Origin of the sequence: Saliterribacillus persicus (assembly GCF_003337485.1) — a bacterium.
Classification (GTDB): Bacteria; Bacillota; Bacilli; order Bacillales; family Amphibacillaceae; genus Saliterribacillus; species Saliterribacillus persicus.
Genome location: NZ_QPJJ01000009.1, coordinates 115,343 through 173,013, shown reverse-complemented (window position 1 = coordinate 173,013; position 57,671 = coordinate 115,343). Strand labels below are relative to the sequence as shown.

Annotated in this window: 59 protein-coding genes, 1 other RNA gene, 1 pseudogene, 1 riboswitch and 2 other annotated features (1 of these 64 cut by a window edge); of the genes and pseudogenes, 7 read left to right on the top strand and 54 right to left on the bottom strand. The window is 34.4% G+C overall.

Going from position 1 to position 57,671, the window contains the following annotated elements:
• Nucleotides 1–168 precede the first annotated feature (168 nt).
• Genes mnmA through cymR form a run of 3 tightly spaced genes read right to left on the bottom strand, consistent with a single transcriptional unit; the run spans nucleotide 169 to nucleotide 2,891 of the window.
• Complete coding sequence (gene mnmA / locus DFR57_RS11975) at nucleotides 169–1,281, bottom strand: tRNA 2-thiouridine(34) synthase MnmA (RefSeq protein ID WP_114353443.1); 1,113 nt, start codon at nucleotides 1,279–1,281, stop codon at nucleotides 169–171.
• Nucleotides 1,282–1,311: 30 nt separating this feature from the next.
• On the bottom strand, nucleotides 1,312–2,454 hold the full coding sequence (locus DFR57_RS11970; protein WP_211315363.1) for a cysteine desulfurase family protein: 1,143 nt from the start codon (nucleotides 2,452–2,454) through the stop codon (nucleotides 1,312–1,314).
• A 17-nt stretch (nucleotides 2,455–2,471) separates the two neighbouring features.
• The gene (gene cymR / locus DFR57_RS11965; protein ID WP_114353441.1) at nucleotides 2,472–2,891 is read right to left on the bottom strand and encodes a cysteine metabolism transcriptional regulator CymR; all 420 of its coding nucleotides are present in this window, start codon (nucleotides 2,889–2,891) and stop codon (nucleotides 2,472–2,474) included.
• Between the two features lie 211 nt (nucleotides 2,892–3,102).
• Here cymR and DFR57_RS11960 point away from each other — a divergent pair, with 211 nt between their 5' ends.
• The gene (locus DFR57_RS11960; protein WP_114353440.1) at nucleotides 3,103–4,374 is read left to right on the top strand and encodes a replication-associated recombination protein A; all 1,272 of its coding nucleotides are present in this window, start codon (nucleotides 3,103–3,105) and stop codon (nucleotides 4,372–4,374) included.
• Between the two features lie 88 nt (nucleotides 4,375–4,462).
• The gene (locus DFR57_RS11955) at nucleotides 4,463–5,185 is read left to right on the top strand and encodes an RsfA family transcriptional regulator (protein WP_114353439.1); all 723 of its coding nucleotides are present in this window, start codon (nucleotides 4,463–4,465) and stop codon (nucleotides 5,183–5,185) included.
• A 137-nt stretch (nucleotides 5,186–5,322) separates the two neighbouring features.
• Here the strand turns inward: DFR57_RS11955 and ssrS are convergent.
• The 3 genes from ssrS to hisS form a co-directional block, all read right to left on the bottom strand.
• Nucleotides 5,323–5,518: non-coding RNA, 6S RNA (gene ssrS, locus DFR57_RS11950), on the bottom strand.
• Between the two features lie 103 nt (nucleotides 5,519–5,621).
• Nucleotides 5,622–7,382, bottom strand: a complete 1,761-nt coding sequence (gene aspS, locus DFR57_RS11945) for an aspartate--tRNA ligase (RefSeq protein ID WP_114353438.1) — start codon at nucleotides 7,380–7,382, stop codon at nucleotides 5,622–5,624.
• A gap of 2 nt (nucleotides 7,383–7,384) precedes the next feature.
• Nucleotides 7,385–8,656, bottom strand: a complete 1,272-nt coding sequence (hisS, locus tag DFR57_RS11940; RefSeq protein ID WP_114353437.1) for a histidine--tRNA ligase — start codon at nucleotides 8,654–8,656, stop codon at nucleotides 7,385–7,387.
• A gap of 268 nt (nucleotides 8,657–8,924) precedes the next feature.
• Nucleotides 8,925–9,147, bottom strand: a binding site (T-box leader).
• 261 nt (nucleotides 9,148–9,408) lie between these two features.
• Here hisS and DFR57_RS11935 point away from each other — a divergent pair.
• Complete coding sequence (locus DFR57_RS11935; protein ID WP_245937456.1) at nucleotides 9,409–10,311, top strand: N-acetylmuramoyl-L-alanine amidase family protein; 903 nt, start codon at nucleotides 9,409–9,411, stop codon at nucleotides 10,309–10,311.
• A gap of 95 nt (nucleotides 10,312–10,406) precedes the next feature.
• Here the strand turns inward: DFR57_RS11935 and dtd are convergent, their stop codons facing one another.
• From dtd to DFR57_RS11900, 7 genes are all read right to left on the bottom strand, one after another.
• Complete coding sequence (gene dtd, locus DFR57_RS11930; protein WP_114353436.1) at nucleotides 10,407–10,853, bottom strand: D-aminoacyl-tRNA deacylase; 447 nt, start codon at nucleotides 10,851–10,853, stop codon at nucleotides 10,407–10,409.
• A gap of 19 nt (nucleotides 10,854–10,872) precedes the next feature.
• Nucleotides 10,873–13,077: a RelA/SpoT family protein gene (locus DFR57_RS11925; protein WP_114353435.1), complete on the bottom strand. Its 2,205-nt coding sequence runs from the start codon at nucleotides 13,075–13,077 to the stop codon at nucleotides 10,873–10,875.
• 296 nt (nucleotides 13,078–13,373) lie between these two features.
• Nucleotides 13,374–13,886, bottom strand: a complete 513-nt coding sequence (locus DFR57_RS11920) for an adenine phosphoribosyltransferase (RefSeq protein ID WP_114353434.1) — start codon at nucleotides 13,884–13,886, stop codon at nucleotides 13,374–13,376.
• Nucleotides 13,876–16,218, bottom strand: coding sequence for a single-stranded-DNA-specific exonuclease RecJ (gene recJ / locus DFR57_RS11915; RefSeq protein WP_114353433.1), 2,343 nt, complete (start codon nucleotides 16,216–16,218; stop codon nucleotides 13,876–13,878). The genes DFR57_RS11920 and recJ overlap by 11 nt, the downstream gene beginning before the upstream one ends.
• Before the next feature lie 125 nt (nucleotides 16,219–16,343).
• On the bottom strand, nucleotides 16,344–16,688 hold the full coding sequence (locus DFR57_RS11910) for a LapA family protein (protein ID WP_114353432.1): 345 nt from the start codon (nucleotides 16,686–16,688) through the stop codon (nucleotides 16,344–16,346).
• A gap of 241 nt (nucleotides 16,689–16,929) precedes the next feature.
• Complete coding sequence (gene secDF, locus DFR57_RS11905) at nucleotides 16,930–19,185, bottom strand: protein translocase subunit SecDF (RefSeq protein WP_114353431.1); 2,256 nt, start codon at nucleotides 19,183–19,185, stop codon at nucleotides 16,930–16,932.
• Nucleotides 19,186–19,241: 56 nt separating this feature from the next.
• Nucleotides 19,242–19,535: a post-transcriptional regulator gene (locus DFR57_RS11900; RefSeq protein ID WP_114353430.1), complete on the bottom strand. Its 294-nt coding sequence runs from the start codon at nucleotides 19,533–19,535 to the stop codon at nucleotides 19,242–19,244.
• Nucleotides 19,536–19,645: 110 nt separating this feature from the next.
• On the opposite strand from DFR57_RS11900, the gene spoVB reads away from it, so the two are divergent.
• Nucleotides 19,646–21,190 (top strand): stage V sporulation protein B, encoded by a 1,545-nt coding sequence (gene spoVB / locus DFR57_RS11895; RefSeq protein ID WP_114353429.1) that lies wholly within the window; start codon nucleotides 19,646–19,648, stop codon nucleotides 21,188–21,190.
• On the opposite strand, the gene DFR57_RS11890 is transcribed toward spoVB, so the two are convergent.
• A complete protein-coding gene (locus tag DFR57_RS11890; RefSeq protein WP_245937455.1) occupies nucleotides 21,187–21,861 on the bottom strand; it encodes a DUF421 domain-containing protein in 675 nt (224 codons plus the stop codon). The genes spoVB and DFR57_RS11890 overlap by 4 nt on opposite strands.
• Before the next feature lie 82 nt (nucleotides 21,862–21,943).
• Nucleotides 21,944–23,260 (bottom strand): ArsB/NhaD family transporter, encoded by a 1,317-nt coding sequence (locus DFR57_RS11885; RefSeq protein WP_114353428.1) that lies wholly within the window; start codon nucleotides 23,258–23,260, stop codon nucleotides 21,944–21,946.
• A gap of 158 nt (nucleotides 23,261–23,418) precedes the next feature.
• Here DFR57_RS11885 and DFR57_RS11880 point away from each other — a divergent pair, with 158 nt between their 5' ends.
• Complete coding sequence (locus DFR57_RS11880; RefSeq protein WP_114353427.1) at nucleotides 23,419–23,811, top strand: TIGR04086 family membrane protein; 393 nt, start codon at nucleotides 23,419–23,421, stop codon at nucleotides 23,809–23,811.
• A 92-nt stretch (nucleotides 23,812–23,903) separates the two neighbouring features.
• Here the strand turns inward: DFR57_RS11880 and yajC are convergent, their stop codons facing one another.
• The 7 genes from yajC to DFR57_RS11845 form a co-directional block, all read right to left on the bottom strand.
• On the bottom strand, nucleotides 23,904–24,170 hold the full coding sequence (gene yajC, locus DFR57_RS11875; RefSeq protein ID WP_114353426.1) for a preprotein translocase subunit YajC: 267 nt from the start codon (nucleotides 24,168–24,170) through the stop codon (nucleotides 23,904–23,906).
• Nucleotides 24,171–24,188: 18 nt separating this feature from the next.
• Nucleotides 24,189–25,328 (bottom strand): tRNA guanosine(34) transglycosylase Tgt, encoded by a 1,140-nt coding sequence (gene tgt / locus DFR57_RS11870; RefSeq protein WP_114353425.1) that lies wholly within the window; start codon nucleotides 25,326–25,328, stop codon nucleotides 24,189–24,191.
• Between the two features lie 23 nt (nucleotides 25,329–25,351).
• Nucleotides 25,352–26,383 carry a tRNA preQ1(34) S-adenosylmethionine ribosyltransferase-isomerase QueA gene (gene queA / locus DFR57_RS11865; RefSeq protein ID WP_114353424.1) on the bottom strand — a complete coding sequence of 344 codons (1,032 nt, stop codon included), beginning with the start codon at nucleotides 26,381–26,383 and terminating at the stop codon, nucleotides 25,352–25,354.
• 13 nt (nucleotides 26,384–26,396) lie between these two features.
• Nucleotides 26,397–26,588 (bottom strand): DUF2905 domain-containing protein, encoded by a 192-nt coding sequence (locus DFR57_RS11860; protein WP_170132973.1) that lies wholly within the window; start codon nucleotides 26,586–26,588, stop codon nucleotides 26,397–26,399.
• A 5-nt stretch (nucleotides 26,589–26,593) separates the two neighbouring features.
• Nucleotides 26,594–27,595: a Holliday junction branch migration DNA helicase RuvB gene (gene ruvB, locus DFR57_RS11855; RefSeq protein WP_114353422.1), complete on the bottom strand. Its 1,002-nt coding sequence runs from the start codon at nucleotides 27,593–27,595 to the stop codon at nucleotides 26,594–26,596.
• A 19-nt stretch (nucleotides 27,596–27,614) separates the two neighbouring features.
• Nucleotides 27,615–28,214 carry a Holliday junction branch migration protein RuvA gene (gene ruvA, locus DFR57_RS11850; RefSeq protein ID WP_114353421.1) on the bottom strand — a complete coding sequence of 200 codons (600 nt, stop codon included), beginning with the start codon at nucleotides 28,212–28,214 and terminating at the stop codon, nucleotides 27,615–27,617.
• A gap of 103 nt (nucleotides 28,215–28,317) precedes the next feature.
• On the bottom strand, nucleotides 28,318–29,436 hold the full coding sequence (locus DFR57_RS11845; protein WP_114353420.1) for an NAD(P)/FAD-dependent oxidoreductase: 1,119 nt from the start codon (nucleotides 29,434–29,436) through the stop codon (nucleotides 28,318–28,320).
• 128 nt (nucleotides 29,437–29,564) lie between these two features.
• On the opposite strand from DFR57_RS11845, the gene DFR57_RS11840 reads away from it, so the two are divergent.
• On the top strand, nucleotides 29,565–30,722 hold the full coding sequence (locus DFR57_RS11840; protein WP_245937454.1) for an MFS transporter: 1,158 nt from the start codon (nucleotides 29,565–29,567) through the stop codon (nucleotides 30,720–30,722).
• Nucleotides 30,723–30,741: 19 nt separating this feature from the next.
• Here DFR57_RS11840 and DFR57_RS11835 read toward each other — a convergent pair whose 3' ends face one another.
• The 5 genes from DFR57_RS11835 to DFR57_RS11815 all read right to left on the bottom strand — a co-directional run bounded on the left by DFR57_RS11835 (nucleotide 30,742) and on the right by DFR57_RS11815 (nucleotide 34,077).
• Complete coding sequence (locus tag DFR57_RS11835) at nucleotides 30,742–31,296, bottom strand: BofC C-terminal domain-containing protein (protein WP_114353418.1); 555 nt, start codon at nucleotides 31,294–31,296, stop codon at nucleotides 30,742–30,744.
• Nucleotides 31,297–31,523: 227 nt separating this feature from the next.
• A complete protein-coding gene (locus DFR57_RS11830) occupies nucleotides 31,524–31,844 on the bottom strand; it encodes a hypothetical protein (protein WP_114353417.1) in 321 nt (106 codons plus the stop codon).
• Between the two features lie 113 nt (nucleotides 31,845–31,957).
• Complete coding sequence (locus DFR57_RS11825; RefSeq protein WP_114353416.1) at nucleotides 31,958–32,707, bottom strand: YebC/PmpR family DNA-binding transcriptional regulator; 750 nt, start codon at nucleotides 32,705–32,707, stop codon at nucleotides 31,958–31,960.
• A gap of 156 nt (nucleotides 32,708–32,863) precedes the next feature.
• Complete coding sequence (locus DFR57_RS11820) at nucleotides 32,864–33,298, bottom strand: hypothetical protein (protein WP_114353415.1); 435 nt, start codon at nucleotides 33,296–33,298, stop codon at nucleotides 32,864–32,866.
• Nucleotides 33,299–33,411: 113 nt separating this feature from the next.
• Nucleotides 33,412–34,077, bottom strand: a complete 666-nt coding sequence (locus DFR57_RS11815; RefSeq protein ID WP_114353414.1) for a LysM peptidoglycan-binding domain-containing protein — start codon at nucleotides 34,075–34,077, stop codon at nucleotides 33,412–33,414.
• Between the two features lie 208 nt (nucleotides 34,078–34,285).
• On the opposite strand from DFR57_RS11815, the gene DFR57_RS11810 reads away from it, so the two are divergent.
• The gene (locus tag DFR57_RS11810; RefSeq protein WP_114353413.1) at nucleotides 34,286–34,813 is read left to right on the top strand and encodes a transcription repressor NadR; all 528 of its coding nucleotides are present in this window, start codon (nucleotides 34,286–34,288) and stop codon (nucleotides 34,811–34,813) included.
• A 138-nt stretch (nucleotides 34,814–34,951) separates the two neighbouring features.
• Here DFR57_RS11810 and pheA read toward each other — a convergent pair whose 3' ends face one another.
• The 27 genes and pseudogenes from pheA to DFR57_RS11675 all read right to left on the bottom strand — a co-directional run.
• Nucleotides 34,952–35,833, bottom strand: coding sequence for a prephenate dehydratase (gene pheA / locus DFR57_RS11805; RefSeq protein WP_114353412.1), 882 nt, complete (start codon nucleotides 35,831–35,833; stop codon nucleotides 34,952–34,954).
• Between the two features lie 18 nt (nucleotides 35,834–35,851).
• On the bottom strand, nucleotides 35,852–36,301 hold the full coding sequence (locus tag DFR57_RS11800) for an ACT domain-containing protein (protein ID WP_114353411.1): 450 nt from the start codon (nucleotides 36,299–36,301) through the stop codon (nucleotides 35,852–35,854).
• A 40-nt stretch (nucleotides 36,302–36,341) separates the two neighbouring features.
• Nucleotides 36,342–37,622, bottom strand: a complete 1,281-nt coding sequence (obgE, locus tag DFR57_RS11795) for a GTPase ObgE (RefSeq protein ID WP_114353410.1) — start codon at nucleotides 37,620–37,622, stop codon at nucleotides 36,342–36,344.
• A gap of 6 nt (nucleotides 37,623–37,628) precedes the next feature.
• Nucleotides 37,629–38,171 carry a Spo0B domain-containing protein gene (locus DFR57_RS11790; protein WP_114353409.1) on the bottom strand — a complete coding sequence of 181 codons (543 nt, stop codon included), beginning with the start codon at nucleotides 38,169–38,171 and terminating at the stop codon, nucleotides 37,629–37,631.
• Nucleotides 38,172–38,302: 131 nt separating this feature from the next.
• Nucleotides 38,303–38,593, bottom strand: a complete 291-nt coding sequence (rpmA, locus tag DFR57_RS11785; protein ID WP_114353408.1) for a 50S ribosomal protein L27 — start codon at nucleotides 38,591–38,593, stop codon at nucleotides 38,303–38,305.
• A 13-nt stretch (nucleotides 38,594–38,606) separates the two neighbouring features.
• The gene (locus tag DFR57_RS11780) at nucleotides 38,607–38,939 is read right to left on the bottom strand and encodes a ribosomal-processing cysteine protease Prp (RefSeq protein ID WP_114353407.1); all 333 of its coding nucleotides are present in this window, start codon (nucleotides 38,937–38,939) and stop codon (nucleotides 38,607–38,609) included.
• 12 nt (nucleotides 38,940–38,951) lie between these two features.
• Entirely contained in the window at nucleotides 38,952–39,260 is a 309-nt protein-coding gene (gene rplU / locus DFR57_RS11775) for a 50S ribosomal protein L21 (protein WP_114353406.1), read from the bottom strand.
• Between the two features lie 13 nt (nucleotides 39,261–39,273).
• Nucleotides 39,274–39,350: a sequence feature (ribosomal protein L21 leader region), on the bottom strand.
• 36 nt (nucleotides 39,351–39,386) lie between these two features.
• Complete coding sequence (locus DFR57_RS11770) at nucleotides 39,387–40,838, bottom strand: ribonuclease E/G (RefSeq protein WP_114353405.1); 1,452 nt, start codon at nucleotides 40,836–40,838, stop codon at nucleotides 39,387–39,389.
• A 23-nt stretch (nucleotides 40,839–40,861) separates the two neighbouring features.
• Nucleotides 40,862–41,710 (bottom strand): site-2 protease family protein, encoded by an 849-nt coding sequence (locus tag DFR57_RS11765; protein WP_114353404.1) that lies wholly within the window; start codon nucleotides 41,708–41,710, stop codon nucleotides 40,862–40,864.
• Entirely contained in the window at nucleotides 41,697–42,461 is a 765-nt protein-coding gene (locus DFR57_RS11760) for a M23 family metallopeptidase (RefSeq protein ID WP_114353403.1), read from the bottom strand. The genes DFR57_RS11765 and DFR57_RS11760 overlap by 14 nt, the downstream gene beginning before the upstream one ends.
• 251 nt (nucleotides 42,462–42,712) lie before the next feature.
• Nucleotides 42,713–43,516: a septum site-determining protein MinD gene (gene minD, locus DFR57_RS11755; RefSeq protein ID WP_114353402.1), complete on the bottom strand. Its 804-nt coding sequence runs from the start codon at nucleotides 43,514–43,516 to the stop codon at nucleotides 42,713–42,715.
• Nucleotides 43,509–44,192, bottom strand: a complete 684-nt coding sequence (gene minC / locus DFR57_RS11750; RefSeq protein ID WP_281270490.1) for a septum site-determining protein MinC — start codon at nucleotides 44,190–44,192, stop codon at nucleotides 43,509–43,511. The genes minD and minC overlap by 8 nt, the downstream gene beginning before the upstream one ends.
• A 31-nt stretch (nucleotides 44,193–44,223) precedes the next feature.
• Nucleotides 44,224–44,760 carry a rod shape-determining protein MreD gene (mreD, locus tag DFR57_RS11745; RefSeq protein WP_114353400.1) on the bottom strand — a complete coding sequence of 179 codons (537 nt, stop codon included), beginning with the start codon at nucleotides 44,758–44,760 and terminating at the stop codon, nucleotides 44,224–44,226.
• A complete protein-coding gene (gene mreC, locus DFR57_RS11740) occupies nucleotides 44,757–45,632 on the bottom strand; it encodes a rod shape-determining protein MreC (protein ID WP_114353399.1) in 876 nt (291 codons plus the stop codon). Before mreC ends, mreD begins: the two co-directional genes overlap by 4 nt.
• Nucleotides 45,633–45,643: 11 nt before the next feature.
• Nucleotides 45,644–46,684 (bottom strand): rod shape-determining protein, encoded by a 1,041-nt coding sequence (locus DFR57_RS11735; RefSeq protein WP_114353398.1) that lies wholly within the window; start codon nucleotides 46,682–46,684, stop codon nucleotides 45,644–45,646.
• A 216-nt stretch (nucleotides 46,685–46,900) separates the two neighbouring features.
• Nucleotides 46,901–47,047, bottom strand: a pseudogene (locus tag DFR57_RS11730) (JAB domain-containing protein); the annotation flags it as partial.
• Nucleotides 47,048–47,218: 171 nt separating this feature from the next.
• Complete coding sequence (locus tag DFR57_RS11725; protein ID WP_170132971.1) at nucleotides 47,219–48,442, bottom strand: group II intron reverse transcriptase/maturase; 1,224 nt, start codon at nucleotides 48,440–48,442, stop codon at nucleotides 47,219–47,221.
• Nucleotides 48,443–48,920: 478 nt separating this feature from the next.
• Complete coding sequence (gene radC, locus DFR57_RS11720) at nucleotides 48,921–49,481, bottom strand: RadC family protein (RefSeq protein ID WP_245937458.1); 561 nt, start codon at nucleotides 49,479–49,481, stop codon at nucleotides 48,921–48,923.
• A 192-nt stretch (nucleotides 49,482–49,673) separates the two neighbouring features.
• The gene (locus DFR57_RS11715) at nucleotides 49,674–50,630 is read right to left on the bottom strand and encodes an SPOR domain-containing protein (protein ID WP_114353390.1); all 957 of its coding nucleotides are present in this window, start codon (nucleotides 50,628–50,630) and stop codon (nucleotides 49,674–49,676) included.
• Nucleotides 50,631–50,787: 157 nt separating this feature from the next.
• Nucleotides 50,788–51,372, bottom strand: a complete 585-nt coding sequence (locus DFR57_RS11710; protein WP_114353388.1) for a hypothetical protein — start codon at nucleotides 51,370–51,372, stop codon at nucleotides 50,788–50,790.
• 1 nt (nucleotide 51,373) lies between these two features.
• Complete coding sequence (locus DFR57_RS11705; protein ID WP_114353386.1) at nucleotides 51,374–51,913, bottom strand: hypothetical protein; 540 nt, start codon at nucleotides 51,911–51,913, stop codon at nucleotides 51,374–51,376.
• 26 nt (nucleotides 51,914–51,939) lie between these two features.
• Nucleotides 51,940–52,896 (bottom strand): type IV pilus biogenesis protein PilM, encoded by a 957-nt coding sequence (gene pilM / locus DFR57_RS11700; RefSeq protein ID WP_114353384.1) that lies wholly within the window; start codon nucleotides 52,894–52,896, stop codon nucleotides 51,940–51,942.
• 14 nt (nucleotides 52,897–52,910) lie between these two features.
• Nucleotides 52,911–53,666 carry a prepilin peptidase gene (locus DFR57_RS11695; RefSeq protein ID WP_114353382.1) on the bottom strand — a complete coding sequence of 252 codons (756 nt, stop codon included), beginning with the start codon at nucleotides 53,664–53,666 and terminating at the stop codon, nucleotides 52,911–52,913.
• A 59-nt stretch (nucleotides 53,667–53,725) separates the two neighbouring features.
• Nucleotides 53,726–54,070 (bottom strand): competence type IV pilus major pilin ComGC, encoded by a 345-nt coding sequence (locus DFR57_RS11690; RefSeq protein WP_114353381.1) that lies wholly within the window; start codon nucleotides 54,068–54,070, stop codon nucleotides 53,726–53,728.
• A gap of 51 nt (nucleotides 54,071–54,121) precedes the next feature.
• A riboswitch (cyclic di-GMP riboswitch) is annotated at nucleotides 54,122–54,205 on the bottom strand.
• Nucleotides 54,206–54,289: 84 nt separating this feature from the next.
• Nucleotides 54,290–55,492 carry a type II secretion system F family protein gene (locus DFR57_RS11685; RefSeq protein ID WP_114353379.1) on the bottom strand — a complete coding sequence of 401 codons (1,203 nt, stop codon included), beginning with the start codon at nucleotides 55,490–55,492 and terminating at the stop codon, nucleotides 54,290–54,292.
• A gap of 7 nt (nucleotides 55,493–55,499) precedes the next feature.
• Complete coding sequence (locus DFR57_RS11680; protein WP_114353450.1) at nucleotides 55,500–56,537, bottom strand: type IV pilus twitching motility protein PilT; 1,038 nt, start codon at nucleotides 56,535–56,537, stop codon at nucleotides 55,500–55,502.
• Nucleotides 56,538–56,547: 10 nt separating this feature from the next.
• Nucleotides 56,548–57,671, bottom strand: the 3' portion of a protein-coding gene (locus DFR57_RS11675) for a GspE/PulE family protein (RefSeq protein ID WP_114353377.1). Its footprint extends 505 nt past the window's final position; only the last 1,124 of its 1,629 coding nucleotides appear in the window; its start codon lies off the right edge, out of view; it ends in the stop codon at nucleotides 56,548–56,550.

The following is a 57,671-nucleotide window of genomic DNA, read 5'->3' as shown; positions in this document are numbered from 1 at the left end:
TAGCTATTAAAATTACGAGAAAGTAAGTAGCTGAAATTTCAATTTTTTGTATTTAAATCTATTCTTACTAATTTACAATTTCCGTTGTTTTTACATAGCTAAGTATCTAAAAGCCTTTATTACGGAGAAAGACAGACTTTCATATGAATAAAAGTCTGCCCTCTAACATTATCCTACATAGTCTAATTGTTTTTCATCTTTTAGAATTATATCAATCGTTCCACCGCCTAAGCAAACTTCATCTTGATAGAATACTACTGCTTGTCCTGGCGTTATCGCTCTTTCTGGTTGATCAAAAGTTACTTTTACTCTCCCATCTTCTAATGGATGTACAGTTACGCCACTGTCCTTTTGGCGATATCGAAATTTCGCTGTACATGAAAATGGTTTATTATCGGGCTCTTCATTAATCCAATTCAGTTGACTAGCTATTAATCCGTCGGCATAAAGAGCATCATGATGATAACCTTGCTCCACGTATAAAACATTTTCTTCTACATTCTTCCCTACCACAAACCATGGTTCACCCGCACCACCAATCCCGAGTCCTTGTCTTTGGCCAAGTGTGTAATACATCAAACCATCATGTTTACCCTTAATTTCTCCATTTAATGTCGTCATGTTACCAGGCTGCGCAGGAAGATATTCACTTAAAAAGTCTTTGAAGTTTCTTTCTCCAATAAAACAGATTCCAGTGCTATCTTTTTTATTAGCTGTAGCTAAATCATGCTCTGTCGCTATTTTTCGCACTTCCTTTTTTGGTAAATGCCCAAGTGGAAACATGACCTTGCTTAAAACTTCGTCACTTAATTGATTTAAGAAATAAGTTTGATCCTTGTTTTCATCTACACCACGTAACATTCTATAACTATCTCCAACTTTTTCAACCTGTGCATAATGTCCAGTTGCTACATAGTCAGCACCTAAAGCAAGTGCATGATCTAAAAATGCTTTAAACTTAATTTCTTTATTACACATTACATCAGGATTAGGAGTTCTTCCTTTTTTGTATTCATCTAGAAAATAGGTAAACACTTTATCCCAATATTGTTTTTCAAAATTAACTGCATAATATGGTATATCTAACTGATTACATACGCGAACAACATCATCAAAATCTTCTGTTGCTGTACACATTCCTGATTCATCTGTATCATCCCAGTTTTTCATAAAAATCCCGATAACATCATAACCTTGTTCTTTTAACAAAAGCGCGGTCACAGACGAATCAACGCCTCCACTCATGCCTACTACAACTCTTATATCTTCCTTATTTTTCATCGTAACACCTTCTTTCCACGAGCTTTACTTTTACTTCGTAAGCCGCTTTACGATCTTAGCAATTTTATTTGCTGCTAGCTCAACTTGAGATAAATCATTGGCTAATCCGAAACTAAAACGAATGGAATTAATTATTCGACTATTCTCTGATCCATACATGGAAACCAATACATGAGAAGGCTCAACTGAACCTGCAGAACAAGCACTTCCACTAGAAGCAGCAATACCCTCTAAATCAAAATTAGTTAACAAAGATTCAACATTTGTACCCGGAAAGCTTAAATTGATAATATGTTCAATGGTATTATTTTTACTACCATTAATGTAATAAGATATTTCATTTTTATCTAGTATTTTTAAAAATAATTCTTTAAATGATAAATAGGTTTCTTTTCTTACCTGCTTTTTTTCTTCTGCAATCTCAAGGGCCTTACCAAAACCAATAATACCAGCTACATTTTCAGTACCTGGTCGTCTCTTTCTTTCTTGCTCGCCACCATGTTGCCGTGAATCAAGTTTGGTGCCTTTTTTAACATAAAGAACACCAAGTCCCTTGGGTCCATTTATTTTATGAGAAGAAACTGTTAATAAATCTACAGATAAATTATCAACATGAATATTAGTTAGACCTAGCGCTTGTACCGCATCTGTATGAAAATATGCTTGATGATCCTTTATTAACTGCCCAATCTCACTTATTGGTTGAAATACACCTGTTTCATTGTTAACCATCATAACAGATACTAAAATCGTTTCCTGAGTTAAGGATGCTTTTAGTTTCTCCACATCTAACATACCATCTTTATCTACATCCAAATAAGTAACTCGGAACCCATTCTTTTCTAAATATTCAGCTGCATGTAGTACTGCATGATGCTCTATTTTCGTTGTTATAATATGGTTACCTTTTGACTTATTCCGAAAGGCGGTACCAATTAAAGCTAAATTATTAGCTTCAGTCCCACCACTGGTAAAAGTTACCTCTTTTTCATCTGCACCAATAACCTTTGCGGTAGTCCTTCTTACTTTATCCAATGCTTGACGAGCTTTTCTGCCAAAAGAATGAATACTTGATGGATTGCCATAAAGGTTTTTTAGACTATCTGTCATTTCATCAATCACTGCCGGATCCATTGGTGTTGTCGCAGCATGATCAAGATAAATTTGTTTCATGTTCATCCGTCCCTTTTTTAAATATAAAACATATATGGATCCTGTGTACCTTTTTCATCATAGTTAGATAAATCTTCTAGTGTCGTAGTATCTAATACATTTTTAACAGCATCCCGAATTCTTATCCATAACTCTTGTTTTGCTGGCTCTTCATCTTCTATTCCTTCTACCGGTGTAATCGGTCCTTCTAGTATTCTGATAACATCCCCAGCTGTTATTTCATCTGGCTCTTTCGCCAATATATAACCACCATAAGCACCCCGCACACTTTTAACTAGAGCTGCATTACGAAGTGGAGCAACTAATTGCTCTAGATAATGCTCCGATAACTGATGTTCTTTAGCTATACTTTTTAACGACATGGGACCATTTCCATTATTTTTAGCTAAAGCTATCATTATTGTTAAGCCATAACGGCCTTTAGTTGAAATTTTCATTAAACACACCTCATTATATAGCTTACATTCCGTTCAGTTGGTTTTACTATTCGATATTATAGCATGAATGATATACTGAATGCATTCATGTGAATTCAAGCATGATGAATTACTTTAGAATTTTAATTTTAGAATGAATGCATGAAACGATAACATAACCAAAATTACATTATAACATTATTGTATACATTTATGGAAAGGATGAAGCTTTTTGAGTCGACAACCTCTCGCACTGAAAATGCGACCAAAAAATATAGATGAAGTTATCGGACAGACACATATCGTTGGTAATGGAAAAATGATACGTCGAATGGTAGAAGCAAATCAGCTTCATTCCATGATACTTTTCGGGCCACCTGGTACTGGTAAAACTTCATTGGCAATTGCTATTGCTAATAGCTTAAATCTTCGCTATAAATTATTAAATGCAGTAGTTGATAAGAAAAAAGATTTAGAAATTGCAGTAGAAGAAGCAAAAATGTCTGGCCATTTGATGGTTATTTTAGATGAAGTGCATCGCCTTGATAAAGCAAAACAAGATTTCTTACTTCCACACCTTGAAACGAATTTAATAACCCTAATTGGGTGCACAACAAGTAATCCTTATCATTCCATTAATCCAGCAATAAGAAGCCGAACACATTTATTTGAGCTTCATAAATTAAATGAAGATCATATCGAGGAAGCAATTGAGCGTGCTATAAGTGATCAGGAAAATGGATTAGGGCACCTTGACTTAGACGTTTCTACCGACGCGAAAGAGCATTTTGCAAATGCAGCAGGCGGGGATTTAAGGGCTGCCTTGAATGGATTAGAGCTTGCAGCACTATCCACACCTAAAGCAAAAGATAATCAAATCATTATAAACTTAGATATCGCAGAAGCATGTATGCAAAAGAAGAGTTTTTCCCATGATAAAAATGGAGATGCACATTATGACGTACTTTCTGCTTTTCAAAAGTCCATCCGTGGTAGTGATGTTAATGCAGCACTTCATTATTTAGCAAGGTTAATAGAGGCCGGAGATCTAGACAGTATTGCAAGAAGATTAATTGTTATTGCCTATGAAGATATCGGTCTAGCTAACCCTCAAGCTGGACCTCGAGCATTAGCAGCAATACAAGCAGCAGAAAGAATTGGTTTTCCTGAAGCCCGTATCCCGTTATCCGTATCAATTGTGGAATTGTGTTTATCTCCAAAATCAAATAGTGCATATAAAGCTCTAGATGATGCGCTTTACGATATTCAACATGAAAATATAGGAGATATTCCAGCTCATTTAAAAGATTCCCATTATAAAGGTGCAAAAAATTTGGGTAGAGGAATTGATTATAAGTATCCGCATAATTTCGAAAATGGCTGGGTAAAACAACAATATTTACCTGATAAACTTTTACACAAGCAATATTATCATCCAAAAGATACTGGTAAGTTTGAGAGATCTCTTAAACAAGTATATGAAAATATTTTTAAAAAGGTATAATTTCCTGCATTCCGGTCAACGATAAGACTATTATTATCAACGTACGATAATTATAATATTGTTGACCTAGGATGAAGGAGTGAAAACCGTGGCTAAAATTAGACAAGATGCGTGGTCGCATGAAGATGATCTTTTATTAGCGGAAACTGTACTTAGACATATTCGCGATGGAAGTACACAGCTAAAAGCATTTGATGAAGTAGGAGATAAATTAAATCGCACATCAGCTGCATGTGGTTTCAGATGGAATGCAGAGGTAAGACAACAGTACGATCAAGCTGTAGCACTTGCTAAAAGACATCGCAAAGAGAAAAAACGAGCGCTTGCAAAAATCGGCACTGGTAACAAGCAAAATGAAGAACTTGATACACTCTCTATTGATCTAACAGAATTAGAAGAAAATAAGAAAGAAGATTATAAAGAATTATTTTATAATGAAAATCTCTATATGCCAGAGAGTACATCTGATCTATCTATCAATATGGAAAAAGAAATAGATCAGCCTGTGTCTATTGATTCTATTATTGCTTCTCTTAAAAAGTTAAAAACAAATTATAATAGCACGAAACAATCTGCCAAAAACAATGAAAAACTTATTTTAGAGAATACTCAGTTAAAAAACAATAAGGAACAATTAGAGAAAAAGGTTCATGAATTGGAACATAAATTAGAAGTGATGCAAGAGGATTACCAAACCATTATAAAAATAATGGACCGTGCGCGAAAAATGGTAGTATTTGATGATGACAACACGCAGGTTCCAACATTCAGAATGGAAAAGAACGGTAATTTAGAGCAAGTTGCCAAGTAATTGAGTTATATGAATTATAATCATTAAAAAAGCTAGACTCACTCGCCAATTAGCGAATAAGTCTAGCTTTTTTTACTCTAAAGAATAAATAAAACGCTTCGTCATTTTATCGACGAAGCGCTGTTTTAATTGACTTTTTAAATCCCAATCGTGCCGTCGTGGTGATGATGTTTTGATCCCGCTCCTAGCAGGTGGGTGCTCTGCCCTAAGCTTTATGCGTCCTCTATAACACTGTAAGTAAAGAGGCTTGCACTCCACTTAGAAACTCCAAGCTCCCAATGTAATTGATGTTCGGTCAAAACTTCAATTAACTGACGAACACATCAGGATTTAATCTTTCTTATACAATTATAATAGCACATGTTACCGTTTTATTCAAGACAACTACTATGACAATTTGATTAAAACATTTTACATTTTGATGACACGTTATGAATTATTTCAATCGCAATTTCAACTCATTTAGTTGTTTTTGATCTACTCTACTAGGTGCTTCTGTTAATGGATCTGATGCTGAAGCAGTTTTAGGGAAAAGAATGGTATCTCTTAAATTTGTCTTACCTGCTAAAAGCATTATAAAACGATCGAAACCTAGCGCAATACCACCATGTGGCGGAGCTCCATATTCCAAAGCATCCAATAAAAATCCAAACTGACTTTTGGCTTCTTCTTCAGTGAAGCCTAGAATTTCAAACATTTTATTTTGCATCTCACGTTGGTAAATACGTAGAGATCCCCCTCCAAGTTCAAATCCATTCAACACAAGGTCATACGCTTGTGCCTTTACTTTTCCTGGGTCAGACTCTAAAAGATCAAAATCTTCTTTAAACGGCATCGTAAATGGATGGTGTGCTGCAAAATATCTTCCTTCTTCTTCATCATATTCAAGTAGCGGCCAATCAGTAATCCATAAGAAATGAAATACACTCTCATCAATTAGTTGATGATCCTTCGCTAATTTCACCCTTAAAGCACCAAGTGTGTCATAAACGACTTTCGCTTTGTCAGCTACGAATAATAATAGGTCTCCATTTTCTGCATTTAATTTAGACTTAAAAAGTTCAAAATCATCGTCACTAAAGAATTTTGCAATTGGTCCACTTAATTCATCTTCATCAACTTTTAACCAAGCTAAGCCTTTTGCACCGTAAATCTTTGCAAAATCAGTCATTCCATCCATATCTTTTCTAGAGTAATGTGCAGCTTTACCTTTAAGGTTGATAGAACTAACTAGCCCACCCGCTTCTACAGCTTGTCTAAAAACTTTAAAACCACAATCTTTTACATCTTCAGAAAGATTAACTAGTTCCATTCCAAAACGCGTATCAGGTTTATCTGATCCAAAACGATCCATTGCTTCTTTATATGTCATACGAATAAAAGGTGTAACTAAATTTATACCTTTTATTTCTTTCATAACCTTTTTCATCATTCTTTCTGTCATAGCTAGAATATCTTCCATTGTCATAAAAGAAGTTTCTATATCGATTTGCGTGAATTCAGGCTGTCTATCCGCACGTAAATCTTCATCTCTAAAACAACGAGCAAATTGGTAATATTTTTCAAACCCTGAAACCATCAGTAATTGTTTAAATAATTGTGGGGATTGCGGTAATGCATAAAAATGTCCTTCATGTACACGACTTGGAACCAAGTAGTCTCTAGCACCTTCTGGAGTGCTTTTAGTAAGCATTGGTGTTTCCATTTCTAAAAACATTTCTTCGTTTAAAAAGCTCCGAATAACTTGAGTAGCTTGGTGTCTTAATTTAAAGGTTTCTTGCATTGTTTCTCTTCTAAGGTCTAAATAACGATATTTTAGTCGAACGTCTTCAGAGACATCGATGTCATCTGTTAATGAGAAAGGAGGATGCTTTGCTTCATTTAACACAGTTATAGTAGAAGCGACAATTTCAATTTCTCCTGTTTCAATTTTAGGGTTTACCGTCTCTATATCACGTTCGATAACTTTACCAGTTATCTCCACCACGTATTCCGATCGAATACTATCAGCAACCTGTAATGCTTCTTTAGATAGTTCAGCATTACAAACCACCTGCACAACACCTGACCGGTCTCTAACATCTAGAAAAATTAACTCTCCTAAATCACGTCTTTTCTGAATCCAACCTTTAACAGTTACTGAAGTATCTGTATGGTCCTTTCTTAAACTACCTGCTAATGTTCGCGTATTTTCCATCATTATTCCCCCTGAATTGCTTGTTTTATATAGTCAACCGTCTGTTCGGTATCAATAGTAACTTGGTCACCAGTATTCATATTTTTAATTGTGATTTGATTATTTTCTAACTCTGTTTCACCAATTACAAGAACAAATTTACTATTCAAGCGATCTGCTACTTTAAATTGTGCTTTCATTTTTTTCATTTGATAATCTTTATCCACTTGAATTCCTTGTTCACGAAGCTTCTTTATCATTTTCACAGCTAACAGATTTTCTTCTTCGCCCATAGCTATGACAAAACAATCTAAATTTTCTTTTATCGGTAATTGGATATTCTCTTTTTCCAAAGCCATCAATAATCGTTCTATACTCATAGCAAAACCGATCCCTGGCGTTTCTGGACCACCTAAGTCTTGTACAAGTCCATTATATCTACCACCACCAGATAGTGTTGTTATAGCTCCAAATCCTTCTGCATCACTCATAATCTCAAATGCAGTATGGTTATAATAGTCTAAGCCTCTAACTAAGTTTTTATCGACAGTGTATGGAATATTCATTGACTCTAGATACTTTTGAACTTGGATAAAGTATTTCTCTGACTCTTCATTTAAATATTCTAAAATAGATGGAGCTGTATTCATTGCTGGGTGATCCCTATCTTTTTTACAATCTAATATTCGAAGCGGATTTTTGGTTAGTCTACTCTGACAATCCACGCATAATTCATCTTTATACGGTGAAAAGTGATCGACTAGCGCTTGACGATGACTTTCTCTACTTGTTTGATCACCTAAACTGTTTATCACTAATTTTAGTGATTTTAAGCCTAAGGATTGATAAGCTTCCATTGCTAAGCCAATTACTTCGGCATCAATAGCTGGATCTGCACTTCCTAGTGCTTCTACTCCAAATTGAACAAATTGGCGCATTCTTCCTTGTTGCGGACGCTCATAGCGAAACATTGGACCAATATAAAATAATTTCGTAGGTTGAGTAGGAGAACCAAATAATTTATGTTCTACAAATGACCTTACTACAGATGCTGTGCCCTCTGGACGTAAGGTAAGACTTCTATCCCCTTTATCAACAAAGGTATACATTTCTTTTTGGACAATATCTGTAGTATCACCCACACCACGTTGAAATAACTCCGTATGTTCAAATATTGGCGTTCTAATTTCTTTGTAATTATAATTTCTGCTAATTTCCATTAACTTTTCCTCTACGAATTGCCATTTTTCAGTTACTCCAGGCAACAAATCTTGTGTACCACGCGGTGCTTTCATGTTTTTTCCCCCTCTTATTATAGTGTGAAAGTATAAAAACTAATATATTTTAATTTTATCTCTACTTTAAAAGTAAACAATGTAATTAATGATATCAGCACACTTTTCTAATTTCTCAAAATAGGTGCTTCAAACTGAATATGAAAAATATGTAAATCTCCTTAGAATGATAGTTGTTTCTTTTGTTCAACTTTTTTCACCCTTTAGAAAAGACCTGTATCCAAATTAGAATTTTTTAGCAACAAAAAAATCCCACCCCTTCTAATAAAGAAGGGACGAGATTATAACCCGTGTTGCCACCCTAGTTGAAGCATTTATGCAATACTTCCACTCAAGCAGTTAACGCCTGCAAACGTTTGTATCTACTTAGGTTCAATACAAAGCCTCATGAATGTCTTTCACATGATCATCTAGCGAGTATCCTTTCAGCTATTAGACACTCTCTCTTTGCTAGTGTAGTTCATTGTTACTTTTTCCGTCATCGGCATTTATAAAATTACAATAATAAACTGAATTGTTCTAATCATAAATTTATTTCTATAGTCTTGTCAAGGTTGAATTTAATTTTTATACCATTTTTATTAGATACTGTTTTTTCAAATGATTAAAATAGGAAATAATTATATCTTCTTTTGGTTCAAATTTATTTATATATGATATTCCAAATCTAAATTTCTCCCCTAGATTTTGCAATAATGTGGATTTTTTCGTATCATGAAAATTAGATCTACAATGGAAAGAGAGGAATTTAATTGCAAAAACGTTTAGCAGTTCCCGTTATATTATGTAGCTTATTCATTATTCTGTCCTTAACCTCTATGGTTTATGCTGAAAATGCCAAGATTGATACGAATAACTTAAATGTGAGAAGTGGTCCAGGATTAGATTTTGAGGTAATCACACAAGTGAACCAACCAGAAAGCTATCCCATTGTAGAGGAATCTGGAGATTGGGTTAAGATTCAACTTAATAATGAAGAAGGTTGGATTACTAAAGACTATATAACAATCTCTGAGTCTGAAATTCAAGAAGAAGAAATAGAAGAGGAAATGAGTAAAGAAATAAATAGTTCTCCTCCCTCTAAATCCTCCTCAAAGGTAAACAAAAACAAAGATTTTAGTGATTTACTTATCGTTATTGACCCAGGTCATGGTGGCAGAGATGTCGGAGCAATAGGAGATAGCGATGCCTTTGAAAAAGATTATACTATGAGAACAGCTCAATTATTAAAGGAAAAACTAGAAAAATTAGGCGCTAATGTAAAACTAACAAGGACCCAGGATAACTATGTTCCTTTGACAAGCCGAGCATCTTTTTCTAATATTCAAATAGCTGACATATTTTTAAGTTTGCACTATAATAGCACTCCTGAATATCCTAATGCTAAGGGAATTAGTACGTATTATTATAGTGATAGAGATGAAGAATTGGCTAATAGCATCCAATATCAAATGCTCTCACAAACAGGAATGGAAGACAGAAGAGTCCATCAAGAAGACTTACAAGTACTACGAACGAATCACAGGCCATCTTTGTTACTTGAATTGGGATTCATCTCCAATAAAGAAGAAGAGCATAATATTCAGTCAAAAGCATTTCAAGATACATTAACCAGAGCCATTATTATGGGTATATCCCAACATTTTCAAAAATAAAAATGTTTCGACGTACGAAAGTGAAATGAACAAGCAAAAACACCAGATTCCAGTAGCAACTGAGTAAGTTGTCTGAATCTGGTGTTTTATATTTGCTATTTATCTTTACTATCGATAATCAAAGTGACTGGCCCAACGTTGGTAAAAGAAACATCCATCATAGATCCAAATTCTCCTGTGGCTACTTCTACACCGGCTTCATTCAACATAAAATTAAAATATTCATACAAATCATTAGCAACTTCTGGTTTAGCAGCCTGCATGAAATTTGGCCTTCTACCTTTTTTAGTCTCTCCGTAAAGTGTAAATTGTGAAATAGATAAAACTTGTCCACCCATATCTAACAATGATAAATTCATCTTCCCTTTTTCATCTTCAAAAATTCGCAAATTTACAATTTTGTTCGCTAGATAAGAAGCATCCTCTTTTTTATCATCATGGGTTACTCCCACTAACACTACTAGTCCTTTTTTGATCGACCCTATTTCCTCTTCATTCACACGAACAGATGCATTTTCTGCCCGCTGTATAATAACCTTCATGCTCCTGCTACCTCCAACATTATTGGATCGTACGCTCTACAGTGTAAATATCTTTTATCTTTTTTAATCGATCTACAATCCGCTTCAAATGCTTCACATTATGAATCAATATAGTAACATGTATAATAGCTATTTTATTTCTATCTGATTTTCCGTTTACTGCGATAATATTTGTTTTGGTTTCATTGATTGCTTGTAATACATCATTTAGCAGCCCTCTACGATCATAACCAGTAATTTCAATATCTACATGATACTGCTTTGTTTCCGTATCTTCATTTTCCCACTCTACATGTATTCTTCGATCTATTGCTTCTTCCGTATTAACGTTTGGACAGTCATCTCTATGAACAGAAACGCCTCTTCCCTTGGTTATATAACCAACAATCTTATCTCCAGGTACAGGGTTACAACACTTAGATAACCGGATTAACATGTTATCTACACCTTCGACTTTAACTCCTGAATCACGCTTGGATTTTTTCTGCATACTCTTACCAGAATTATTAACTTCTTCAATTGTTTCTTCGATATTTTTATTTTTCTTTTCTTCTTCTCTTAACTTTTCTGTTAATCGAGTTGCAATTTGTGCAGCAGTAATCCCTTGGTAACCAACTGCGGCATACATATCATCTTCATTTGTAAAATTAAATTTTTCTAACACTATTTTAATATTATCTGGAGTAATAGCATCTTTCGGTTCAAAGCCATCGTTTTTCACTTCTCGCTCTACTAATTCTCTACCCTTGTGAATATTCTCTTCACGCTGTTGTTTTTTAAAGAATTGTTTTATTTTATTTTTGGCTTGTGAGGTCTGTGTTAACTTTAACCAATCTTGAGATGGTCCATACGAATGCTTGGAAGTCATCATTTCTACAATGTCGCCGTTTTTTAATTGGTAATCCAATGGTTCCATCTTGCCATTAATTTTACTTCCTATCGTTTGATTACCAATTTCGGTATGAATTTTGTATGCAAAATCAATTGGAACAGAGCCTCTCGGTAATTCATATACATCGCCTTTTGGGGTAAAAACATATACCATATCAGAAAAAAGATCCACTTTTAACGATTCCATAAATTCCTCTGCATCATGGGTTTCATTTTGCCATTCTAAAATTTCACGGAACCATGCTAGTTTATCTTCATTGGATTGTTTTTTCATGTCAAGCGTTTTTCCCTCTTTATAAGCCCAATGCGCAGCAATTCCATACTCTGCAATTTCATGCATTTCTTTCGTTCGTATTTGAACCTCTAATGGTGCTCCTTTAGGTCCAATTACAGTGGTATGAAGCGATTGATATAAATTGGGCTTTGGCATTGCGATATAATCTTTAAATCTGCCAGGCATTGGTTTCCAACAGGTATGAATTATACCAAGAACCGCATAGCAATCTTTAATGCTATCCACTAATATTCGAACGGCCAACAAATCATATATTTCATTAAACTGTTTATTTTGCATCACCATTTTTCGATAGATGCTATATAAGTGCTTTGGTCGGCCAGAGAATTCAGCATGAATGTTTACTTCTTCCAACTGCTTTTGGACTTCATTCATCACTTCATCTATATAATGCACTCTTTCTTCACGCTTTTGTTTCATTAAATGGACAATTCGATAGTACTGCTGAGGATTTAAATATCTTAAAGCAGTATCTTCAAGCTCCCATTTAATAGCGGAAATACCTAGTCTATGAGCTAATGGTGCAAATATTTCAAGTGTTTCATTTGATATTCTACGTTGTTTTTCAGCAGGAAGATGCTTTAATGTCCGCATATTATGCAAACGATCAGCTAGCTTTATTAAGATAACACGAATATCCTTAGCCATCGCTATGAACATTTTTCTATGATTTTCTGCTTGTTGCGCTTCTTTTGACATGTATTTGATTTTACCTAATTTTGTTACCCCATCTACCAGCATAGCAACTTCTTCATTAAATGAGAGTTCAAGCTCTGTAACGGTTGTATTCGTATCTTCCACAACATCATGAAGAAAACCGCCGGCAATGGTTTCACGATCTAATCGTAAGTCAACCAAAATTCCCGCAACTTGAATAGGATGAATAATATATGGTTCGCCAGATTTCCTGAATTGACCTTCGTGGGCTTTTTCTGCATATATATAAGCACGGCGAATAAACTCTATATCTTCATCTGATAAGTATGTGGACGCTTTTTCAAAAACATCATCTGGTGTTAAGATTTTATCCTTCGCCATGTAATCACCTTTTTATTCTTTTTCACCTATCTATGTGAAAAGGATTTGTTTTAACTATCATACCAAAAGATTGGATTTCTTTCCTAGTATTTACGATATTTTCGACAAAAACCGCTGAAATCCTTCGCTTAATTATAATAGATCACGCTTAACTTGGAAATATCAACTTTTTTTCTGACCTTCTAAATTATTTAAAGCTTTTAAAATATTTATAAATTTATAATTCATGTTTGCGATAAAAGAAAATGAAGCACCCTAAAACGAGTACTTCATTATTATTTGAAGTTATAATTTCCTTAGTACTGCATTAAAGTTAATACGTCATAACCCTCTAGTTTATCTTTTCCATTTAAATAGGTTAACTCAATTAAGAATGCACACCCTACAACAACGCCACCCAATTCTTCTACTAATTTAATCGTAGCTTCGATGGTACCTCCAGTTGCCAGTAAATCATCTGTGATTAACACACGTTGACCAGGTTTAATAGCATCTTTATGTATGGTTAATACGTTTTCGCCATACTCAAGTCCATAACTTACTTTTATCACTTCTCTTGGCAATTTGCCTTCTTTTCTCACGGGTGCAAAGCCAATCTCCAGTGCATAGGAAACAGGACAACCAACTATAAAACCGCGCGCTTCAGGACCAACAATCAAATCTACTTCTTTTTCTTTAGCGTAACTAACAATCTCATCTACAGCAGATTTATAGGCAGGACCATTATCCATCAAGGTAGTTATGTCTTTAAAGCGGACACCTTCTTTTGGCCAATCTTCCACCACTGTAATATATTTTTTATAATCCATAACTCATTTCCTCCTCAGGTTGTTGCAAAGGCACACGTTGTTTATCCATCCATTTTTTTATGTCATTTCTGGATGAGTAATAGAGTAACTCTTCAACTTCAATTTGTTTTTTTAAACCTTGGTATAATTCAGACGTTTCAAGATCTTTCTTTTCCACCTGTTTATTCGGAATTATTTTCCCATCGTTCATTTTAACAAAGTTTAACTCATAAAACACTTGAAACATAAATTTTATTTTTTCAAGTTTCCATCCTTTGTACTTAGAAAGCTTTGGAGCATCAACCTTGTAATCAAAATAACCTCTTTTCATTACAAGTGCATACAACTCTTTAAAGTCTTCTCTTCTTGGTAATAAAGATAACCCTGATTCTAATTTAGCATGATAACAAAGATAAAGAGAATCCAAATCAATTTCTTGTATTAGCTTTTTGATGATCTCTTTTTCAGAAGGTAATTCAATCATAATTAAATGATGAAAATCTATTTTTTTAGCATCTAAGTCCTCTACATGTACCGCTTTACTTTCCCACGTAGATGGTAACCCTTTGGGAAGATCTTCAAAATAAACCAATACACTTTTTTGTTGGAGTCCTTCTAAAGATTTTTGCCATTTATTTGTTCCTCTATAATCAAAAAGTTGCCACTCATTAATTCGCAAATCCTTAAGAAAGAATTGTGGCTTTTTAATACCATTCCATTCATTTGTTTGTAATTCTCCAACTACTTCTATTTCGGAATCGTTCATAATTTTATGGAATACATGACCAAACCCAAATCCAATTACATCTACTAAAGATTTATCTTTTTTAAATTGAAATTTTAAATGATTTTTTTCAGCACCAATTTGTTTAAGATTATCCGGCTTTGCACTTATATGAAAAAGTGGTTTTGGATTGCCCATCCCAAAGGGTGCTAAGCTATCCATTTCTTGTAGTAATTCCATGGTAACGTCATCTAAATCCACTGTAAAATCGATAAACAAATTAGGATAGAAATCCTCTGCAGTTAAACTCTCTTCAGCTCTTTCACTTAATTGCTCACTAACAGCTTCAATTTGTTCAATTGGCAGAGTCATTCCTGCTGCTTGCGCATGTCCTCCAAAATGGGTAAACAGTGACCTAATTTGCATACATTCTTTAAAAAGGTCAAAGGCTTCAATACTTCTGGCAGACCCCTTCGCAGATTGTGATTCCTCATTCAAAGTAAGGACGAGTGTGGGCTTATGATAAAGCTGGACAAGCTTTGAAGCAACTATTCCAAGAACACCTTGGTTCCACCCAGTTTTAGCAACCACAATCACATTTTTAAAGCGGTCTGAAGTATCATTTTCTATTAACTCTACTGCTTCCTTTGTAATATCAGAAACTATTTTTTGTCTTTCAGCATTAAGTGCCTGTACATGCTCAGCTAAATTTCTAGCTTCTGCTAAATCATCAATTAAAAGTAATTCTACTGCTAAGTTGGCATCCTGTAATCGTCCAACAGCATTAAGTCGTGGTCCTATTTTAAAACCAACATCGACTTCCGTTACCGTGCCTTCCATTCCACACTCATCCATTAACGCTTTTAAGCCTACTCTATTTGTTTTACTAAGCACTTTGAGGCCGTGATAGGTGAGAACCCTATTTTCCTCTATTAAGGGGACTAAATCGGCTATCGTGCCTATTGCAACTAAATCTAAAAATTGTTTTGGGAAATAACCAAGTAAATACCATGCAAATTTAAAAGCTACCCCAACCCCTGCTAATTCTTTAAAAGTGTAATCATCTGAACATTTAGGGTGTAGAATTGCATATGCGTTAGGTAATTGATCTTGTGCTTCGTGATGATCTGTAACGATTACATCAAGCCCTAATTCAGTAGCATAATTAATCGCCTCAACACCAGCTATTCCATTATCGACAGTTATAATTAAGTTAAAACCTTGTTGATTAATTTGCTTGAAAGCGTCTTTATTTGGGCCATAACCTTCTGTAAAGCGATTCGGAATATAATAATCGCACATTGCTCCCATTTCGTTTAAGGTTTCTACCATAAGTGTTGTTGAAGTCACACCATCAGCGTCATAATCCCCATAAACAAGAATGCTTTCTCCCTCATCAATTGCTTTTTTAACGCGCAAAGTGGCTTTTTTTATATCAGACAGTAATGCAGGCTCCAAAAGTGATTCAATAGAAGGCTTTAGAAAATCCTTCGCTTTATCTACTGATTCAATACCACGATGCAAGAGAATATCTTTTGTGATTTTTGAAATGTTTAATTCATTCAGTTCATTATTATCTTGCTTTATTTCCTCATATGTAAATGACCAATTTGCTTGGCTTTTTAACATAAATTCACCCCTGACTCACTTATTATACAAAAGTGTGTCAAGGGTAGCAAACAGATATGGTCCATAAATATAATGGTAATCAGAGGAAGAAACAGAATAAAGCTCTCTTTCAATGTTGAAACTAGTTATTCTTTCGTTGAAGATATATTATTTTCTTCTATTCCTGGTGTTTGTTCTTTACTTTCGTTGGTAGAGTTATCATCAATAATTGTGTTGTCTGATGCTTTTAATCCATTGATCTCATGTTTTAACTGACGATTTTCTTTTTGTAAACGAATCACGCGTACAACGCCCACCGCAGCAGTTATTAGTGCTCCCATTAAAACAGAAATCAATATCACAAGAATTAATGGCGCCTCACCAGTACCAAATAAATAATTAACTTCTACCGCATCGACATTAATCACTGCAAAAATTGCTACTATGACTGCGAAAACAACTGCTAAAATAATATAAGTTTGACCCCGCATAATTTTATCTCCTTTCTTAGTTAGGTATAATTCCTTCTTTAAGTATATAGGTTTAAATAATTAAACGCGATTCCTACAGGTTATCTTCCCTATATACTTACTTATTCTCTTCCCCTTCTGTTTTTAAACTTTATTTATCATTTTCTTCAAGTCTTACCTAAATAAACACCCCGAGAGTTAGATTTTCACTCTAACTCTCGGGGTGTAGTAATGATAGATTACCTTTTAAAATAATAATTACCTATACTTGTGGTCCATCATTTCTCTTTTTCTCAATATAAAGGATTGGTTTTTCTTTTATGTTTTTCCCTCTCCATACTAACCACACCTGTGCCGCAATAAATAAGGATGAGTAGGTACCTGCCAACAACCCGACTACGAGAGCAAATGCAAAGTTAGTGATAGATGAAGCACCAAATATTAGTAGCATTAGTGCTGCGAAAATAACGGTTAATACGGTATTTATACTTCTGCCTAGAGTCTGCATCAAGCTGTGATTTATTAGCTTAGCAAGCTCACCGAAGGAACGTACACGTTTCTTTTTCTTTAAATTTTCCCTTATACGATCAAAAGTCACAATGGTATCATTTATCGAATAACCAACAATTGTTAATATTGCTGCGATAATCGTAATATCAAACTCTAGTCTAGTAATGCTAAACAGAGCAAGGATAAAGAACGCATCGTGGAACAGAGCCAGAATGGCCGTGAATGCAGAGTAAAACTCAAAGCGGAAAGTAACATATAATACAATACCGATTGTTGCATATAACACCGCAAGGACCGCATTTTTAGCGAGTTCTTGACCAACAGTAGGAGAAACTGTGCTTACACTTGGAGCTGACCCGTATGCATCTGTGAAATATTCCCTTACCTCAGCAACTTGCTCTTGTGTTAATTCTTTATCAAACCGTGCTACGGCAATATTATTATCCTCACCAGCAAATACAATCTTACCAGTAGTTGATAAACCTAAAGATTCATAAGCAGTTTCAATTTCTTCTTCTGTTAACGTTTCTTCAGCTAACACTTCAACACGAGAACCACTTACAAAATCAATTCCTAAATTCAATTTAAATACAGCTAGAAATATAATCCCTAAACTAATGAGTGAAAGAGATATAAGAAAGAATTTTTTTCTATGTTTAACAAAGTCAAATTGTCGTCCAAAAACAGTTGGTTCAACTTCATCTTTATCTGCTATATCTTTTATTTGATCCTTCTTCACACCAAACCAGCCAGGTCTTTTATTTAAGAAGTTACTATACACCCACAGTCCAAGGAATAACCTAGAACCAAATACAGCTGTAACAAAACTAAGGATAATACTCACGATTAATAGTGTAGCGAATCCTTTAACAGAGCTTGTACCGAAAATAAATAGCACAGATGCTGCTATTAAAGTAGTAAAATTCGCATCAAATATCGTTGATAAAGAATTACTATTACCAGCTTTAAAAGCTGCTTTTATCGATTTTCCTTCTTTTAATTCTTCTTTAATTCGTTCATAGGTAATGATATTGGCATCAACTGCCATCCCAACCCCTAATACTAAAGCAGCAATTCCTGGTAAAGTTAAAACACCATTCATTAATTGAAAAACGAGTAGAACTAAGTATATATATATACTAAGTGTAATCGTAGCAATCACACCTGGAAATCGGTAATATAACATCATAAATAGAAATATTAAACCGACACCTAACGCACCAGCAAATACTGTTTTATCAAGTGCTTGTAATCCAAATTGAGCACCCACAGAAGTAGAGTATTCCTCCTCCAAATTAACCGGTAAAGACCCTGCATTCAGTATATCAGCAAGTCTATTGGCGGATTCCACTGTAAAGTCACCAGTTATTTGGATATCTGAGGTCCGAAGTACTTGGTCAAATCCTGGAGCAGAAACAAATTTCGGGTCTGCTTTTTGAGACTCCTCTGCGTAGGAATCGCCTTCTTCATAATCCATCCAGATAACTAAGCGATCAGCAACATCACTTTCTAATATTTCTTGAGTTGTATTCCCAAATCGATCAGAATCTTTAAATTGGACTGTTACCACTGGTTCATTGGTATTCGGATCGAATTCTTGTCTAGCACTACCTTCCTTAATGTCTGATCCATCTAAATACTCTTTATCATTAACATCACGAAAAGATAATTGTGCAGATGTGGCTAAGAGATCTCTTGCTTCGGTCTGATCATCAATACCTGCTAGTTGTACGCGAATTCGATTTGGTTCTTCTATATTAAAGTTAGGTTCACTTACACCTAAAACATCTACTCTTTCACGTAAAATACGAGTAGTAGCCTCTAACAAATCTGTTGTTACTTCTTGAGAATCATCAATCGGCTCCACCTCGTATAAAACCTCGAATCCTCCTTGAAGATCTAAACCTAATTTTATATTTTTTGTTATATCTGTTATCGTTGTTCCGATCGTACCAGCAAATATTAGTACGATTAGAATAAAGGCAACGATTCTACCTTTTTTAATCATTAAGACGTGCCTCCTCTTTTTCTATACCTATCCAGTTTTTATTATATGTATTACTTTTAATAATCTTGATCCCCTAAAAGAGCCTGTAAAGATGCTTGTAAATTATCATCTTTTAAAGATTGCTGGGTTAAATAAACCATATAAATAGACGGATTAAGATGAAAAATATCCTGTACAATTTGGTGTAGACGCTTGTCTGGTTCTCCTTTCCACACCTTTTGTACTAAACAATTCCAAATATCCTCTTTATTTGCATTAGAATAATCGAGTAATTTAAATTCATCTACCTTACTATCTAATATCTCATGAAGTTTAAATTTCCACTCAGAAACAGATTTAACTTCCTCCATCTGATGTTCCTCCTAGACCTATTTTATTTTTGTGTCATGCCTGTCCAATGTAGTCGCATATATTACATTGTATATGAAAAATTTTCTTTTGAGAAGGTAGGTCTAATAAAGTGACCAAACAATCTTTTTTAAAAGGTGCATTAATATTAATCATTGCCGGACTAATCACCCGCTTCTTAGGTTTTATTAATCGCATTGTAATGGCTAGATTAATTGGGGAAGAAGGTATAGGACTCTATAATATGGCTCTTCCTACACTATTTTTATTATATACTATTTCACAAGTGGGGCTGCCTATTGCTATTTCTAAAAGGGTAGCTGAAGCTACAGTGTTAGGTGATCAGAAAAAAATAAAACAAATATTAGTTTTATCACTCTTGCTTACAACATCCATTAGTATAGTCGTAACAATAGGTATATTTTTTTTCGCCCCATTCATAGCTAAGAATCTTCTCACTGATGAACGTGTATATTATCCCTTAATAGCCATTATACCCATAATTCCGATTAGTGCCATAGCAGCTGTTATTCGAGGTTATTTTCAAGGGAAACAAAACATGAAACCTCAAAGTTACGCGCAAGTATTAGAACAAACCGTCCGTATTCTCTCTGTAGCATTTTTTGTGAATTTATTTTTACCGTTAGGTATAGAGTTTGCAGCAGCTGGAGCTATGTTTTCCGTTATATTAGGTGAATTTATTTCCTTGTTGTTTATGGTCTTTATGTTTAAAACTAAGAAAACAATAAAATTAAGAAGTAAGTTGAAAAGTTATCTATTTAGTGGAAAAGAAACCTTCATGCAGCTAATGAAGATTTCTATTCCAAGTACATTTAGCCGATTGATAGGATCTATCTCAAATTTTTTAGAACCAATTATTGTGTCTCAAAGTTTATTACTAGCAGGTATACCTGTGCAGCTAGCAACCAAGCAGTATGGATCACTTACAGGCTATGCGTTTCCGTTACTCTTTTTACCAACATTTTTCACGCATGCTTTAGCAATTGCTCTCGTTCCCAATATAAGTGAGGCTGATGCTAGAAAAAACACCTCTGTTATTCATTATCGCATTCATCAAGCTATAAGGCTCTCTTTTGCTTCAGGTGCTATAGCAACTGTTTCTTTAATGCTTTTTGGTGAAACAATCTTACATTATATGTATGGCAACACCAATGCTACAATATTTTTAAAGATTATGGCACCAGGTTTTCTATTTATGTATATTCAGTTTCCTTTATATGCAACCTTACAAGCATTAGATCTTGCTAAAGAAGCTATGTGGAATAGCATTATTGCTACCATCATCAAATTTATCATTCTTTTTATTTTAACTGCAAACCCAGCATTTGGTATAACAGGTGTCGCGATTTCTTTAGTTATTGGAGTAGTAGTTGGCACTGCACTGCATTTAATAAGTTTATGGAGAACGATCAAGTTCACTATTTCTTGGGGTATGCTTTTTAAGATGATACTTTTATTTATATTAACTTATTGGGCAGGCTCTCTATTTAAAATATACTTAACAAATTACAGTGAAAGTCTGGCAGTCTTTCTATTCCTTCTAGTCTTACTTGCGATCATCTATTGTATTTTTCTATTTGGTTTGGGGTTTATTTCAAAAAAAGAGCTTAGTCTGCTTAGAGAAAAAAAGCATTAGGAAGATGGAGTATCGAAATCGATACTCCATTTCTTATCACTATTAATGGTACAAAAGGAAATAGCCTTCCAATCACTAATTCCCCGTTTTTTTAATTCACTTTTTAACCACGTTTCGTCCTTACCAATCTTGTCTAAGGAAGAAGTTTGAATTTTGCCGTCAAGTATCAAAGGATAAAGTAATCCAAAGTAATTTGTGTTCGATGTGCTTTCTTCTTCCTTTTCTATAACAGACAACTTTCCTGACGGTTCTAAAATAGCAAATTGCACTTGGTTAATTGCATCAATTCCATTTTCTCGCAATTGTTGTGTTAAATCATCAAAATTATACCGATTTTTCCTCATTTCTTGTTCATTAATATACCCATTTGAAATAATGATAGATGGCCTACCCTCAAACCACCCTCTGAAAAGCTTACTCTTCATCGATATTTGTGCAGTAAATCTTTGAATAAGAAATAATACAAGCATTGGTACTATTCCATGAATAAACGGACGTTTTAAATCATCAATTGAAAAGACAGCTATTTCTGCAATCATAATAAAAATGACAATATCCAATAAGCTTAATTCCCCAATTTCACGCTTCCCCATAAGTCTAAATACAAACACAATCATGATATAAGAAAAAATTGTCCGAATTATCAATAGTATGATTTCATGACCATCCACAATGCATACCTGCCTTCAAGGAAATAATTTCAAAAATCCTGTTATAGTTTTGACAGGTATAGCTACTATTATGCGAGTATCTTTATGAAAAAACCAACGGCAATATTAATGTGTATGGGTAAAGATAACGTACATAAATATAGATGCTAGATACAATTAATGAAACTATTACGATCGGAACACCATATTTCATAAATCGAATGAACGAAATGGATTGATTTTCTCCTGCAGCAAGTCCTGCAACTACAACATTTGCAGATGCGCCTATAAGTGTGCCGTTTCCACCTAAGCAAGCTCCTAGAGCCAATGACCACCATAATGGATCAAGATTATCAATACCATAGCTTTCCAATTCATTTATAACAGGGATCATTGCGGCTACAAAAGGAATATTATCCACCACACCAGAAAAAAGCCCTGCAGTCCATAATAATAATATTGCTGTAGTTGGCAGGTCACCCTCTGTTATCCACATGATACCTCTAGCAATTTCATCGATAATACCAACACGTTCTAACCCACCCACTAGCATAAATAAACCAATAAAAAAGAATAAAGTTACCCATTCAACCTCTTTAAACACTTTTTCTGCCCCTAATTCTTTATCCGTTACAAGTAATAAAAGCAGGGCACCACATACCGCAACCGTTGTTAAATCAATATGAATAAAGGTGTGCAATAGAAAGCCAATAATCGTTAAGCTAAGAATGGATATGGATTGATATAACATCGGCGATTTTATCAAATCTTTGGATGCATCCATCTTCATTAATTCCTCAATTTTATTTTTTTCTTTTGGTTGTAATTTATTTTTAAATAATTTGGCTATGACAATCAGCAGTAGCAATAAAAGAATAATTGCTACTGGAGCGGCATGTTGAATAAATGATAAAAAAGTAAAGTGTTCGACGGCTTGGCCAATCATAATATTAGGAGGGTCACCAATCAAAGTTGCTGTGCCTCCGATATTTGCGCTAAATATTATCGTAATTAAATAGGGAAAAGAAGGTAGCAAGAGCATTTTTGTTAAAGTTAAAATAACCGGAACAAAAAGCAATACAGTTGTAACATTATCCAAAAGAGCTGAGCCAACAGCTGTAAAGATGGCTGAACCGATGAGTAAGTGTAAGGGATGACCTTTCACCTGCTGAGCGAATCGTATAGCGATAAAAGAGAAAATGCCAGTTTTTTTTGTAATAGAAACTAAAACCATCATGGAAAAAAGTAATGCAATCGTATTCCAATCTATATACGTAGAGAATGCATCACTCCAAGGATACACCCCAATAATTAATAAAAGCACAGAACCTGTCATAGCAACGACCGCTCTATTAACCTTTTCAAGCATGATTCCAATATAACTCACAATAAATATTAGTATAGTAGCAACAACCGTCATTTTTTTCCCCCTAACAATTCAGTGACCGAATATTATTTAAATATATACTTCACTATATTCTTAATTGTGTAGAACTATTCAATGACGTTGTCTTACTTCTTATTTAATTCGGACTAGCATAAGCTATAACAACTACATACTTCAAAAGGAGGAATATGATGAATCATCTTAAAGGTGTTTTATATGGTTGGTTAGCGATTTTTTCAATTTTTATATTCTCGAGTATAATTCTGGCAATGATTTTTCGCTTTACATCCCTGGGTGAGGGAACTTTAATGTGGTCGACTTTAATCATTAGCTTTGTGGCATTATGGATAGGAGGTTTTGTAGCAGGTCTTAAGGCAAAAAGAAAGGCATGGTGGATTGGTGCTTCGACAAGCTTAAGCTTTTCTTTTTTTCTCTTTATTTATCAATTTCAATCGCAACATGAACTATTCTCCGTGCCACAAGTTGTACAACATCTCGCTTATTTACTCCTTTGTATTTTCGGCGCAATCATAAGCGTCAATATTTCCCAAACATCTACACCAGAGTCCCATAACAATTACTAATGAAAACAAATGTAAATTTGGCAAATTAAAAAAAGTCCTTTCTACGATTGAGTAGAAGGACTTCTTCTTTTACTTACTATGCTTGGTTAAAATCAGTCTGGATTTACAATTTCTCTCACTGATGAACGATCATATGTAAGTTTTGTACCATCTGTACTTGTAACTACTACGGTATTTTCATCTAACGCATGAACAGTAGCATGCATACCACCAATCGTTACAATTTTATCACCTTTTTTAAGATCTGATTGCATTTGACGCACTTGCTTTTGTTTCTTTTGCTGTGGTCTAATGAGTAAAAAGTAAAAAATAACGATCATTAAAATAATCGGTGCTAAATTTAGTAGAATAGCTTCCATTATATTCCCTCCCCCTTTTTAAAAGTTTTTTGCATTAGGTTTATTGAAACCATATTGCTCAAAAAATTCTTCTTTAAAATCACCAAGTCGATCCTGCATTATCGCTTCTCGAACTTGCTCCATTAATTTTAACAGAAAATATAGATTATGATAAGTAGTAAGTCTATATCCGAAGGTTTCATTACATTTAACCAGATGTCTGATATATGCTCTTGAATAATTTTTACAAGTATGACAATCACAATTTGGATCGATTGGAGAGAAATCTTTAGCGTATTTTGCATTTCGTACAACTAATCTTCCATTCGATGTCATACATGTACCGTTTCTTGCAATTCTTGTAGGTAAGACACAATCAAACATATCAATTCCACGTATTGCACCGTCAATTAATGAATCCGGTGAACCAACACCCATTAAATACCTTGCTTTATTTTCAGGTAAATGTGGTGTAGTGAACTCTAACACTCTGTTCATTACATCTTTCGGTTCCCCCACACTCAAGCCACCAATTGCATAGCCAGGAAAATCTAAGGAGGTTAAATCTCTTGCACTTTGTTTTCTAAGGTTTTCATATTCCCCACCCTGAACAATACCAAATAACCCTTGCTCTGCAGGTCTTTTGTGGCCTTCTAGACATCTCTCTGCCCATCTGGAGGTTCTTTCTACTGAATCCTTCATATATTGTTCAGAAGCTGGATATGGTGGACATTCGTCAAAGGCCATCATAATATCTGACCCCAACGCGTTTTGTATCTCCATAGCTTTCTCTGGAGACAAAAATAGTTTTTCACCACTTAAATGATTTCTAAAATGAACTCCTTTTTCTTCTATTTGACGTAAATCACTCAAGCTGAAAACTTGAAAGCCTCCTGAATCGGTTAAAATTGGTTTATCCCAATTCATAAACTTATGCAAGCCACCAGCTGTCTTTACAATATCCTCACCAGGTCGTAACCAGAGATGATATGTATTAGAGAGAATGATTTTTGCACCTAATTCTTCTAATTCTTCCGGACTCATTGTTTTAACTGTAGCTAAAGTTCCCACCGGCATAAATATAGGTGTATCAAATGAACCATGCGGTGTATGGACTTTCCCAACTCTGGCACCTGTCTGTTTGCAGGTTTTAATTAGTTCATAACGTATAGCAGTCATAATATTTTCCCTTCTTCATTTCTTCACTTAAATATTAACATCGCATCTCCAAAGCTAAAGAATCGATATTTTTCTTTTACAGCTTCTTGGTATGCATTTAAAATAAACTCTCTACCAGCAAATGCACTTATAAGCATAATGAGGGTTGATTTAGGTAAATGAAAATTAGTTATCAAACCATCAATAGCTTTAAAAGTATATGGTGGATAAATAAAAATATCCGTCCATCCACTACAGTTTTTAAATTCACCATGATGGTCACGAGCAATTGTTTCAAGTGTTCGAGTTGAAGTTGTGCCAACTGAAATAACTCTTCCACCTTTTTTCTTAACCTGATTTAATTGGTCTGCTGTTTCTTTCGTCATTCGATAGAATTCAGCATGCATATGATGATCTTCAATTGTTTCAACACTTACAGGTCTAAAAGTGCCTAATCCTACGTGCAGAGTTATAAATGCGATTTCTACACCCTTCGATTTAATTTCATCTAAAAGCTCTTCTGTAAAATGCAAACCTGCTGTTGGAGCTGCCGCTGAACCTTGTTCTTTTGCAAAAACAGTTTGATATCTGTCCTTGTCAGGCAACTGTTCTTTGATGTAAGGAGGTAGTGGCATTTCACCAAGCTCATCTAACACCTCATAAAAAATACCTGAGTAAGAAAAACGGAGAATCCTTCCTCCATGCTCTAATTCTTTGATACATGTTGCAGTTAATTTGTTATCTCCAAAAGTGATCGTTGTTCCTATTTTCACTTTTTTGGCAGGCTTTACAAGTACTTCCCAATTATCGTCTTGTTCCTGTGTTAACAATAAAACTTCAACTTTAGCATTAGTATCTGTTTTACTTCCATACAGTCGAGCTGGTAAAACCTTGGTATCATTTAATACTAAACAATCACCAGGCTTTAAATAGTTACTAATATTGTAAAATCGTTCATGACTTATTGTATTTTCAGCCGCATGTAAAACCATCATTTTTGATGCGGTGCGATCTATAAGCGGTGTTTGTGCTATTAATTCTTCAGGTAGCTCAAAATCAAAATCTTCAATATTCATTGCCTTACTCCTTCTATCGAAAACGACTAATAATGAAAAAAATAAGAGATAATATAATACTCACTATAATAGAAGTCATGATAGGAAAATGAAAAGAAAAGTTACCCTTTTTAAAAGATATATCACCAGGTAGTTTTCCAATAAATCCCCATAATAGACCTACGATAATTAATACAACCCCTATTACAATAAAGATTTTTCCCATCTCCGTCAAGATTTTGGCACCTCCATATTTAAATGACTATATGCTTTTGGTGTCACAACTCTTCCTCTTGGCGTTCTTTGAATAAAGCTCTGTTGTAATAAAAATGGTTCATATACATCTTCTATCGTTTGTGATTCCTCTCCGATTGTTGCCGCAAGTGTGTCTATTCCTACTGGACCACCTTGAAATCCTTCAATAATGGCAAGTAAAAGTTTATGATCTATATGATCAAGTCCTTCTTGATCCACTTGTAACATTTGAAGGGCTTTTCTCGTTGTGTCAATGCTAATGGATGGTTCTCTTCTCACTTGAGAAATATCTCTGACCCGTTTAAGTAATCGGTTTGCAATTCGGGGTGTGCCTCTTGATCTTCTCGCAATTTCTATAGCCGCTTCTTTATCAATAGTTACTTCAAATATGTCTGAAGTACGTTCCACTATCGCGCACAAATCTTTTGTTTCATAAAATTCTAACCTGCTTAAAACTCCAAAACGATCACGTAATGGTGCAGATAATAACCCAGCTCTTGTAGTTGCCCCAACTAAAGTAAATGGAGGTAAGTCTAATTGAACGGACCTTGCACTTGGGCCACTACCAATAACAATATCTAGACAGAAATCCTCCATCGCGGGGTACAGTATTTCTTCAACAGCTCTTGGCAAGCGATGAATTTCATCGATAAAGAGAACGTCCCCAATCTCTAATGATGAAAGAATCGCGGCGAGGTCACCCGTTCTTTCAATAGCTGGGCCAGATGTTGTTTTAAACTGCACCCCCATCTCGTTTGCGATAATTGCAGCCATCGTGGTCTTTCCAAGTCCAGGGGGACCATACAACAACACATGGTCGAGAGGTTCATTTCGAAGTTTAGCAGCTTCTATGAAAATAGCTAAGTTTTCTTTAGCTTTATCTTGACCAATATATTGTAATAAATTCGAAGGACGTAAGCTAAGTTCGTTGTTTAAATCTTCTTCCTTTTGATCACTAGAAACCATTCTTTCTTCCATCCTATAACCGCCTTTCTAGTTACTTCATAAGCTGAGCTAAAGCTTTTCGAATATAAACATCCGCTTCTAAATCTGGTTCTTGTTGAATAATTGGTAGTACCTGTTTTATTTCTTTATCGGAATATCCTAAAGTTTTCAGTGCTTCTTTTGCTTCTTGTAACGCTATGTTTTCATTTGTATCTTGCTCCGTAAACAGATTATCATTTGTGGATTGATATTGAAAAGGTAATTTTCCTTTTAAGTCTAGAATCATTTGTCTGGCAGTTTTTTTTCCTACTCCAGGAAATCCTGTTAAAAACTTTTCGTCCTCTTGTTCAATCGCTATTACAAAATCTTTCACAGAGGTAGAAGCAAGAATAGCAAGTGCCCCCTTTGGACCAATTCCAGATACATTTAATATTTGAGAAAATAATGTTTTTTCTTCCGGCTTCTTAAAGCCATATAGTACTTGTGTATCTTCTCTCACATAATGAAAGGTATATATTTTTTGCTCTTTTCCTATATATGATTGAAAAATAAAAGGATTGGCACTTATTACCTCATAGCCAATTCCATTTGCTTCAATATGTACAGCGGTATCTGTAATTTCTTCAATTATTCCCTTAACATAGGCAATCATTCATTTCTCCCTTTCAATCTCTTTTTATATATTTTAACATACAATCGTACGTTCGTATAAATAAACCTTTCATAATTACAAGAATCTAAAAAGTGTATAATACTTATCTTTTGGAAACTACATGTTCTAATGTAAAGCTATCTAAATTTAATTCCGTTTTATTTTCTACAGCTAAGCAAGCTAATTCTTTACCAATATAAGGACCACTTGTAAGGCCAGAGGCACCTAATCCATTTGCAAAAAGAATATTCGAATAACCAGGAAGGTAGCCAATTGCCGGTATAGCCTTCTTGAAAAAAGGTCTAAAACCTACTTTTGTCTCCATATATGTCGCATTTTTAATACCTGGTGCTATATGAAGAGCTTTATCTAAAATACTTTCCACACCTTTAACAGTTGATAGTGAAGTAGTATCATTCGTATCCTGTGTTGTACCTATCAAGATTCGATCCGGCGTTAAACTTAGCATATATTGTCCAAAAGGAGCCATCACTACCGGCCAAACTTTCACTTTCTGCTCTGGCATAGACAGATGTAGTATCTGTGCTTTTTCACTACTTATAGAAAGATTGAATCCGAGTTGGTTTAATAATTCTTCCGCCCACACACCTGCAGTAATAATAACTTTATCTGACGGATAGGTTTTTCCATCTACATGGACACTAACATTTCCCGTTTTATTAGCTGTTAATTTAGCATTATCTTTTAAAAGTTTAGCTCCATTTTTTTCTGTAGCTAATAGCAATGCATTTCTTATATTTTTTCCGCTAATTCTTGCTCCTCCGCTAATATGAATCGCGCCAAATTCATCAGATAGGAGAGGGAAAAGTTCCTGCGCCTCTTTAGAAGAAAGCTTCGATACTTTACCCATTTCAGGAAATTGCTGTTGTCTTTCTTTGGCTATTTTATATTTTTGATCTAACTTTTCATCTGTGTCAAAAATATTTATAGCGCCAACCTGATCGTAACCTATATCTTTTATCCCTAACCCATTCAAATCTTTAATTAAACGCGGATAATACGCGGCACCTTCCGTGACAAGCTTAAACCAATCTTCATTTTTTCTATTGGTTAACCAGGGACAAATAATACCAGCCCCGGCCTCTGTAGCCTGACCTTTATCAAACCTATCAATAACAGTAACATCTTTCCCCTCTTTACTTAGATGATAGGCTGCTGAAGCTCCTAAAATTCCAGCACCAATAACAATATATTTAGACAAATAGATTCTCCTCATTCTTCTATAATAAACTTTACGATTTTTTTCGACAATTTTAGAGCATATTACATGATACAGCCTTCCTTCTATGATACATTGATACAATCATATGTAAACAGAGGATGTCAAATATGGAATGGAAAAAGCAAATAAGTTTTTTGAAAGCACTTACTTTTTTAAATATGAGCAGTAAAGGCATCATACTTCCCTTCTTACCATTATTTTTGTATTTTCGAAATTTTTCCCCAGTTGAAATAGGAATGATCATGGGAATTGCGCCTATGGTGAGTATTATTGCTCAGCCCTTCGTCGGATATCTAAGTGATAAGTATAAAACGATAAAAGGGATACTAATTATTTTATACTTTGCAGTTATTGCCACAACCTTTACTATCTTTTTTAGTGGAGAATTTATAGTTGTTTTCATATCTTTTATCGCTTTTCATTTTGCATTATCACCCTCCACCCCTTTGATCGACAGTATGGTGATTAAAAGTTTAGGGGAAAAGAGGCAAAATCAGTATGGAAAGATTAGATTATGGGGCTCTATCGGCTTTGCGATAACAGCAGTTATTTCAGGACCCGTTCTATCTTTTATTGGCATTGATAAAATTTATATTCTTTTTTGGATATTGATGTTGGGTACGATTATTTTAACTATATTTCTAAAAGATAAAAATCAATCCTCTACTCCAGTTAGCCTTCAAGGTGTGAAGCAAATATTAAAAAATAAAAATTTTATGTATTTTCTATTTCTATGTTTTTTAGTGATGATCCCGCACCGTATGAATGATACGATGATTGTTCTGCACTTAGAAGAATTAGGAGGAACTGAATTACTAATAGGACTTGCCTGGGCACTAGCAGCCTTTAGTGAAGTCCCTGTTTTTTATTACCTCTCACAGCGAATAATGCATTACAATCACTTATTTTTATTAGGATTGATTGCTATCTTCTATACGATTCGCTGGTTACTGTATGGATTAATAGATTCGCCTGAAATAATTACAGCATTACAGCTTACACAAGGAATCACTTTTGGATTATTCTGGTTAGTAGCCTTACAAACGGCTGTTAGCTTCGTACCTAATCATTTAAGGAGTACGGGTCAGGCATTACTAACTTCCGTTTGTTTTGGTTTAGGGGGAGCAGTCGGTGGTACAGTTGGCGGCAGTATTTTCACTTCCCTCGGCTCAGAAAACATGTATAGAATAATGGCAAGTATTACATTTCTTGCTACCATCGCCATTTTTCTCAGCTACCGATATACAAGATTAAAGGAGCGATAGTGTTTACCGCTCCTTTAGTTTAGGACATTGATTGAGACTTTTCTTTTGATTTTGGATACCTTTTGAGAATCTGAAGAAAAGTCTTTTTTGAATCTATTTTGATCCCTTTTTCTAAGTTTTCATACGTACTACTTTTTAACTCGTCTGTACTAACCGGATAGAAAGCATCTATAACTCTTTCCTCAGTTGGTTTGCCCTCGAAGATTGTTAAAATGTTATTTTGCAGCCCAAAATAACCATTTTCTTTGATCGTAGGTGATATATCATTTATCTCTTGTTTAAAAATTATTTCTTCTTGGGTTTGATCAACTACTTCAAAACCACTATACATTGACCAAAAATCTTGCATCGATTCTATCACTTCGTTAAAAGAATCCTCTTCAATTTGTCCATCAATATAATGTTTCTGTATAATAACCTTCATTTCGAGTGGAGATTGAGCGATCACTGGTTCATTTACCGTCTCTTGTATTTTACTGTCTGGTTCATTTCCTAATAAATAAACGGATAAAAACCAACCAGTACAAACCAAAATAAGGAACATAAAAAATATTTTCGTGTGTTTTTTTTTCATATTTCCCACCCCATAAATAGAATGTGAGCCTTCTAATTATAGTTTGGACAATAGATTTAATTTTTATACGAAAGCAAAGTTCCATTGTAAAAACTTGCTTTCGTTCATTCTTTAGCGCATATATTAGTTTTTCTTTTACTTCGTACAATGAATTTTCACTACTTCGCTTGAACTTCTGAGTAAAAAATTTATGGTTTTGCTTTCCATAAAAAAAAACCGACTAATAATTAGTCGGTAAAAACTAGAAAATCATAATCTTTTGGGTCGATTTTGAATACATGTATAATATCTTCATTATCTAAAACAATATCTTCACCACTATAGTAACGAACTCCTTCAAGTTCATTCTCTAAATGATAAGAAAACTTAAATGTTTCATTATCTAGTTCCTTAACCTTATTGAATTTAAACTCACGATCCTTGCCTTCTTGCTTTTGATAAATAACATAATACTCTTGATCCGTAGATTCAATGTTTTTCAACCAATCAGCACTCTCTTTTAGTTCATTTGGTTGTTCCTTAAGTGCCCATTCTTTTTGAATCATCATTTCAAACACCTCTTTGAGTAAGATAAGTTCTATGTGTTCATCATAACAGTTATAGAGGTTGTCTAAAGGGGAATATTGTGTATATTATTTGACAAATCAATGAAAAAATGTCACTAAATTTGAACTAATATTTCTTCGTCCGCATCCAAATTGTGATGCACTTCTTGCACATCTTCCATTTCTTCAAGCATATTAACCAGTTTCACCATTTTAAGTGCATCTTTTTCTGAAGCTTCTGATAATGTCTCAGGAATCATTGTAATTTCTGCTGTCTCTAAAGTATATCCATTTTCTTCTAATTGTTCTTTGGCAGATTGAAAATCCTCAGGTTCCGTGTAAATTTCATACGCTCCTTCTGAAGTTTCCATTTCTTCTCCACCAGCTTCCATGACTTCAAGCATCATCGTGTCTTCATCAGCGTCTGTGGTAGACTGCTCAATTACAATATAGCCCTTACGATTAAACATGAAAGCTACACAACCATTTTCTCCTAAATTACCACCATTCTTACTAAAAGCATGACGCAATTCTGAAGCCGTTCTATTTTTATTATCAGTTAAAACTTCAACCATGACAGCTACTCCTCCAGGTCCATAGCCTTCATAGATAAGCTCTTCATAGTTTGCACCATCTAAATCACCTGTAGCTTTCTTGATGGCACGATCTATATTTTCGTTTGGCACGTTACTTGCTTTCGCTTTATCTACAGCTAGACGTAAAGAGGGATTCATCTCAGGATCTCCTCCACCTTGTTTTGCTGCAATGTATATGTCTTTAGCTAATTTCATAAAAACTTTTCCACGCTTTGCATCTTGTGCATTTTTTCTCCGCTGGATATTTTTCCATTTTGAATGTCCTGCCATAAAAAAACTCCTCTCTCTAAACTCTTTATTTTATGCTCAGTAATGAATGATAGCTAGTTAATTCACAATCTAATCTATACTTTACCATAAGAACAGATTATTGAAAATAACAAGCTACCCAGAGCCAGAGCTTGAAGAAAAGATCAAAAGTATATCTTATTTACCTATTCCATCTAAATTACGCATTTGCCATAAATGGCTCGCATTAACGGAAACTTCTCTATCTACATTTGGAGATATATCATCTAATAACGCTTCAATAACCCCTTGCACATAATCCGCTTCTAATGGATCTACTTCTGGATGCATAGAAACACCAACGTACATTTTATCTTGCTGTACTTGCACTTGAGCAACCTTTACTTCTTCTATGGATTCTATCTCTATCCTTATATTTTCAATATCTTTAGAAGTCGGTTCAGTTACAGACAGTTTTTGTGTATTGCCAATATCTTTTGAATCCTCATTCTGACTCACATAATTTAATTCAGAACGTTGTTGAATTGGTTGTGATTGTTTATTTTCTTCTGCTTGGCAGGCCGTCAATAATAACAGAAAAATACTTAAGTATATACTTGAATATAGCTTCATAAAAAAACCTCCTCACATCTATAATGTGTGAGAAGAGAATTTTTAATCATACTTTTAGTGGAAATTTTATCTTTAAATTTAATTCTAATTGTATTTCTTTCATTTTAATTGTTTTAGCGATTACATCCACATCCACCTGAGGCTGGGGGATTTTTGGGTCCTACTGCCCCCCATTGCTTCATAGGATGAATAGGATGAGGAAATAAAGGCATTGGTTTATAATTATGCATAGGATGACTATGCATATTATTCACTTTAGGTTGACAATAAATTGGGTTGGGATAAGGCATTGGAGCTTGTGGCATTTGGTTATAAGGATAACAACCCTTTTGATAAGGATAAGGATGCCCTCCATGATGAGGGATTATTGGTGAAGCTAGTAATTTAGGTACGTGTATCGAGTGTTGTGTCATTTGTTCTTTCGTAAGTCCAGGCGGTATCATTGGATATTCAGGTTGCATTGGAGGAAGCTTATCATTTTTTAAAGGTGAGCTGTTGGGTGTTGGCTTTGGTGAATGCGGTATTGGTTCCATATACTGCGGTTCTTTTTTTTCATCATCCTCATGAAGCTTCGGTACTATTGGGTATGGAGTTGGTTTTTCTTTTTGCTTAGCTTTGGTTAGAGTAACCTTCTCAGGTACTTTTATTTTCATTCCTGGTAAAAGCATTTCTGGATGAGATAAATGATTATTTAAATTTTTTAATTGTTCGAAATCCACATCATAATTTTTTGATATTTGCCATAATGTTTCTCCCTTTTGAACGACGTGCATGCTCATTTCTTACTCTCCTCTCTTCATTCCTTCTCTATAAAAAGTTTTAAAAATATCTTTACTTTATAGCCTATGCATCGAGCCTAGAAAATTGATAAAAATTTATAACTTTCTAAGTATAAAAAATGAAGAGAGTTATTCGCATAATCCATTGTCCTTTGATAAAATATGACTATGACATGGCTTATAGAGCAAATATACTGGAGGTTTAACGATGAAAAAATTAATTGGAGATGAGCGCAGAACAAAACTCATTAATTGGTTAAAAGCGAGCTCACAACCTTTAACTGGAACAGAATTAGCAAATAAAGCTAACGTTAGTAGACAAGTAATCGTTCAAGATATCTCCTTATTAAAAGCTAAAGATGAACCGATATTAGCGACAAGTAATGGTTATATATATTTAGAAAAAACAAATACCAATAATAATTTCCAACAGGTTTTTGCCTGTAATCACACGAGAGAACAAACAAAAGAAGAATTATATACAATTGTCGATCACGGAGTAACGGTCAAAGACGTTATTATAGAGCACCCTATATATGGTGATTTAAAAGCTGCAGTTATGGTTAGTAGTCGAGCTGAAGTAGACCAGTTTTTAAATAAAGTAAAATCTACAAATGCTCCCTATTTATTAGAACTTACCAACGGTGTTCATCTTCATACGGTTGAAGCTGACACGAAAGAAAAAATAGATGCTGCACATAACGCTCTAAAAGAATTAGATATCATTATTGAATGAATAAAGAAAATGACACATCTTCATAAAAAAAGATGTGTCATTTTCTTATACTTAATTATTCAATAATTTTAGACAAATTTAAGTACTTATAAACAATATTGATTTACTCTCTAACTTCCATATTAAAAACGCTTACGATTATACCGTAAGCGTTACTCCATTTCCATTATATAAATAGTATGGATAACTTCCTAATACACTTACCTGACACCCTAAGGATTCCATTTCAGCAATTGCGTTTGGAATTAATATGTCATCCATTTTCGCTTCAATATCAATTAAGAAATAATAATTACCCAAACCTGTTTTCATTGGTCTAGATTCGATTTTAGATAAATTTAATTTTCTCCAAGCAAATGCTGCTAATACTTGGTGGAGAGTTCCCGGATTATCAGACGGTAATGTAATGATTAAAGTTGTCTTATTTCCTTTTGCTTCTAATCTAGTTGAAGTTAAAGGAATATCCTTTTTATGAAGCACAACAAATCTCGTATGATTATTACTGAAATCATGAATATCCTTTTTAACAATTGCTAATTCATAAGCTTCAGCTGCTAAATGATTTGCAATCGCTCCAATATTAAGCTCAGGATGTTTGCTCACAAATTCAGCAGCTGCCCCTGTTGAAGTCATCGTTTGCGGCTCTACGTTTTTAAATTCATCATGTAAAAAAGTATGACATTGTGCTATCGCATGCGCGTGTGAATAAACCACGTCTAATTCTTTCCAAGATTTCACATTATCTTTATGTACCATTAAATGCTGGCGTATTGGAACGATCACTTCACTGACAATTTTCACTTCTTTCGCTTGAATCAAATAATCTAACGTTATATTGACCGTTCCTTCAATTGTGTTTTCCAATGGTAAGACTGCATATTCTACTTCTTCATCCTGAATAGCATCGACACATTCAGGAATTGTTTTATAGCTTTTTTTTACTTCACCATTAAACATTGAATCTACTGCTATTTTAGTGAAAGTTCCTTTTGGTCCTAAATAACCTATTGCTCCTGCCATTGTAAAGCTCCCCCTATACTATACACCTGAACTTAGAATTTCTACCTGATCGACAAAATCTATTTGTTTAAGTTGATATAAAAGCTGATCCACTTCAACGCTCATTGCGGAAGTATTTAAGGATAGTGTCACATTTGCTTTTCCATGTAACGGAATCGTTTGGTGAATCGTTAATATATTGCAGCCTGCTTGAGCGACCACAGAGAGCAAATGGGATAATGCTCCTGTTCGGTCTTCAAGATGGAAAAAAAGCGTGATCATTTGTTCTTTCACCATTTTTTGAAATGGGAAGACAGCATCTCTATATTTATAATAAACACTTCTTGAAGCGCCTACTTTTTTTACAGCTTCATTGATCGAATCAGCTTTTTTTCGCTCTAATAATTGTTTAGCCTCTAGTGTTTTTTTCATTCCGTCTGGTAAAAAATCTTCTCTCACCAAAAAAAACTTTTCACTGCCTTCAGCCATATTAAGCGTCTCCTTTTCATGTGAATGGATCCACTAAACTTTACTCTTTGAATTCAAATTCATAATCCAACAAACGAACGGTATCTCCATCTAGTGCCCCTTTTTCTCGTAAAGCCTCGTCGACACCCATACCTCTAAGCTGTCTAGCAAATCGTTGAACTGATTCATCACGGGTGAAGTCTGTCATTTTAAATAATTTTTCAATTTTCTCTCCGGATAAAACAAATGCACCATCAGATTCTCTACTAATATCAAAACCGGAAGCTTCGGGATGATAACGGTAAACCACTCGCTCAGGTTTTTCATCGATTGGTTTATTATTTTTAGGTATACTATCCAATTTATCAGCAACTGCAAATAATAGATCCTGTATACCTTCCCTTGTAATCGTAGATATTGGATAAATTTGCACATTATCATCTAGCTGTTCCTTAAAAAGCTCCAATTGATCTTGCGCTTCTGGGATATCCATTTTATTTGCAACAATAATTTGTGGTCTTTCTAAAATCGTCGGATCATATGCTTTTAATTCTTCATTTATAGTAAGATAATCTTCATACGGATCTCGTCCTTCTGAGCTTGCCATATCTATTACATGAACCACAACACGCGTACGTTCAACGTGCCGTAAAAATTGATGACCTAACCCGACACCTTCGTGTGCGCCTTCAATTAAACCAGGAAGGTCAGCCATTACAAAACCTCTTTGATCCTTTGTTTCCACCACACCCAGATTTGGTGCTAATGTAGTAAAGTGATAATCAGCAATTTTTGGCCTTGCAGCACTAACGACAGATAATAAGGTCGATTTCCCAACACTTGGAAAGCCAACTAACCCAACATCTGCGATTAATTTTAATTCAATAAATATATCCCGTTCTATTCCTGGTTCACCGTTTTCAGCTAACTCAGGTGCAGGATTTCTTGCTGTCGCAAAACGAATATTCCCTCGTCCACCTCGTCCACCTTTAGCAATAACCGCACGTTGACCATGTTCTGTTAAATCTGCTAATGATTCCCCCGTATTGGCATCCTTGACCGTAGTACCTGGAGGAACGGCTAGCACTAAGGGTTCCGCATTTTTACCATGCTTTCCTTTGCTCATTCCAGCTTCCCCGCGTTTTGCTTTGAAGTGACGTTGGTAGCGAAAATCCATCAAAGTATTTAATCCTTCATCTACTTCGAAAATGATATCTCCACCGTTTCCTCCGTCTCCACCAGCTGGTCCACCCATGGGAACATAAATTTCTCGGCGAAATGCTACGATTCCATTACCACCGTCACCAGCTTTCACATAAACCTTGACCTGATCTACAAACATTATGCTTCACCTTCTCTCTATTTCCACCCAATTAATTATAAGGTGATCATTCCTATTTTCTTTGATATCTGCTATAAATTTTTTATTCTTCAGTTTTTCTGTTAATTTAACTATATCTTTAAAATTATGGGCAAGTATTAATCGAATGTTTAATTTTTCACTCGTTTCTAATTCCATGTCGAGCTCAGCTATGATTAATTCATTTGGATTTTCATAAAAATGAATCTCATTTATGAGCTCTTCCAAATGATATTTTAAACTTTCATCGATATTAGAATTACTTGCTATATCCACCTTTTTATTAACAGAAAAGGACAATTGGATATTGTTTGTTTCCCAGTTCGTACGATAAATATAAAGAGATGTTTTTGGAATATTTAGTTGATCTAACTCACGTTCATTATTTGCTTTTTGAACATACATATTCATTTTTTCTTTTACTTTATCCCACTTACCTAATTGAGCGTATCCATGCAAAAGCTGCAGATCATTTAAATAATCATGACGATAATGTCTGATTGCTTGCATTATTTCCGCTTCATTAGTCAATCTCTTCACCTCATTTAATTAAAGAAATTATAGCATAGTAATCATGGATATTCATCCATTTAAAAGCCTTTCATCTCTGTATCAAAAAAACCCTAACCTAATAATAGGCTAGAGTCTTTTCATTGTGTATATTATGCTTCTTGCGCTAAAGGATACACACTCACTTTTTTGCGATCGCGACCTAAACGTTCGAATTTAACAACACCGTCAGTTTTAGCATATAACGTATCATCGCCACCACGACCAACGTTTACACCTGGATAAATTTTAGTTCCACGTTGACGGAAAAGGATTGAACCACCAGTAACAAATTGTCCATCAGAACGCTTAGCACCTAAACGTTTAGACTCAGAGTCACGACCGTTTCTTGTACTACCAACACCCTTTTTCGATGCGAAAAACTGTAAATTAAGACGTAGCATGTCTTGCACCTCCTTATTTTTCAGAGATGGATATAAATTGATCATAATCTAATTCAATAGTTTCTAGTGATACTAGCATTCCTTCTAATAACCATTCAGCCTTTTCTTTAGACATAAAAGGAAGTTCAGTTGGAAGCTCTACACGTAGATAACCACCTTCATCACCAGCTTGATCAATTATTGGATCTATCTCACATAACTTTATTATTGCATTGACAGCTCCGAAAGTAATTGCAGATACACCCGCACAGACTAAATCCTGCCCCATGGGCCCGCTGTCGGCGTGACCAGATACTTCGAAAGCTTTAATTTTTTGATCAACACGATTAATTACTACTTGAATCATCGCTCACAAACCTTATGCATCGATTTTGTCGATAACAAGTTTTGTGTATGGTTGACGGTGACCTTGTTTACGAGCGTAGTTTTTCTTTGGCTTGTATTTAAATACTGTAACCTTTTTAGCACGGCCTTGCTTTTCAACCTTAGCCGTAACCGTTGCTCCATCAACAAATGGAACACCAACTTTAGTATCGTCGCCACCAACTACTAGTACTTTATCAAATGTTACTGAGTCACCAACTTCACCAGCTAATTTCTCAACGTAAATCACTTGACCTTCTTCTACCTTAACTTGTTTACCACCAGTTTCAATAATTGCGTACATAATATGCACCTCCTCTTAGACTAAGACTCGCCATACAGGTGCTTTACATTCAAAAAGCTTATTACCTGATCTGCGCGGTTGTAGCAACGGGTGCTACGAAGAATAACGAATCGATCATACCATAAATTAAAGTACCTTGTCAATGTTCTCTCTGTCATTTTCACTGAGCCAATCATTTACTAAATTCGTTGAGCCTTCTCTAATTATTTCAAAACCATCTACTTGATCTGTTACTTCCCAATATAGATCTACATAAATAGACGACTTCAAAACATCTATTACGTTATCTTTAAAGGTTTTAGCAACTTCTGGATGTATCTTAATGGCAATTGCCTCTACATTCCTTACTTGCAACTGTCTAAGATATCTTTCCAAACTATATCCATAGCTTGTATTATTTTTTTTCATTTCATGATTTCTACTTGCTTCACCAAATAACTCTAACATACTATTTGACTCGCGTTTTCTTGACATTTCTAAAAGGCCGAGTTTAGTGAATCCATATATTTCTGTCCGTGTGGGGTCACTTATAAAAGCGTCTTTTAAACAATCAATAATATGTTTTCTATCTTTGGGATGCCTCATCGTAATAAAATCAATGATGATAATACCGGCTAGATTTCTTTTCCTAATCTCATCGGCAATAGCATACGCGGCAATTTCATTCACACTACGAACCATCGATTTTTTATCTTTGTTACTATGGTACTGACTACTATCAATATCGATGATGTGCATTGCTTCTGTTTGGTCAAAGAAAAGCCGAACACCTTTATCCACAGTAATTCTTCGTGTGAGAATTTGATCAATTAAACCATCAATTGATATGGGTAACAGCTTCTCAATCTCTGTCTCAAAAATAATATTATCACGTAAGTTTGGATGCATTTCTCTAAGTACATTTGCACTTTGCGGATCATCTATGTAGACATGCTCTATATCGGTTGATAAATAACGATTTATCAATTGCTCTGGTGATTTTTTTGGTTGATGTATTACTTTTATTTTTTTTGTAGCTTTACTACTCTCAACTATATCCTGCCACTTCATTCGTAAATAATCTAATTCCTTTAACAAATCATCAACTGTCATTTTTTCAGCATGGGTACGAATAATAACACCTTCTGTACCTTTTAGATTCTCACGAAATATTGGTTGATATTTTTCACGAGCTTCATTCTCTATTTTTTTTGAGAAAGCAACATAGTCCCCGAAAGGCAAATAGATTAATCCTTTTCCCGTAATTGTAATATTTGCAGTTAACTTCGGTCCTTTATCTTGATAAGCTTCTTTTGTAACTTGAACGATAGTCCGTGCGCCCTCTGAAAGGTCAGAATTAAAATGAGCTTTATCTTTTAACGGATATTCATTTTCTGGTAAAAACCCTGGCTTTTCTAGTCCCAAATCTATAAAAGCTGCCTTCAAGCCTTCTTCTATATTTCTTACCTTACCTATAAGGATTGTTCCTGCTGACAAATTATTATCAGGTCGGTCGACCATTATTTCTTTAATTGTATTATTTTGAACGACTATTCCCATTCTTTCCGTAGTTTTAGTTTGGAATAATAGTGTAGTCATAATATCCTCATTTCTTTATCCAATTAAATTAGTTGTTTTATTTTTAATAACTGCTCCTCTTTATTAAAAAAAGCAGCTAAGCATTTATCTTCTAAAATCGTGATCATTCTATTATTATCATTTAAGTATATTTGATGGTAATGATATCGCTTGAATTTTTTTAAAATAGAAATTAAAGAAGCGTCCAAATTGGAATATATTTGACAATAGCGATCGGGTTTGTGTGTATGTACAAACCGTTGCCATAAAAATTGCAGAAATAAATGCGATTGACGGTTCCATTCTATTCTATTTTCCCAGATAAGGAAAGCTAAAAGAAAAAAACCTGTTAATGGTAAATTAACACGCAATAACAAATAAACAGTAAACATTAAAATGAATGTTACCGAAAAGGTAATAATATAACGAGATGCATTTAAAAAAGATAAAAAGAAACTAAAGAAAAGGTAAAGAAGCTTCCCCCCATCTAACGGCCAAATTGGAAGTAGATTACCAAACAAGATTAGTATATTATAATAATGGATGAGTTGAATCGTTGCCTCTGGTAGAATATCAAGTGGAGTTACAAAATATAGAGCTAAGTATATCCAAAGATGCTGCAAAGGACCTGCGATCGTAACGATTACTTCTTCCTTCATTGGTCTTTTCCAATCTGCTTCTGTGTGCATCACACCTCCAAATATCCAAAGGTAAATCCCTTCTATTTTCCATCCAAAGTGTTTAGCCCAAAAGTAGTGACCATATTCATGAAATAGAACAATTCCAAAAATCACAAGAAATTCCATAATCATCCCTGTAACAAAGGCAAGTGATAATATTATGAATAAGATTGGATGTAAATGAATGATATAAAAATATCTAAGGTGTTTCATGGACTTGAATCACCTTTACCGGATCAATATATTGTTGATCTTTTTGAAGTGAAAAATAAAAGGCGGATGTATTGTTTTCTTCTGGTAAATAAGTACCAACAAGTTGATTTTTAGCCACCATTTGATATTGGTTCACTTCAATGCTAGATAAAAAACCATAAGTGGATATACTTTGATCAGGATGCTGGATTTTAATTGTTTTTTTGGTTTTCAAATCATTTCCAGCAAAAATAACCGTGCCTTCTTCTAATGTGATAACATCCGTTTTGTCTTCTGTTTGGATAAAAACTCCATCACCGGTTTCATAGAAAGATTGTTGAACCGTGCCATTTACCGGTAGAGCAACTGCGCCTTTATAAGCAGCCTCTTCCATGGACTGCATAAGAAGTGGACTTCCAAATTGGGCTTGATACCATTGATTAACTGTTGCAAAAGGAAATTCTTCCGACAACGCATTTGATACCACTTTCTTTGACTCATTAAGCCATGGTGCTTGTACCATTTGCAAACCTGTTATACCGATGAATAAAAGTGCAGCAAGCAACCACTTGATAGACACCTTTTTATACGAAAATGTTGCAGCTTTATTTTCGTCATACCTTACCGATTCCATATGACCATGTCTTTCCTCATCGTTAACCTGAAATAAACGAGAGGATAGATTGTGATCTTTTTCGTTTTTAATAGGAATATATTTCACATTTTTTCTATTTGCTATGTTTTTTCTAATGCGATTAACATCTTTATTCATATTGAACTCATTCCTTTTCAGAAGGTTTGTACTATTCTATGAAAAGGAATTTAAAATATTCTAGGATCTTTTATTCTTATGGAGATAGTATTACAGTCTGCATTGTGTTCATATTTGTAGAATTTTGAAAAAAACGAAGGCTTATCGCTAAGTCTATGTTGAAAGCCTTTGTTTTCCTTATAGTACAAGAAAAAAACTCGCCATTTGGCAAGTTTTTTCTAGGTATAATATAGTTTGATTATATTAAGCTATTATTTTCGTTTTTGAATAGCGAAAAAGTTTTTCATTTTGTCTAAAAATGTTGGCTTTTCATCCAATGATAGAAGCGGAACAGATTCTCCTAAAATTCTTTTTGCTATATTACGATAAGCTATGGAGGCTCTAGTATTTGGCTGAAAAGCTACAGGCTCTCCGTGATTAGAGGCTTTAATAACATCATCGTCATCAGCAACAATGCCTAATAAGTCGATAGATAAAATTTGTACGATCTCATCCACTTCGAGCATATCCCCATTTTTCATCATATGATTTCGAATTCGATTAATCACCAAGTGCGGTGGGTCTATATTTTCCTGCTCTAGTAAACCTATAATCCGATCTGCATCCCTGACACTAGACTTTTCCGGAGTAGTTACTACAATAGCTTTATCAGCTCCTGCCACTGCATTTTTGTAACCTTGTTCAATTCCAGCAGGACAATCAATAAGAATATAGTCATATTCAGGCTTTAACTCATTGATAATTTCTATCATACCATCAGGAGTAAGGGCAGACTTATCACTTGTTTGGGCAGCTGGTAAAAGATACAAACACTCAAATCGTTTGTCTTTTATAAGAGCTTGATTTAATTTACATCTTTTCTCGATAACATCTATAATATCGTAAATAATTCGATTCTCAAGACCCATTATAACATCCAAGTTCCGAAGTCCAATATCCGTATCAATTAAACAAACTTTTTTATCTAATAGTGCTAATGATGTGCCTAGATTAGCTGTGGTTGTTGTTTTACCAACGCCACCTTTACCCGACGTAATAACAATTGCTTCACCCATTTAAAATTCTCCTTTCTAAACCATTTAAGTCTGGACGAATTTTTCCAAGAATACTTAATCGATCCATAATAATGGTGTTTCTTTTTGCATCAACATAACCACATTCCATGTATACGCCATCCGCTTCTTGATCAGGAGGTCTACTTATTAAATCTGCTATTCTTAGTTGACTTGGTTCCATGTAGGAAGCTGCAATAACTGCTTTTTTATTATCGTTTACACCAGCATGCGCAATTCCTCTTAAGCTTCCTAATACGAAAATGTTACCTGTAGCCATTACTTTACCACCGGGGTTAACATCACCAACCAACAGAAGATCGCCGGTAATATTAAGAACTTGTCCTGACCTAACAATTTGGGTATAACACTTAATATCACTTTCATCTTTCCATTTTAAGGCTTCTTTTTTCTCTATTACTTCAGATTCAATTCGATGAACGACTAATTTATTTTTTCTTCTAATAATTTCTCTTAGCCTGTCTTCGTTTTCTTTATGTAATAGACGATAACCTAATTGAATGTTAACAGTAATTAAAGGGTCATCTTCATCTGTTTGCTCCCTAGATAAAATCTTTTCGAGTTCTTCCATAAGTACATCAAAGGAACAATTATCATCCATATATAAGGTTAAACCATCTCTTGTACCTTTTATCGTAATTAGTGGCCTATTTGTCACGAAAGCCTCACCCCTTACTACAATTTTTTCATCAATCTTTTCTATCAAAGCGATCATTAGACCATTGGGTTAGCTTCTTCTTAAATAATAGATAAATAAGTAAAAAGAAAAGTAGATTCCAACCAAGTGTTGGTAATAATCGTAATTGCCAATAATCTTCCCATATAACTTGATGAATTTGTATCGTGTCATACAAAAAATAAATAAGTACTTCTGCAAACGCTACCCCAAGCACGGAAAGTAATAAAGCTACAAAAAAGTTAGTATGTAATAGCTTTCGAATTCCATGTGTTAAATATGTCACCGCTGTGTATACAAATAAATAGACACCAATTAAATCTGTATGCAAGAGGTCAACAAATAACCCAAAAATAATAGCATAAAATAGGCTATAATAAGTTCGTTCTAGATCATAAAAAATTGACACCTGGATAAGAAATAACAACAACCAATGACTTACGAGTATCCATTTCTCAGGGATGAAGTTAAAATCTACTAAATAAAAGGAAAGAACACTTTCTAATACTAGTATAAGAAAACAGAAAAGAGGAATATAAAGGCGCTTCATTCATTTTCCTCCTCTTCTTCCGTTTGAGGTTGTGGCATGGTGCGATCTACTACAATTACATGATTTAACACTTCAAAGTCTGCAGAAGGCTCCACATAAGCAATGTCTGTTAAATTATATCTGTCTGATCTTATTTCTTTGATCTCTCCAATTTCTAATCCCTTTGGAAAAATCCCACCAAGTCCTGATGAAAAAACGAAGTTTCCCTCTTCAGCATTAGTGTCTCGTTGATTCATCTCTAATAGTAATGATTCTGACTCTTCATCATAGCCAAGAATAAATCCGGAAGGAAATGTATCTTCACCCTCTATATTAACTTCTACAGAAATCCTATTTGACCTGTCAAAACCATTCAATAATAATACAGTCGATGTAAATGGTGAAGCTGTTTGAACTTTACCAATCATACCTTCTCCAGTAATTACAGCCATATTTGGCTCTACACCATTTTGAGTTCCTCTATTGATAGTTATTTGCTCAAACCATTGTTCCTTACTTCTAGCAATAACAGAAGCTTGTATGGGTGTATAATCACTAAGTGACTCTGTTTTATCTAGAAGGGATTCGAGCTCAATTGTTTCTCTAGATAGCTCTTGATTCTGATATTGTAATTTTCGATATTCAGATAACCTTGACTTAAGTATTTGATTTTCTCGATATACATTTTTAATTTCTTGCACATTTGAAACAACTGAAGTGGTAAAAGTTACCGGTACAGTTATAATTTCCTGTGCCCAACCTGTCGTATCTCTAATAAAGTCTTCCACTGCAGTAAGTTCAGATCTTTCACGAATAGTAAAGCCTATTAATCCCACTAATATCATTAAAGAAATCAGTAGGATAAAAAGGCGTTTTTTTCTAAAAAAAGTCATAGCAACCCCTCTTAATCAGAAATTCGTTGGGAGGAAACATTTGGATGGCCGCGAAAATGCTGGATATATTCTAACGATTTACCCGTTCCAATTGCAACGCTATCCAACGGATCATCTGCAACAAAGACTGGCATTTTAGTTTCTTCACTAATGACTTTATCAAGCTGTTTTAAAAGAGCTCCTCCACCTGATAAAACAATCCCACGATCCATAATATCTGCAGCTAATTCTGGTGGCGTTCTTTCTAACGTATTTTTCACTGCATCTACAATAGCTGTTACAGTGTCATGTAATGAAGTAGCAATCTCTGATGCTGTAATTGTAATTGTTTTCGGTAGACCTGTTAATAAATCTCTACCTCTTATATCCATTTCCTCATCTTTATCCGGCTGTGAAGCAGAACCAATATCTAATTTAATCGATTCAGAAGAACGTTCCCCAATCATTAAATTATATTTCTTTTTAACATATTGTGTAATAGCTTCATCCATATCATCACCAGCAACTCGAATAGATTGACTTGTTACAATTCCTCCAAGTGAAATAACCGCTACTTCTGTAGTTCCTCCACCAATATCCACGATCATGCTACCTGTAGGCTCCCATACCGGAAGACCTGCACCAATTGCAGCAGCAAAAGGCTCTGCTATAGGAAACGCTTCTTTTGCACCTGCATGCTTCGTAGCATCAATAACAGCGCGTTCTTCTACCATAGTTATTCCTGAAGGAACACATACCATCACATTTGGTTTTTTTGCAAATGAAGATCGATTTTTTTGTGCTAATTTAATATAGTACTTCATCATCGACGCAGTCGTATCATAATCTGCTATAACTCCATCTTTCATTGGTCTTATTACAGATATATTACCTGGAGTTCGACCAATCATATTTCTAGCATCACTTCCTACTGCTTCAATTCCTCCAGTAGTTTTATTAATTGCCACAACAGATGGCTCTCTTACAACGATTCCTTTTCCTTTTATAAAAACCAGCGTATTCGCTGTTCCTAAATCAATTCCAAGATCTTGCGAAAAATTAAAAATACCCAACTACATTCTTCCTCTCAACTATTTTTTCATGGTGTACCTTAAGTTATTGTATGCTTTTCTTTCCTATCTATCAAGAAATATTAGCAGAACAAGCAATATATCTCTTAGAAATCATTTCCATTTGAAATAAGCGCCATATACAAGCAGAATCTTGTATATCGCGCTATTATAGCTTGTATTTTTCATTATACTTAAAAAGGTTAAAAATAGATAGTGCTATAAGTACCCTTTTTCTTTTAGTGACACATACTTATGGTCGCCAATAACCAAATGATCAAGAAGTTCAATACCAATCATTTTTCCACAATCTACTAATCGTTTTGTTACATTTATATCTTCTTTTGATGGAGATGGATCGTAGGATAGGGATTTAGCGCCTGATATAAATTTCATCTGTTTTCATTTTCACAGATCCAACCCAATTGGTTTCTAAATCCCCTCCTCAGAACCGTACGTACACCTTTCAATGTATACGGCTCGCCAGCTATAAGGAGAGTAAGTTAAAGCTACCAGCTAATGATTATAACTTCTATTTTACATTCTTATAAAAAAACCAGCTTTATTTTGCCTGATTTCTTGCGCAATTATTTTCATGGAGGTTTTTCTTTTTTGAGCTATTGTTCTGATGAGACTTCCTTTGACAAGATAAAAGAAACGTTTTAGCGTATGTTTATTATCTATGCAACAATAGTAATCCAGAAATTTTTTTAACTCCCTATTATAAATAGCAATAATCGCTTTTTCAGATAAGTTTATCAATTCAGCTCTCGAGCTAGTTTTTAATGTAATGTATTCGCCGTATTTATTATTAGAAATAAATTTAGCTAGTTCATTTTTAGGAATACCTAAATACATGTTCGCCTCGCTAGAACTGTTATAATTTTTTTTGAATTGATAATCTAGAAATCGAAATCCATCTGTTAAGTGACTTAATTTAATTGTCTTGTCTTTTTCATTTTCCAATAAAATTTGAATCTGTTTAAAGACGAGGTTTGCTTCACTCTTAGAACATTTTAAACTGAAGCAAAAATCTATTTTCACCATTGAAGAAAAAGTTTGATTTGGATGAGTATAATGAAGCTTACTTTCGGTCACGTGAGGTAATGTAGAAATTTTAAGTAATACTTTTTGGTAATACTGACCTATTACTAAACGAATTAAGCTATTAGTATTGCATGTTTTTCCTACTGAATACTGAAGAGAAGAATATTCAATAAAGGTTATTTTTAATGCTTCACGTATTATTTTATCAAAATAAAGATCATCAATTTTTTCCCTCATAGTGCTAACACATTTATTAATCCACTTTTTACATACGGTATCTTTAATACTTCCTTGAATACACCAGCTATATTGATACCAGTCATTTTTTATTTCTTGTATTATTTTATGGCGGTGGGAATTATTATCTTGCAAAATATAAGAAGTAGCAGAAGGAAATATGTGCGTTAAAATTATATAAATAACTTCAATCACAATTAACTGCATAGAATATTGAAGGGTATTTTGAGGATATCTAACAAAGCAAAACGCTTTATTTTTTAGTAGCGTACATAAACGGTTTATATCATTTTGATTTAGGCTGTAATCGGGTTCAAATGGATTTTTCTGACTACAGTTTATTTGATGATTAATATTGTAATTAGCTTGTTCTAATAATAAAGGATGACACATTAGCCGGTAGCAATCTTTTATTTTTTGTCTTTTTCTAGATGCCTCCCTAATGACGTCTAATTGTAGAAATGGATCTTTCGCCATATTCATGACTCCTTTTTACAAAGACGAATGATAGCCTGTCTTCCTTCCCCTTGCTAAACTCATTACGAGCAAACGATTGAGTACTACGAAGACTCCGTTACCTTATGCAAAATGGCACTTAGGTAATCCCTATATTAATACTTATTCTAGGTGCGCGATACTTAGGTATCCCTTTTGGTAGTTTCCTCAAGCCGAGGATGGAAGAATAAACCTTACGATAAGTGTATCACTCCGAAGCAGTCTCACTTATTTTATTCTCATATTATTAAAAAATAATGGTGTTCCCACACTCCTTTACCTAGGATTCAAGCAATCAAGCTTTTACCATATATCACTTGGTCTAATGAACCAGAAATATTTAATCTATATTCTTTTCACCTTTTACACCATGCTATTTTCCCATTAGAGTTTCCCCATTTGGTTAGGTGCTGACCATAGAACATTGTAAGGAGTTCTAGATTATTGATAATCACTAGAATTAAGCAGTTTTAAGGCGCACTCCGGATGGATGATTATGAGCAACAATGATGGAAGCAGCTGAACGTTTTACAGCTTCTCGATAGACTTCTCTTGGGTGTACAATTGAGGCGTTTAGACTTCCAATGAAGATCGTTTGATGATGGATTACTTGATTTTTGGTATTTAAAAAAATGGTGACAAAATGCTCCTGATTTAAAGTACGCATTTCCTCCATCACAAAATCGGCACCATCTTCCGGGCTTCTTATGACATAACGATCGATCGTACGGAGTTGCTGAATTCTTTTTCCGATTTCCATTGCGGCTAAAATATGGACCGCTTTAGCTAAACCAATTCCTTTGATGTGAATAAGCTCTTCAATCGTAGCTTCTTTTAATAGCTGGAGTCCTTCAAAATGACGCAGCAGTCTTTCTGCTAACTGATGAACATTTTCCATTTTTGTGCCCGTTCCAAGAATAATTGCGAGTAATTCCTGATTTGATAAATAACTTGGACCATATTGAATTAAGCGTTCCCGGGGTCTATCAGCTTTAGGGATCTCTTTCATTTTTAATGTCATTTTTTTCAATCTTTATCACCTCCATAAACTAATTTGATAGCGTTTATGCTACTCTCATAGTTTACTTATAGTAATTTTTATAAACAACTCAAGAAAAATGCATTTTAGCGAAAAATGATCCCTTAAAAGAATCTAACAGTATAAAAATAGGAGTATTTTATTTATTTATTCCGTTAAAGAAAACGATTTTAATCAATCTGAGATCTTTTTTACAAATGCTTGATATTCCTTCCATCTGTTTAATATTTCAACGTGGTGCTTTTGATTAGATGGATCATTTAATATCTTTGACTGTGTTTCCATTAAATTATCTTGCAAGGCATTAAGATCCTCATTATTGCTTTTTTTAAAGGTATCAATTGTATTTTCTTTATTTGTAGGTTGATTTAAAAATGCAAGAAGCTGCTGTTGATAAATTTTCAAATCATCGATTAGATTTTTATTAATATCTAAGTTGAGGTTAGGCGTGCTCCATTCTTTCCCTATGTATATATCATGTAACGCAGATAGATGGTTGGCGGCAAAGGCTTTTGCCTCTTCTTTTGTATTGGCATAACCAATAAAGACATAATACTGATTCTCTCTTTGCCAAATCATACCTCCATAACCATTTCCCTTTAATGTATTTAAACTAGCTTTAGCCTTTTCCTGTGTTGTAAATACACCTGCTTGTACAACAAAAGCATTAAAGGAAGTAACTTCAAAAGGTACTGTTTCAATTGAAGCAGTTTCTTCTTTATTATTATCATCCGTTACAGTAGGAACCTCTTGTGCTATTGTCCTAGCTTCATTTTGTCCTTGTTCCATTTGCGAAATAAATTGAAGCATAATAAGGCCCATGGAAACTCCAATAAAAATAGCAGAGAACGCTACCATAAGTATCTTTTTATATCCTGCAGCTTTATCTAAAAAAGCTCCAAACGGCTTTTTAGACGGTTTTCTGTCATATTTTTTTAATAGTGATTGCTCCCAATCCTTTTCGTTATAGTTAATCTTTTCTTCATTTTCTTTCTCACTTATCTGAGTCACTGATTCCTTACTTTTCTTACCTTCGTTTTCCTTATCCTCTATGGAATCAAAGAAATGAGGAGTTTGATGGACAGTTTGTAATTTACCATTTACTCTTACAGCTAATTTTTTATTTTTCATTATTATCCCTCATTTACAGGCTTTTTTTCACCATATCACAACTCTATTAAAATATTAGACGAGTCCTGTCATAAGGGGAAAAAACATTTCTGCAAATTTAGGCATAATTTTTTCTTTTCAACAAAAAAAGATAGGAAGTTAATCCTATCTTTTTTTATTATTCCATTTGAGGTGCTTCAGCCTCTAATAAGGTTAAATTGGGGTTATAAAAGGCATCTAATTGTATCGATAATTGCCATTCATTTTCCTCTGTCACTGTTTCCTCTATCCGCTTTATATGCATAATTCTCTCTTCTTTTGTCAATTCTTCTAAAAAAGTCGACAAATTGTTTCTATTACTACTACTAACTTGAAGTTCTATCGGTAATGATTCTATTGGCTCTAACAATTCTAACTCAAATGCTGTTTCAGGTGATTCTTCTGCACGTAATTGTTGGATGACAACATTTGAATTCTTCTCTATCATTTGAAATGAGTCTATTATTTGCTTCATATTTTTATCAATCGAAACTTTTTTTTGTAAAGTAGTCGACTGACCAGATTCGTTTGTTTCTGTTTCTGTGTCAGATAACCCTGCATTCTCAATAATTCGCTCTTGAATTTCAACTTGCTCCGTCACTAGGTTCACTTCATCTTTTACAGGTGAGATAAAACGTGAAAATAGAAAGAAGTAAGCAGCAATCAATAATAACACGATAATAATTAGGGCAATGACCGATTTTTTGCTCCAAATAAACGTCATGTTATTCGACCTCCTTTATATAAGCGAGGTCATCAATTTTAATCTCTACTATTACATCATACATATTGGGAGATTGATCTGTTAGATTAAATATTTCACTAACAAGTACGTCCTCTACATAGCTTGTATTTGTAAGCTCTTGTGTAAAAAGTGCTATATCTTCAAAAGAGTTTAATAGAACATTCAACGTGACACCAGTCTCAGCTTCATATAAATATGAAATAACCTGATTTTCACTCGGCAGGAGAGTTAATAAATCGTTTTTTAATTTTACACTAGGGAATGTTAAAGTTTGTAATTCTTTTACTTGATCTGATAACTGTAATCTTTCTTGTTGTAGCTGATTATCATTAACAATTTCCGTTTGAACAGAATAATTGTTATTTAATTGAAGTTGATTGCTTTCTAATACTTCTTCCGCATTTTGATACTGCCAGTATAAAATCGCACTCATAGATGCAGTTAACAACAAAAATAGGAAGAGTAAGAAATAAGGAACCATATTAACTTTTTTTATCTCTATAAAATTAATTTCAATCATATGTCTTATCCCTTCCTATCCCCTTGTCATTTTTTTAACGATAAACCTACAACATCTGCGTATTTAGCTGGTATTTTTTTCATTTCTTCAAGTTGATCCATCATTTCAACGGGTATATTAAAACGTGCATTCAGATTATCATCCATAGACTTAAGTTGCTCTGAATCTGTTAAAAATAAAATTTTTGTGATCTGTTCATCACCATTTCTAACAGAGTAGCGGTAGAAATCTAAGAAACGTTCTATTGCAGTAAAATGTTCTTCCATGTCTTGATTGAGATCTTCTTCATCACCTGTCCAATTAAGAGTATTGGTTTGGGCAGTCCAGGTCCACTCTGATTCGTTAAGTCTAGATTTAATATATCTTGTAAATATAGGTTTGTCTTGATAAAAGGCTGTTAAAACTAGCCCATCTATTCGCCATTGCACCATTAATAAGTGCTCTTGATCCTGTTGCATCTGTAACTCTTTATACACTCGAAAAATACTGATAGCAGAGAAGTCTGCAACATATGGTTTTAACCCAACTTTTTCAAATGAATCGATAAAAGGCTGCAATCGATCTTTAGGATAAGCAAATAAGAGAATCTTTGTCTGTTCTTCGTCTTCTATTATAATGTCAAAATCTATTACTGGATTAGTGAAAGGTAACCGAATATTATCTTCTAGTTCTATCATAATATAACTTTTAATCTCGGGTTTTGATAATCCTTTTGGTACGATTTGTTCTCTAACCGTGATCGAAGAGTCATGGACAATAAATGCTAATTTTTTTCTTTTCCACTTTTTCTCTCTCACTAATTTTGTTAAAACGGACTGAAGAGCAGCAGGTTTTAATATTTTTCCGTCTTCTATTATATCTGCATCAATAATTTTTTCACCAAAGCTCGTAATTTTAGGATTAGAGGAATTGGTAGAAACAGCGTAGCGGATAACACGATCATAGATGATGATATTTACTTGCTTTTTATATTGATTAAACATGTTTATCCCCTACCTTATAAAAAATAACTGATATAAAGCTCTACGATTTCTTCTCCAAAAAAATAAATGGTAAGTGCAGCTAAAGCTATAAATGGGCCAAAAGGAATCATTTTTTTTCGGTCCCATTTCCTTGTAAGTAATAAAGCTATACTAATCACAGTTCCATATAAGCTTGCTAGAAAAAAAGTTAATAGAACATCCTGCCATCCGAGTATGATACCTAATAAAGCAATCAGTTTCATATCACCTGCACCCATACCTCCGCGACTAATAATGATGATTAGCGCAAGCAATACATAACCAAGTACAGCCCCTAAAATCATGTCGTACCATGGTTCTAAAGGACTTATTATTCTTACGAAAATGAAAAGAGGTAAGAAAAATAGTAAAATCGCATTTGGTATTAACATATAGTTCAAATCACTTACAATTACAATCATTAATAATGATACAACAAGAAATGCGGTAATCAGTTCATAGGTTAATCCCACTCGCATAAAACTAAATAAGAATAATATCCCAGTAGAAAGCTCAATAATTGGGTATATGGGGGAAATATGTTGTTGGCAGTGTTTACATTTTCCACGTTGAAAAATATAAGAAAACACTGGTATAAGTTCTAAATAACTTAATTGGTGCTTACAATTCGGACAAATAGAACGTGATGATTTAAAAAGGGTTTTCGTTGGAACTCTAAGCCCGACAACATTCAGAAATGAACCAAGTACAAGACCTAGTATAAAAAAATAAAAAAGAAGAAAGGTTTCCATCTATTAATCTCCTATAATATGTAGAAAGACCCCTTAAAAAGGGATCTTAAATGATTTTATTAAGGGCTACTTTCAGAAAAACTAAATGTACCACTACTGTGTGTCACAGTTCCAGATGGAGCATCATCTGCATTGTCTAAATAACCATTATCTTTCAATTCTTGTACAGTTATTTTGTCATCATCCGTAAAATCTGATTCTTGAGCAGCCCAAGCAATTCTAGCAGCTTCTTCTATCATTTCTACTTCTGCATCATCCGCATTATTTTGCGTATTTTCAATAAGGTTACCGATACTAGGAACAGCAATTGCAGCAATGATACCTAGGATAACAATTACAGCCAACAATTCTACTAAGGTAAAACCACGCGTGTTACGTAAACTTTCCAAAACTCTTTTCATCATACTCATCCGCTCCTTTTTAGAATAAAGACTCACAACACAAATTAATTCATGAAGCCAGCCAGTCGGTTGCACTAATTGCTCCAGATTACCAAAGTGCCCAGATCTAGGTAATCGATCCTCGCGCCCTGTTAAAATGTAATGCGTTCTTAAAGTAAATGTTACAACATTCGACATGTAAAGTCCACTACTTTTTAACTATAATTGGAATTTATTTCATGATTAGATTGCTTCAAAAATGGAAAACATTGGTATAATAATAGCTAGAACAATTGCACCCACAATTACAGTAAGTAATACAATCATCAGAGGCTCTAGTAATACCTTTAATTTATCGGAAGCATTATCCAATTCTTTTTCATAGAAATCTGATACCTTTAATAACATCTCATCTAGAGAACCAGATCGCTCACCAACAATAATCATTTGTGTCATAATTCTAGGAAATAGCCAGTGGTTTTCCATTGGTTTCACAAGCGATTGTCCTTCTTCTAATCCTTTTTGACTTTCTTTCAGTACTCCTTTAATGACTTTGTTGTCCATCACTCTTTCAGTTACAGCTACCGCCTGTAAAATAGGTATTGAACTTGCTAATAAAATACTTAAAGTCTGCGTTAAGCGTGTTAGCAGTGCTTTTTGCAGAAATCTACCGAAAATAGGTATTTTAAGCTTCCACAAATCAAACCGATACGCGTATTTTTCTTGACGTTGTAAAGATTTATAAATAAAAATAACACTAGCTAAAAAGAGTAAAATTACCCACCAATAAGTTTGTATACCTCCACTTAATTGTAATATAAATGCAGTATAAGCAGGTAATTCTTCACCATATGACTCAAATAATTCGGAAAATATAGGAACGATAAAGGTTAATAGAAAAATAGTGACTAGTAAAGAAATAGTTGCAACGACTCCAGGATACGTTAAAGAAGAAATAATTTTCTGTCGTAGCTCATATTGTTTCTCAAAATACGTCGCCATATTATCTAGTATTTCATCAATGTTACCACTAATCTCTCCAGCATGAATCATGTTGACAAGTAACCGAGGAAAGATGGTAGGATGCTTCCCCATTGAGTTCGACAAGCTTTCTCCACTCTGGATATCATCACTTATCGTCTCTAAAACCTCTTTAAACACTTTATTTTCCATCTGTTCTTTCATAATGGTTGTAGCTTCAATGATAGGAATACCTGCATAGATTAATGTAGATAACTGCCTTAGAAAAATAATAAAATCCTTACTTTTCACCTTTTTCCCAAAGCTAATTTCTTTATATAACACACTATTTAACTGACGAATATCAAATACATGAATTCCCTGCTGCTTTAGGCGAATAAGGGCCTCTTTTTTTGTTTCTGCAGTAATCCTACCCTTTTGGCCTTTACCCGATAGCGTTCGACCTTTATAGCTAAAGTATGCCATGAGCTTCTTAAATCCCTTCCTTCAAATATGGTAGGGCATGATCTCTTTGGATAGAGCCCTCTGCTAGCAGGCGTTTAACATCCATCATCATCGTTTGCATACCCTGTGATTTAGAGGTTTGCATTGCATTAGGAATTTGATGCATTTTCTCATTCCGGATTAAGTTCTTAATTGCAGGGGTATTTCGCAATATTTCCAAAGCAGCGGTTCTTCCGTGCCGATCTGTAGTTTGAAATAGTCGTTGAGAAATAATGGCTTCTAGTACATTTGCTAGTTGAATACGAATTTGACCTTTTTGTTCAGCTGGAAATACATCAATAATACGATCCATAGTTGAAGCTGCATCAGTTGTGTGTAATGTTCCTAGAACTAAGTGACCTGTTTCTGCTGCGGTTATCGCAGTCGCAATCGTTTCAATATCGCGCATTTCTCCAACTAAAATAACATCAGGGTCTTGACGCAAGCATGCTCTTAATCCATTTTGAAAATTATTCGTATCAAAGCCAACCTCTCGCTGGTCTATGATACATTCTTTATGCGAATGTAAATATTCAATAGGATCTTCTAGTGTAATGATGTGTTTCTTTTTAGTCGTATTCATGTAATCTATCATTGCTGCAAGTGTAGTGCTTTTCCCGCTCCCTGTAGGCCCTGTTACTAATACTAATCCATGTGCACTATCCGCTATCGCTTTTAATGTGTCAGGAAGCTTTAACTCCTCTAGTGTAGGAATCTTAGTAGGAACAACACGTATCGCTAAAGAAATACAATTCCGTTGGAAATAAATATTTACACGGAATCTTGATATACCTGTTATACCATAGGAGAAATCAAGCTCTCTTTTTTCAAAAAACTGTTCCCATAATTCATCGTTTAACATACTTTTCGCCATTTCTTCTGTATCATGTGGTAGCAATTTTTCATTTCCTTGTGCTTGTAATTCTCCGTAAATCCTAAAAATTGGAGCAGAACCAACTGTCAAGTGAATATCAGAGGCTTCTAGGTTGTAGGCTGTTTTAAGTAACTCATCTAATCGGGACATAATCATTTCCTTTCTATTCATCCAGTGCTACGCGTAATACTTCTTCGACACTTGTATAGCCTTTCGTAACTTTCATTAACCCATCATCAATTAAAAAGTGCATGCCTTTCTCTTTTACGTACTCTCTAATTTTAGAAGCTGCATTATTTTTAATGATTAGTTCGCGAATATCATCATCAATCACAAGTAGCTCATGAATCGCCATTCTACCTTTATAGCCTGTATGCTTACAGCTATTACAGCCTTTTCCTTCTGTAATAGTAGTTACGTCAATACCTCTTCTTTGAAATATATTTTTCTCAAATTCCGTTGCTTCTCTTTCGGTTTTACAATCTCTACAAATTCTTTTTACTAACCGTTGGCCAACCACTGCAGTTAAGGAAGAAACAACCAAGTATGGTTCAATATCCATATCAATCAGCCGTGGGATCGCAGCAACTGCACTATTTGTATGTAAGGTACTAAAAACCAAGTGCCCAGTTAAGGAAGCTCTAATCGCAATTTCAGCGGTTTCTGTATCCCGAACTTCCCCTACCATGACAATATTTGGATCTTGACGCAAAATCGAACGGAGACCCGCAGCAAAAGTTAACCCTATACCGCTATTCACCTGAACCTGATTGATCCCTTCTAGTTGATACTCTACAGGATCTTCTATCGTGATAATATTAACGCCTTCTTGATTTAGTTGATTAATAGAAGCATATAGTGTTGATGTCTTACCTGATCCAGTTGGACCGGTCATTAAGATAAGACCAGATGGTTTATCTATAAGCTTTTGGTATTTTTCATAATGATACGCGCTAAAATCAAGATCCGTTAGCTTCATTAAAGCATTTTGCAGATTCAAAATACGAATTACAATCTTTTCACCAAAAACAGTTGGCAGGGTAGATATTCTTAAATCTACAGGGATTTGATCAATCAATGTTCGAATACGTCCATCTTGCGGGAGTCTTGATTCAGTTATATTTAAGCTTGCTAATATTTTAAGTCTAGCAGTTAAAGCACTTTGAATAGATTTTGTCAGCGTACGTTCTGTTCGTAATACTCCATCTATCCGGTAGCGTACTAACAAACTTTTCTCATTTGGATCAATATGTAAATCACTTGCTTTTAAGTGGACACCCGTTTGTA

Coding starts and splice junctions, on each gene's coding strand:
- mnmA (WP_114353443.1), bottom strand. CDS start 1,281: ATGAAAAATAAGGAAGATATAAGAGTTGTAGTAGGCATGAGTGGAGGC.
- DFR57_RS11970 (WP_211315363.1), bottom strand. CDS start 2,454: ATGAAACAAATTTATCTTGATCATGCTGCGACAACACCAATGGATCCG.
- cymR (WP_114353441.1), bottom strand. CDS start 2,891: ATGAAAATTTCAACTAAAGGCCGTTATGGCTTAACAATAATGATAGCT.
- aspS (WP_114353438.1), bottom strand. CDS start 7,382: ATGGAAAATACGCGAACATTAGCAGGTAGTTTAAGAAAGGACCATACA.
- hisS (WP_114353437.1), bottom strand. CDS start 8,656: ATGAAAGCACCGCGTGGTACACAAGATTTGTTGCCTGGAGTAACTGAA.
- dtd (WP_114353436.1), bottom strand. CDS start 10,853: ATGAAGGTTATTATACAGCGGGCAGAAAATGCATCTGTTCGTGTGAAT.
- DFR57_RS11925 (WP_114353435.1), bottom strand. CDS start 13,077: ATGGCGAAGGATAAAATCTTAACACCAGATGATGTTTTTGAAAAAGCG.
- DFR57_RS11920 (WP_114353434.1), bottom strand. CDS start 13,886: ATGGATTATAAAAAATATATTACAGTGGTGGAAGATTGGCCAAAAGAA.
- recJ (WP_114353433.1), bottom strand. CDS start 16,218: ATGTTAAAAAGCCAAGCAAATTGGTCATTTACATATGAGGAAATAAAG.
- DFR57_RS11910 (WP_114353432.1), bottom strand. CDS start 16,688: ATGCGGGGTCAAACTTATATTATTTTAGCAGTTGTTTTCGCAGTCATA.
- secDF (WP_114353431.1), bottom strand. CDS start 19,185: ATGATTAAAAAAGGTAGAATCGTTGCCTTTATTCTAATCGTACTAATA.
- DFR57_RS11900 (WP_114353430.1), bottom strand. CDS start 19,535: ATGGAGGAAGTTAAATCTGTTTCTGAGTGGAAATTTAAACTTCATGAG.
- DFR57_RS11885 (WP_114353428.1), bottom strand. CDS start 23,260: ATGACGGTTGTTGCTACTATACTAATATTTATTGTGAGTTATATTGGA.
- DFR57_RS11880 (WP_114353427.1), top strand. CDS start 23,419: ATGAATCATCTTAAAGGTGTTTTATATGGTTGGTTAGCGATTTTTTCA.
- yajC (WP_114353426.1), bottom strand. CDS start 24,170: ATGGAAGCTATTCTACTAAATTTAGCACCGATTATTTTAATGATCGTT.
- tgt (WP_114353425.1), bottom strand. CDS start 25,328: ATGACTGCTATACGTTATGAACTAATTAAAACCTGCAAACAGACAGGT.
- queA (WP_114353424.1), bottom strand. CDS start 26,383: ATGAATATTGAAGATTTTGATTTTGAGCTACCTGAAGAATTAATAGCA.
- DFR57_RS11860 (WP_170132973.1), bottom strand. CDS start 26,588: ATGGGAAAAATCTTTATTGTAATAGGGGTTGTATTAATTATCGTAGGT.
- ruvB (WP_114353422.1), bottom strand. CDS start 27,595: ATGGAAGAAAGAATGGTTTCTAGTGATCAAAAGGAAGAAGATTTAAAC.
- ruvA (WP_114353421.1), bottom strand. CDS start 28,214: ATGATTGCCTATGTTAAGGGAATAATTGAAGAAATTACAGATACCGCT.
- DFR57_RS11840 (WP_245937454.1), top strand. CDS start 29,565: ATGGAATGGAAAAAGCAAATAAGTTTTTTGAAAGCACTTACTTTTTTA.
- DFR57_RS11835 (WP_114353418.1), bottom strand. CDS start 31,296: ATGAAAAAAAAACACACGAAAATATTTTTTATGTTCCTTATTTTGGTT.
- DFR57_RS11830 (WP_114353417.1), bottom strand. CDS start 31,844: ATGATGATTCAAAAAGAATGGGCACTTAAGGAACAACCAAATGAACTA.
- DFR57_RS11825 (WP_114353416.1), bottom strand. CDS start 32,707: ATGGCAGGACATTCAAAATGGAAAAATATCCAGCGGAGAAAAAATGCA.
- DFR57_RS11820 (WP_114353415.1), bottom strand. CDS start 33,298: ATGAAGCTATATTCAAGTATATACTTAAGTATTTTTCTGTTATTATTG.
- DFR57_RS11815 (WP_114353414.1), bottom strand. CDS start 34,077: ATGAGCATGCACGTCGTTCAAAAGGGAGAAACATTATGGCAAATATCA.
- DFR57_RS11810 (WP_114353413.1), top strand. CDS start 34,286: ATGAAAAAATTAATTGGAGATGAGCGCAGAACAAAACTCATTAATTGG.
- pheA (WP_114353412.1), bottom strand. CDS start 35,833: ATGGCAGGAGCAATAGGTTATTTAGGACCAAAAGGAACTTTCACTAAA.
- DFR57_RS11800 (WP_114353411.1), bottom strand. CDS start 36,301: ATGGCTGAAGGCAGTGAAAAGTTTTTTTTGGTGAGAGAAGATTTTTTA.
- obgE (WP_114353410.1), bottom strand. CDS start 37,622: ATGTTTGTAGATCAGGTCAAGGTTTATGTGAAAGCTGGTGACGGTGGT.
- rpmA (WP_114353408.1), bottom strand. CDS start 38,593: ATGCTACGTCTTAATTTACAGTTTTTCGCATCGAAAAAGGGTGTTGGT.
- DFR57_RS11780 (WP_114353407.1), bottom strand. CDS start 38,939: ATGATTCAAGTAGTAATTAATCGTGTTGATCAAAAAATTAAAGCTTTC.
- rplU (WP_114353406.1), bottom strand. CDS start 39,260: ATGTACGCAATTATTGAAACTGGTGGTAAACAAGTTAAGGTAGAAGAA.
- DFR57_RS11770 (WP_114353405.1), bottom strand. CDS start 40,838: ATGACTACACTATTATTCCAAACTAAAACTACGGAAAGAATGGGAATA.
- DFR57_RS11765 (WP_114353404.1), bottom strand. CDS start 41,710: ATGAAACACCTTAGATATTTTTATATCATTCATTTACATCCAATCTTA.
- DFR57_RS11760 (WP_114353403.1), bottom strand. CDS start 42,461: ATGAATAAAGATGTTAATCGCATTAGAAAAAACATAGCAAATAGAAAA.
- minD (WP_114353402.1), bottom strand. CDS start 43,516: ATGGGTGAAGCAATTGTTATTACGTCGGGTAAAGGTGGCGTTGGTAAA.
- mreD (WP_114353400.1), bottom strand. CDS start 44,760: ATGAAGCGCCTTTATATTCCTCTTTTCTGTTTTCTTATACTAGTATTA.
- mreC (WP_114353399.1), bottom strand. CDS start 45,632: ATGACTTTTTTTAGAAAAAAACGCCTTTTTATCCTACTGATTTCTTTA.
- DFR57_RS11725 (WP_170132971.1), bottom strand. CDS start 48,442: ATGGCGAAAGATCCATTTCTACAATTAGACGTCATTAGGGAGGCATCT.
- radC (WP_245937458.1), bottom strand. CDS start 49,481: ATGACATTAAAAATGAAAGAGATCCCTAAAGCTGATAGACCCCGGGAA.
- DFR57_RS11715 (WP_114353390.1), bottom strand. CDS start 50,630: ATGAAAAATAAAAAATTAGCTGTAAGAGTAAATGGTAAATTACAAACT.
- DFR57_RS11710 (WP_114353388.1), bottom strand. CDS start 51,372: ATGACGTTTATTTGGAGCAAAAAATCGGTCATTGCCCTAATTATTATC.
- DFR57_RS11705 (WP_114353386.1), bottom strand. CDS start 51,913: ATGATTGAAATTAATTTTATAGAGATAAAAAAAGTTAATATGGTTCCT.
- pilM (WP_114353384.1), bottom strand. CDS start 52,896: ATGTTTAATCAATATAAAAAGCAAGTAAATATCATCATCTATGATCGT.
- DFR57_RS11695 (WP_114353382.1), bottom strand. CDS start 53,666: ATGGAAACCTTTCTTCTTTTTTATTTTTTTATACTAGGTCTTGTACTT.
- DFR57_RS11690 (WP_114353381.1), bottom strand. CDS start 54,070: ATGATGAAAAGAGTTTTGGAAAGTTTACGTAACACGCGTGGTTTTACC.
- DFR57_RS11685 (WP_114353379.1), bottom strand. CDS start 55,492: ATGGCATACTTTAGCTATAAAGGTCGAACGCTATCGGGTAAAGGCCAA.